Annotated in this window: 59 protein-coding genes, 1 tRNA gene and 1 pseudogene (2 of these 61 cut by a window edge); 25 read left to right on the plus strand and 36 right to left on the minus strand. The window is 62.9% G+C overall.

What is annotated here, in order from left to right; genetic code table 11:
* Positions 1–312 carry the 3' end of an adenosine kinase gene (locus ACK8OE_RS07720; RefSeq protein ID WP_410272081.1) on the plus strand. It extends 708 nt beyond the left edge of the window, so only the last 312 of its 1,020 coding nucleotides appear in the window; its start codon lies off the left edge, out of view; the stop codon is at positions 310–312.
* A gap of 75 nt (positions 313–387) precedes the next feature.
* A complete protein-coding gene (locus ACK8OE_RS07725) occupies positions 388–1,260 on the plus strand; it encodes a hypothetical protein (RefSeq protein ID WP_290796115.1) in 873 nt (290 codons plus the stop codon).
* Here the strand turns inward: ACK8OE_RS07725 and ACK8OE_RS07730 are convergent.
* From ACK8OE_RS07730 to ACK8OE_RS07760, 7 genes and pseudogenes are all read right to left on the minus strand, one after another.
* Entirely contained in the window at positions 1,251–1,856 is a 606-nt protein-coding gene (locus tag ACK8OE_RS07730; RefSeq protein WP_410272082.1) for a Smr/MutS family protein, read from the minus strand. The genes ACK8OE_RS07725 and ACK8OE_RS07730 overlap by 10 nt on opposite strands.
* Before the next feature lie 41 nt (positions 1,857–1,897).
* The gene (gene rimK / locus ACK8OE_RS07735; RefSeq protein ID WP_366509226.1) at positions 1,898–2,833 is read right to left on the minus strand and encodes a 30S ribosomal protein S6--L-glutamate ligase; all 936 of its coding nucleotides are present in this window, start codon (positions 2,831–2,833) and stop codon (positions 1,898–1,900) included.
* A 75-nt stretch (positions 2,834–2,908) separates the two neighbouring features.
* Positions 2,909–3,346 (minus strand): annotated as a pseudogene (locus tag ACK8OE_RS07740) (ATP-dependent zinc protease); the annotation flags it as partial.
* Positions 3,347–3,386: 40 nt separating this feature from the next.
* Complete coding sequence (locus ACK8OE_RS07745; RefSeq protein ID WP_410272374.1) at positions 3,387–6,059, minus strand: PAS domain-containing protein; 2,673 nt, start codon at positions 6,057–6,059, stop codon at positions 3,387–3,389.
* Between the two features lie 116 nt (positions 6,060–6,175).
* Positions 6,176–7,018, minus strand: coding sequence for a hypothetical protein (locus tag ACK8OE_RS07750; protein WP_410272083.1), 843 nt, complete (start codon positions 7,016–7,018; stop codon positions 6,176–6,178).
* A 147-nt stretch (positions 7,019–7,165) separates the two neighbouring features.
* A tRNA-Gly gene (locus ACK8OE_RS07755) sits at positions 7,166–7,240 on the minus strand.
* Between the two features lie 284 nt (positions 7,241–7,524).
* Positions 7,525–8,508: a 2-hydroxyacid dehydrogenase gene (locus ACK8OE_RS07760; protein WP_410272084.1), complete on the minus strand. Its 984-nt coding sequence runs from the start codon at positions 8,506–8,508 to the stop codon at positions 7,525–7,527.
* Positions 8,509–8,731: 223 nt separating this feature from the next.
* On the opposite strand from ACK8OE_RS07760, the gene ACK8OE_RS07765 reads away from it, so the two are divergent.
* From ACK8OE_RS07765 to ACK8OE_RS07800, 8 genes are all read left to right on the plus strand, one after another.
* Positions 8,732–9,280, plus strand: a complete 549-nt coding sequence (locus ACK8OE_RS07765) for an SH3 domain-containing protein (protein WP_290796126.1) — start codon at positions 8,732–8,734, stop codon at positions 9,278–9,280.
* A 266-nt stretch (positions 9,281–9,546) separates the two neighbouring features.
* Positions 9,547–10,065: a 3-hydroxyacyl-[acyl-carrier-protein] dehydratase FabA gene (gene fabA / locus ACK8OE_RS07770; RefSeq protein WP_126419517.1), complete on the plus strand. Its 519-nt coding sequence runs from the start codon at positions 9,547–9,549 to the stop codon at positions 10,063–10,065.
* Between the two features lie 36 nt (positions 10,066–10,101).
* Entirely contained in the window at positions 10,102–11,325 is a 1,224-nt protein-coding gene (gene fabB / locus ACK8OE_RS07775; protein ID WP_410272085.1) for a beta-ketoacyl-ACP synthase I, read from the plus strand.
* Between the two features lie 51 nt (positions 11,326–11,376).
* A complete protein-coding gene (locus ACK8OE_RS07780) occupies positions 11,377–12,195 on the plus strand; it encodes an enoyl-ACP reductase (protein WP_290796135.1) in 819 nt (272 codons plus the stop codon).
* Positions 12,196–12,325: 130 nt separating this feature from the next.
* Positions 12,326–12,904, plus strand: coding sequence for a zeta toxin family protein (locus ACK8OE_RS07785; protein ID WP_290796137.1), 579 nt, complete (start codon positions 12,326–12,328; stop codon positions 12,902–12,904).
* Positions 12,888–13,067 (plus strand): hypothetical protein, encoded by a 180-nt coding sequence (locus ACK8OE_RS07790; RefSeq protein WP_290796139.1) that lies wholly within the window; start codon positions 12,888–12,890, stop codon positions 13,065–13,067. Before ACK8OE_RS07785 ends, ACK8OE_RS07790 begins: the two co-directional genes overlap by 17 nt.
* Positions 13,064–13,486: a metallopeptidase family protein gene (locus tag ACK8OE_RS07795; RefSeq protein WP_410272086.1), complete on the plus strand. Its 423-nt coding sequence runs from the start codon at positions 13,064–13,066 to the stop codon at positions 13,484–13,486. Before ACK8OE_RS07790 ends, ACK8OE_RS07795 begins: the two co-directional genes overlap by 4 nt.
* A 120-nt stretch (positions 13,487–13,606) precedes the next feature.
* Positions 13,607–13,786: a hypothetical protein gene (locus ACK8OE_RS07800; protein ID WP_410272087.1), complete on the plus strand. Its 180-nt coding sequence runs from the start codon at positions 13,607–13,609 to the stop codon at positions 13,784–13,786.
* Between the two features lie 55 nt (positions 13,787–13,841).
* Here ACK8OE_RS07800 and ACK8OE_RS07805 read toward each other — a convergent pair whose 3' ends face one another.
* The 3 genes from ACK8OE_RS07805 to ACK8OE_RS07815 all read right to left on the minus strand — a co-directional run bounded on the left by ACK8OE_RS07805 (position 13,842) and on the right by ACK8OE_RS07815 (position 16,107).
* A complete protein-coding gene (locus ACK8OE_RS07805; RefSeq protein WP_410272088.1) occupies positions 13,842–14,528 on the minus strand; it encodes a glutathione S-transferase N-terminal domain-containing protein in 687 nt (228 codons plus the stop codon).
* A gap of 102 nt (positions 14,529–14,630) precedes the next feature.
* Positions 14,631–15,455, minus strand: coding sequence for a DODA-type extradiol aromatic ring-opening family dioxygenase (locus tag ACK8OE_RS07810; protein ID WP_410272089.1), 825 nt, complete (start codon positions 15,453–15,455; stop codon positions 14,631–14,633).
* 70 nt (positions 15,456–15,525) lie between these two features.
* On the minus strand, positions 15,526–16,107 hold the full coding sequence (locus ACK8OE_RS07815; RefSeq protein WP_410272090.1) for a YceI family protein: 582 nt from the start codon (positions 16,105–16,107) through the stop codon (positions 15,526–15,528).
* A gap of 275 nt (positions 16,108–16,382) precedes the next feature.
* On the opposite strand from ACK8OE_RS07815, the gene ACK8OE_RS07820 reads away from it, so the two are divergent.
* The 3 genes from ACK8OE_RS07820 (at position 16,383) to ACK8OE_RS07830 (ending at position 21,598) form a co-directional block, all read left to right on the plus strand.
* On the plus strand, positions 16,383–18,905 hold the full coding sequence (locus tag ACK8OE_RS07820) for a TonB-dependent receptor (RefSeq protein ID WP_410272091.1): 2,523 nt from the start codon (positions 16,383–16,385) through the stop codon (positions 18,903–18,905).
* Between the two features lie 257 nt (positions 18,906–19,162).
* Positions 19,163–20,869 carry an alkaline phosphatase D family protein gene (locus tag ACK8OE_RS07825; RefSeq protein ID WP_410272092.1) on the plus strand — a complete coding sequence of 569 codons (1,707 nt, stop codon included), beginning with the start codon at positions 19,163–19,165 and terminating at the stop codon, positions 20,867–20,869.
* A 207-nt stretch (positions 20,870–21,076) separates the two neighbouring features.
* Positions 21,077–21,598: a DUF1993 family protein gene (locus ACK8OE_RS07830; protein WP_290796158.1), complete on the plus strand. Its 522-nt coding sequence runs from the start codon at positions 21,077–21,079 to the stop codon at positions 21,596–21,598.
* On the opposite strand, the gene ACK8OE_RS07835 is transcribed toward ACK8OE_RS07830, so the two are convergent.
* The 3 genes from ACK8OE_RS07835 to ACK8OE_RS07845 are packed head-to-tail and all read right to left on the minus strand — an operon-like array spanning position 21,577 to position 23,700.
* Positions 21,577–22,680: a saccharopine dehydrogenase NADP-binding domain-containing protein gene (locus ACK8OE_RS07835; RefSeq protein WP_410272093.1), complete on the minus strand. Its 1,104-nt coding sequence runs from the start codon at positions 22,678–22,680 to the stop codon at positions 21,577–21,579. The two genes, ACK8OE_RS07830 and ACK8OE_RS07835, sit on opposite strands and share 22 nt — an antisense overlap.
* On the minus strand, positions 22,670–23,278 hold the full coding sequence (locus ACK8OE_RS07840; protein ID WP_410272094.1) for a DUF4166 domain-containing protein: 609 nt from the start codon (positions 23,276–23,278) through the stop codon (positions 22,670–22,672). Before ACK8OE_RS07840 ends, ACK8OE_RS07835 begins: the two co-directional genes overlap by 11 nt.
* Positions 23,275–23,700, minus strand: a complete 426-nt coding sequence (locus ACK8OE_RS07845; protein ID WP_410272095.1) for a DCC1-like thiol-disulfide oxidoreductase family protein — start codon at positions 23,698–23,700, stop codon at positions 23,275–23,277. The genes ACK8OE_RS07840 and ACK8OE_RS07845 overlap by 4 nt, the downstream gene beginning before the upstream one ends.
* Before the next feature lie 53 nt (positions 23,701–23,753).
* Between ACK8OE_RS07845 and ACK8OE_RS07850 the strand changes: the two genes are divergently transcribed.
* The gene (locus ACK8OE_RS07850; RefSeq protein WP_410272096.1) at positions 23,754–24,215 is read left to right on the plus strand and encodes a DUF2269 family protein; all 462 of its coding nucleotides are present in this window, start codon (positions 23,754–23,756) and stop codon (positions 24,213–24,215) included.
* A gap of 62 nt (positions 24,216–24,277) precedes the next feature.
* Positions 24,278–24,904 carry a glutathione binding-like protein gene (locus ACK8OE_RS07855; RefSeq protein WP_410272097.1) on the plus strand — a complete coding sequence of 209 codons (627 nt, stop codon included), beginning with the start codon at positions 24,278–24,280 and terminating at the stop codon, positions 24,902–24,904.
* Positions 24,905–24,932: 28 nt separating this feature from the next.
* Here the strand turns inward: ACK8OE_RS07855 and ACK8OE_RS07860 are convergent, their stop codons facing one another.
* Genes ACK8OE_RS07860 through ACK8OE_RS07875 form a run of 4 tightly spaced genes read right to left on the minus strand, consistent with a single transcriptional unit; the run spans position 24,933 to position 27,372 of the window.
* Positions 24,933–25,337, minus strand: coding sequence for a hypothetical protein (locus tag ACK8OE_RS07860; RefSeq protein ID WP_410272098.1), 405 nt, complete (start codon positions 25,335–25,337; stop codon positions 24,933–24,935).
* A 43-nt stretch (positions 25,338–25,380) separates the two neighbouring features.
* The gene (gene ybaK / locus ACK8OE_RS07865) at positions 25,381–25,857 is read right to left on the minus strand and encodes a Cys-tRNA(Pro) deacylase (protein WP_410272099.1); all 477 of its coding nucleotides are present in this window, start codon (positions 25,855–25,857) and stop codon (positions 25,381–25,383) included.
* 9 nt (positions 25,858–25,866) lie between these two features.
* On the minus strand, positions 25,867–26,904 hold the full coding sequence (locus tag ACK8OE_RS07870) for a threonine aldolase family protein (RefSeq protein WP_410272100.1): 1,038 nt from the start codon (positions 26,902–26,904) through the stop codon (positions 25,867–25,869).
* 15 nt (positions 26,905–26,919) lie between these two features.
* Positions 26,920–27,372, minus strand: coding sequence for a DUF4442 domain-containing protein (locus ACK8OE_RS07875; protein ID WP_410272101.1), 453 nt, complete (start codon positions 27,370–27,372; stop codon positions 26,920–26,922).
* 82 nt (positions 27,373–27,454) lie between these two features.
* On the opposite strand from ACK8OE_RS07875, the gene ACK8OE_RS07880 reads away from it, so the two are divergent.
* The 4 genes from ACK8OE_RS07880 to ACK8OE_RS07895 all read left to right on the plus strand — a co-directional run bounded on the left by ACK8OE_RS07880 (position 27,455) and on the right by ACK8OE_RS07895 (position 30,223).
* A complete protein-coding gene (locus ACK8OE_RS07880) occupies positions 27,455–28,345 on the plus strand; it encodes a 2-dehydropantoate 2-reductase (protein ID WP_410272102.1) in 891 nt (296 codons plus the stop codon).
* A 30-nt stretch (positions 28,346–28,375) separates the two neighbouring features.
* Positions 28,376–29,356, plus strand: a complete 981-nt coding sequence (locus ACK8OE_RS07885) for a bile acid:sodium symporter family protein (RefSeq protein ID WP_410272103.1) — start codon at positions 28,376–28,378, stop codon at positions 29,354–29,356.
* 118 nt (positions 29,357–29,474) lie between these two features.
* Positions 29,475–29,900 (plus strand): CBS domain-containing protein, encoded by a 426-nt coding sequence (locus ACK8OE_RS07890; RefSeq protein ID WP_410272104.1) that lies wholly within the window; start codon positions 29,475–29,477, stop codon positions 29,898–29,900.
* A complete protein-coding gene (locus tag ACK8OE_RS07895) occupies positions 29,900–30,223 on the plus strand; it encodes a hypothetical protein (protein WP_410272105.1) in 324 nt (107 codons plus the stop codon). Before ACK8OE_RS07890 ends, ACK8OE_RS07895 begins: the two co-directional genes overlap by 1 nt.
* A gap of 5 nt (positions 30,224–30,228) precedes the next feature.
* Here ACK8OE_RS07895 and dgcA read toward each other — a convergent pair whose 3' ends face one another.
* The 3 genes from dgcA to ACK8OE_RS07910 all read right to left on the minus strand — a co-directional run bounded on the left by dgcA (position 30,229) and on the right by ACK8OE_RS07910 (position 34,771).
* Positions 30,229–31,188, minus strand: a complete 960-nt coding sequence (dgcA, locus tag ACK8OE_RS07900; RefSeq protein WP_410272106.1) for an N-acetyl-D-Glu racemase DgcA — start codon at positions 31,186–31,188, stop codon at positions 30,229–30,231.
* Complete coding sequence (locus ACK8OE_RS07905; protein WP_410272107.1) at positions 31,188–33,944, minus strand: tipN; 2,757 nt, start codon at positions 33,942–33,944, stop codon at positions 31,188–31,190. The genes dgcA and ACK8OE_RS07905 overlap by 1 nt, the downstream gene beginning before the upstream one ends.
* A 167-nt stretch (positions 33,945–34,111) precedes the next feature.
* Positions 34,112–34,771: a hypothetical protein gene (locus ACK8OE_RS07910; RefSeq protein ID WP_410272108.1), complete on the minus strand. Its 660-nt coding sequence runs from the start codon at positions 34,769–34,771 to the stop codon at positions 34,112–34,114.
* A gap of 310 nt (positions 34,772–35,081) precedes the next feature.
* Between ACK8OE_RS07910 and ACK8OE_RS07915 the strand changes: the two genes are divergently transcribed.
* Positions 35,082–36,494 (plus strand): hypothetical protein, encoded by a 1,413-nt coding sequence (locus ACK8OE_RS07915; RefSeq protein WP_410272109.1) that lies wholly within the window; start codon positions 35,082–35,084, stop codon positions 36,492–36,494.
* Here ACK8OE_RS07915 and ACK8OE_RS07920 read toward each other — a convergent pair.
* The 9 genes from ACK8OE_RS07920 to ACK8OE_RS07960 form a co-directional block, all read right to left on the minus strand.
* Positions 36,491–37,027: a hypothetical protein gene (locus tag ACK8OE_RS07920; protein WP_410272110.1), complete on the minus strand. Its 537-nt coding sequence runs from the start codon at positions 37,025–37,027 to the stop codon at positions 36,491–36,493. The two genes, ACK8OE_RS07915 and ACK8OE_RS07920, sit on opposite strands and share 4 nt — an antisense overlap.
* 79 nt (positions 37,028–37,106) lie before the next feature.
* A complete protein-coding gene (gene hisIE / locus ACK8OE_RS07925; protein ID WP_410272111.1) occupies positions 37,107–37,754 on the minus strand; it encodes a bifunctional phosphoribosyl-AMP cyclohydrolase/phosphoribosyl-ATP diphosphatase HisIE in 648 nt (215 codons plus the stop codon).
* 142 nt (positions 37,755–37,896) lie between these two features.
* Positions 37,897–38,718: an imidazole glycerol phosphate synthase subunit HisF gene (gene hisF, locus ACK8OE_RS07930; RefSeq protein ID WP_126421124.1), complete on the minus strand. Its 822-nt coding sequence runs from the start codon at positions 38,716–38,718 to the stop codon at positions 37,897–37,899.
* Positions 38,719–38,774: 56 nt separating this feature from the next.
* On the minus strand, positions 38,775–39,506 hold the full coding sequence (gene hisA / locus ACK8OE_RS07935; protein WP_410272112.1) for a 1-(5-phosphoribosyl)-5-[(5-phosphoribosylamino)methylideneamino]imidazole-4-carboxamide isomerase: 732 nt from the start codon (positions 39,504–39,506) through the stop codon (positions 38,775–38,777).
* Positions 39,507–39,660: 154 nt separating this feature from the next.
* Positions 39,661–40,254: an imidazole glycerol phosphate synthase subunit HisH gene (gene hisH / locus ACK8OE_RS07940; protein ID WP_410272113.1), complete on the minus strand. Its 594-nt coding sequence runs from the start codon at positions 40,252–40,254 to the stop codon at positions 39,661–39,663.
* Complete coding sequence (gene hisB / locus ACK8OE_RS07945; protein ID WP_410272114.1) at positions 40,251–41,753, minus strand: imidazoleglycerol-phosphate dehydratase HisB; 1,503 nt, start codon at positions 41,751–41,753, stop codon at positions 40,251–40,253. Before hisB ends, hisH begins: the two co-directional genes overlap by 4 nt.
* A 95-nt stretch (positions 41,754–41,848) precedes the next feature.
* Positions 41,849–43,159, minus strand: coding sequence for a histidinol dehydrogenase (gene hisD, locus ACK8OE_RS07950; RefSeq protein ID WP_410272115.1), 1,311 nt, complete (start codon positions 43,157–43,159; stop codon positions 41,849–41,851).
* 54 nt (positions 43,160–43,213) lie between these two features.
* Positions 43,214–44,101 carry an ATP phosphoribosyltransferase gene (hisG, locus tag ACK8OE_RS07955; protein WP_410272116.1) on the minus strand — a complete coding sequence of 296 codons (888 nt, stop codon included), beginning with the start codon at positions 44,099–44,101 and terminating at the stop codon, positions 43,214–43,216.
* A gap of 6 nt (positions 44,102–44,107) precedes the next feature.
* Positions 44,108–44,428: a YerC/YecD family TrpR-related protein gene (locus ACK8OE_RS07960; RefSeq protein WP_290796203.1), complete on the minus strand. Its 321-nt coding sequence runs from the start codon at positions 44,426–44,428 to the stop codon at positions 44,108–44,110.
* A gap of 160 nt (positions 44,429–44,588) precedes the next feature.
* On the opposite strand from ACK8OE_RS07960, the gene ACK8OE_RS07965 reads away from it, so the two are divergent.
* Together ACK8OE_RS07965 and ACK8OE_RS07970 are read left to right on the plus strand one after the other, a co-directional pair.
* Positions 44,589–46,061 carry a S41 family peptidase gene (locus tag ACK8OE_RS07965; RefSeq protein WP_410272117.1) on the plus strand — a complete coding sequence of 491 codons (1,473 nt, stop codon included), beginning with the start codon at positions 44,589–44,591 and terminating at the stop codon, positions 46,059–46,061.
* 31 nt (positions 46,062–46,092) lie between these two features.
* Positions 46,093–46,347 (plus strand): hypothetical protein, encoded by a 255-nt coding sequence (locus ACK8OE_RS07970; protein ID WP_410272118.1) that lies wholly within the window; start codon positions 46,093–46,095, stop codon positions 46,345–46,347.
* Between the two features lie 6 nt (positions 46,348–46,353).
* Here ACK8OE_RS07970 and ACK8OE_RS07975 read toward each other — a convergent pair whose 3' ends face one another.
* From ACK8OE_RS07975 to ACK8OE_RS07995, 5 genes are all read right to left on the minus strand, one after another.
* The gene (locus tag ACK8OE_RS07975; protein ID WP_410272119.1) at positions 46,354–47,592 is read right to left on the minus strand and encodes an Hsp70 family protein; all 1,239 of its coding nucleotides are present in this window, start codon (positions 47,590–47,592) and stop codon (positions 46,354–46,356) included.
* Positions 47,593–47,847: 255 nt separating this feature from the next.
* Positions 47,848–48,156 carry a hypothetical protein gene (locus tag ACK8OE_RS07980; protein ID WP_290796206.1) on the minus strand — a complete coding sequence of 103 codons (309 nt, stop codon included), beginning with the start codon at positions 48,154–48,156 and terminating at the stop codon, positions 47,848–47,850.
* Positions 48,156–48,848 (minus strand): hypothetical protein, encoded by a 693-nt coding sequence (locus ACK8OE_RS07985; protein WP_410272120.1) that lies wholly within the window; start codon positions 48,846–48,848, stop codon positions 48,156–48,158. The genes ACK8OE_RS07980 and ACK8OE_RS07985 overlap by 1 nt, the downstream gene beginning before the upstream one ends.
* Before the next feature lie 14 nt (positions 48,849–48,862).
* The gene (locus tag ACK8OE_RS07990) at positions 48,863–49,672 is read right to left on the minus strand and encodes a TPM domain-containing protein (protein WP_410272121.1); all 810 of its coding nucleotides are present in this window, start codon (positions 49,670–49,672) and stop codon (positions 48,863–48,865) included.
* Between the two features lie 23 nt (positions 49,673–49,695).
* On the minus strand, positions 49,696–50,322 hold the full coding sequence (locus tag ACK8OE_RS07995) for a LemA family protein (protein ID WP_410272122.1): 627 nt from the start codon (positions 50,320–50,322) through the stop codon (positions 49,696–49,698).
* A gap of 251 nt (positions 50,323–50,573) precedes the next feature.
* Between ACK8OE_RS07995 and ACK8OE_RS08000 the strand changes: the two genes are divergently transcribed.
* Together ACK8OE_RS08000 and ACK8OE_RS08005 are read left to right on the plus strand one after the other, a co-directional pair.
* Positions 50,574–51,827 (plus strand): SEL1-like repeat protein, encoded by a 1,254-nt coding sequence (locus ACK8OE_RS08000; RefSeq protein ID WP_410272123.1) that lies wholly within the window; start codon positions 50,574–50,576, stop codon positions 51,825–51,827.
* Complete coding sequence (locus ACK8OE_RS08005) at positions 51,824–52,360, plus strand: type II CAAX prenyl endopeptidase Rce1 family protein (RefSeq protein WP_410272124.1); 537 nt, start codon at positions 51,824–51,826, stop codon at positions 52,358–52,360. The genes ACK8OE_RS08000 and ACK8OE_RS08005 overlap by 4 nt, the downstream gene beginning before the upstream one ends.
* A 198-nt stretch (positions 52,361–52,558) precedes the next feature.
* Here the strand turns inward: ACK8OE_RS08005 and ACK8OE_RS08010 are convergent, their stop codons facing one another.
* Positions 52,559–53,068, minus strand: coding sequence for an N-acetyltransferase family protein (locus ACK8OE_RS08010; protein ID WP_410272125.1), 510 nt, complete (start codon positions 53,066–53,068; stop codon positions 52,559–52,561).
* 164 nt (positions 53,069–53,232) lie between these two features.
* Positions 53,233–53,715 (minus strand): N-acetyltransferase family protein, encoded by a 483-nt coding sequence (locus tag ACK8OE_RS08015; protein WP_410272126.1) that lies wholly within the window; start codon positions 53,713–53,715, stop codon positions 53,233–53,235.
* A gap of 125 nt (positions 53,716–53,840) precedes the next feature.
* On the opposite strand from ACK8OE_RS08015, the gene ACK8OE_RS08020 reads away from it, so the two are divergent.
* Positions 53,841–53,988, plus strand: the 5' end (the start) of a protein-coding gene (locus ACK8OE_RS08020) for a hypothetical protein (RefSeq protein WP_410272127.1). The gene runs 698 nt beyond the window's last position; the window shows 148 of its 846 coding nt (coding positions 1–148); it begins with the start codon at positions 53,841–53,843; the stop codon falls past the right edge of the window.

Genomic DNA, 53,988 nt, shown 5'->3' on the forward strand with positions numbered 1-53,988 from the left:
TTCGACAAGGCCGCGCGCTATCTGAAATCCAAGGCCGATCTCGCCTTCGTCACCCGTTCCGAACGCGGCTCGGTGGCGCTGAAGGCCGATCTGTCGCACGACATCCCCGTCTATCCGGTGGCCGAGGTGGTGGATACCACCGGGGCCGGGGATCAGTACGCGGCAGGGGTGATGTATGGCCTGACACAGGGCCTGCATCTGGAAACCTGCGGCCGTCTGGGGGCGCTCGCCGCCGCCGAGGTGATCAGCCACTACGGCCCGCGCCCGCAGGTCTCTTATGCCGAACTGGCGAAGCAGAACGGGCTGATCTGATTGACTTCGGCTTGACTATGTCACCTTCCTGGCTTTGGATGGGGTAATAAGGGTATTACGCTCTCGGAGGGGGAAGTGCGTAAGTTTCTGGCCGCTACATTCTGTCTGTCCGTTTTCGCTCTCTTCGTGGCGGGCCTCCTCTTTTGGCCAAGCGTGCACAGACCAGATCATCCTTTGTTTTATGTGGTAGAACGAACGGCTCCGCCAGCCGTCGTGCGTGAGGCCATTGCCTATCAAAAACAGGTCAAAGCTCAGGACTGGGAAAGTCTAAGTCAGCATAGTCTTCCGGCCATGATGACCGCCGACTATCGCAAGACCATACCGACTTTTGCGAAATATATTCCGGCGAAGCCGGATCTGATTCGCGTGGCGCAATGGCAAACGACCTACACCACAGGTCAGCCGGAAATAACGACAATTACCCTCTTAAATAAGCAGGCTGATAGTGTTTTGATCAGTACTGTGCAATTCGTAAAGCAAGGATCGAATTATAAAGCCAATAATTTTAAAATAAACTACTTAAATGGCAATGATTTAAAATCTGTCGATTTTTCATTTAAACGTTTTAATTCAGAGAGATTGCTATTTTTGTTCCTTTCCTCCGGTATTTTGCTATTCAGTCTGTACACCCTCTATGTGTGTTTGAGTGTCAAAGGCATACCGTTGGGCTGGCTGTGGGCCATTTCCGTTGCCATAGGCTTCACCCGGCTTTCCTATTTCTGGATAAACAATACTATCAGTTGGCAGCCCCTCTTTTTGGGCTTTCCCGTTTCGGGATATGCGCAAGGACTGGCCAGTTCGTTTGAGTTTTATGTGACGCTTCCCTTAGGTGCCATTCTGTTTTGGGCGTCAGGTGTCAAACAGAAACGGAAAAGTGCTAAGTTGCCGCAACCCCCATTCGCACCGAAACGGTTGGAAGACGAGTCGGGCGTCGTCGTTCAGCCCTGACGCCGCTTTAACGCCACGTAGAGCGCGCCGGAGCCGCCGTGGCGGGCGTGGGCCTGTGAAATCCCGGCCACTATGTGCGCCAGCGCCGGATCGGACAGCCATTCCGGCGCGTTGCGCTTCAATATGCCGTTTTCGGCCATACCCTTGCCCGTAATGACCAGTACGGCGCGATAGTCATTGGCCCAGGCCTGCTGCACAAAGGCCTTGAGCCGCTGTTCGGCCTGAATCTGGTTGAGCCCATGCAGGTCGAGGCGCGCTTCGATGGGGTCGCGTTCGCGGCTGATGCGGCGCTTGCGCTTGGGCTCGATGGGGTCAGGCGCGAAAGAGGTCGCTTCGCTCAGGCGAAAGCCGCTCTGCGGTCGCACGGCCTCACCGATCTTGAACGGCACCAGCGGCAGGGGGCGCTCGATACGTGGGGCGGAGAGGGTGTTCTGACCTTCGGGCAGGCCCTTGATGGTGACGGTCTCGATCTCCGGCTGGGCGAAGGGCGGCTTGACCGGTGCGGGCTTCTTTTTGCTGAGTGCGTGCGGACGCACCGTGGCCGTTACCAGATGCCACAGTTTCAGATCCTCATCCTTCAGGCCAAAGCGCTTCATAGGGCTTAAATGGCATGGAGTGGGCCGGAGGGAAAGGCGCTTTATTCCCGGCGTTTGGCGCGCGGGTTTTGTTTCGGCAGGTGCTGGACCGGGCGCAGTTTGCTCTCGACATGACGGATGATGAGGTCGGCCACATCGACGCCGGATGCCTTTTCGATCCCCTGAAGGCCGGGCGAGGAATTGACCTCCAGCACCTTGGGCCCCGAATGCGAACGCAGAATATCGACGCCCGCCACCTGAAGGCCCAGAGCGCGGGCCGCCTTCACCGCGATGTCGGCTTCTTCCGGCGTGATTTCGACCGACAGGGCCTTACCGCCCTGATGCAGGTTGGCGCGAAAATCGCCGATCTTGGCCTTGCGCTTCATGGCCGCCACGACCTTTGATCCGATGACGAGGCAGCGCAGGTCTTCGCCGTCGGCCTCGCGGATAAATTCCTGCGTCAGCAGTTCGGCATCGAGGTCGCGGAAGGCCGAAATGACCGAGGCGGCGGCCAGATGCGTGTCGGCCAGCACCACGCCGCGCCCCTGCGCCCCCTTGGTCAGCTTGATGACCAGCGGCGCGCCGCCGACCAGTTGCACCACAAAGTCGGTGTCCTTGGGCGATTTGGCAAAGGCTGTCACCGGCATGGGGATGCCCTTGCGCGCCAGCACCTGAAGCGCGTGCAGCTTGTCGCGCGAGGCCGAAATGGCCGAAGACCGGTTGAGGCAATAGGCGCCCGTCGTCTCGAACTGCCGCACGACGGCCAGGCCATAGCTGGTCATCGGCACCCCGATGCGCGGGATGATGGCGTCGAACTGCGGCAGCGGCTTGCCGTCATAATGCACTTCGGGGCGCGTCACATTGATGTTCATATAGCAACGCGAGGTTTCGATGGCCTCGATGACGTGATCGCGGTTCTGCGCCGCCCTGATCAGGGCGCGGATCGAATAGTTGCCCGCATCCTGCGTCAGCACGGCCAGACGTAAGGGGCGCTTCACCGCTTTTGGCGCATCGGCACGGCTATAGACATCATAGGACAGAACCGGCAGGCGCTGCCCCGCCGTCGGATCGACCAGCGCGCCGAGGCTTTCCAGCGCCTGACGTCCGATCAGCATACGATAGGCCATATTGGCGCGGTTGGTCAGCGACACCTCGATCGGGTGGTTGACGCCGTCGATCGAAATGTGGGTTTCGATGACGTAGCGCCACTCCGTCTCGCCATTGGAGGAGGTGATTTCGCGCTGATCCTTGAGGTCGGCGGAACAGGCGACCTCGATATCGTAACGGCCCGGCACCGGATTGACCACGAAGCGCACGCGCGGGCGTTCCGGCGTGCCGAACACCTCGATATCCACCGCGTGGAGGGCCGAGGTGCGCGCCCCGGTATCGACCTTGGCCTTGATGGCCGGCAGCGCCAGATCAGGGAGCCCGACCCATTCTTCCCAGCCAAAGGTAAGCGGTGCGCTGTCGGTCATGAACGATCCTGCGTAACGGTTGAGACCTCCGCCCATAGGCCGTTTTTGCGACGGTTTTATAGCAGACAGCGCCGACTTACGCCTTCTCTTTGGCCTCGGTGGTAAAGGCCAGCAATTGCCGCGTCAGGCGCTCACCGCGCTTGCCGGCCGCCAGAGCGGCTTCGGACAGGCGGCGCAGGTCCGGGCTGTCGGCCTGACGCCCGATCATGTCGAGCGCGGCGTTCATAACGTTCAGCATCTGCGAGAAGTCGGCCGCGACATCTCCGGCCAGACGCCCGACCGTTTCATAGCGTTGCGACAGGGCCAGGGCCGTATCCAGACGTTCGGCCTGACGCTCTAACTCTAGTTTGGCGAGCTGAAGCTGCGCGATCTCCAGCTCAAGCTGCCCGGTGCGCGCCTTCATCGTCAGGAATTCCAGACGGTCCGGCCCGGCTTCGACGACAGGCGGTGGCGGCGGTGGCAGGTGCGCCGACAGGTCAAACGCCACCCCCAAAAGCCCTTCGAACTGTCCGTCCGTCACCACCGGGCTCAGGCGCTCCAGCAGCGGCGCAAAGCCGTCGGGCGTTTTGACGCGATAGGACAAATCGCCGGCCGTCTTTTGCGCCAGATGCACGGCCAGTTCGGCGTGGATGCGGTCCTGATCGTCCGGATGCAGGCTGTCGAGCCAGCCTTCGCCAAAGAATTCCGGCGCGCCGCAACCGGTCAGGGCCTGCCAGCCGGTCGAAAGGCGCGTCAGGGTGCCATCGCTTTTCCACTGACGGTGCAGGGGGCTGAGATCACCGGCGATGTCGCTCAGATGACGCTCCGGCTTGGCTTCTGGCTTGGCTTCCGGCACAGGCGCGGCCTGAAGCGCGGCAAATTCGGCCTCCAGCTCGGCCTTTTCGTCCTTCAGCGCGCTCAGTTCGCCTTCCAGCGCCTTGAGGCCCTGCAATTCAGCGATCTCGGCTTTAAGGGCCTCGATGTCGGCATCGCGCGTGTCGGGCTGCGCTTCGGCGGCGGTTTGCGCCAGGGTCGCATAGTCCTGCCGCAGGGTCTCCAACTCGCTTTCCAGCGCCGTCAACTCAGCGGCGCGCGCCTTGAGCGTTTCGATTTCGGCCAGAGAGGCTTCGAGCGCCACGCTCAGTGGGCTCTCTTCCGGTTCCGACTTGGGTTCGGCTTTCAGCGCTTCCAGCTCGGCGCGCAGGGCCTCCAGCTCCGGATTTTCGCCGGGCTCCGCGGTTTCAGACTTGGCAGCCGCGTCTTTCAGGGCCTCCAATTCGGCGCGCAGGGCGTCGCGTTCGGCCTCGGCCTCGCTGCGGGCCGTGTCGAGCGCCGCCAGATCGGCCTCCAGCGCCTCGATCTTTGCCGTATCTTCGATAACCACAGGCTCAGATGCAGGCTCAGGGTTGGAGGCAGGCAGGGAGGCTGTGGCCGCCTTGGCGTGCGTCACATCAATGGCCACGCCGAACAGCTCGCGGCGGCCATCGACCGTCTGCGCCTGTCCTTTCAATGAGACGTAACGCAGCGTGCCATCGGGTTGTGGAATGGTCAGGTCGAGATCGAGCGTGTCGCTTTGCCCCGACATCAGGTCACCGAACACCTCGTTGGCGCGCAACTGGTCTTCGGCGGTGATGCGCGTCGGGCCGCCGTCAAATTCGCGCCCGATCAGGCGGCGCATCCCTTCGTCTTCGACAATCGAGTCCGACACCGGGTCGTAGGACCACACGCCAACGCCCAGAGCGGCGCGCGCCAGCTCGGCCTTTTGCAGGTCTTCCAGCGCCTGTTGCGCCTCGTCGGACAGGGCCGGGGCCACGGGTGCGGCCAAGGCCGGGGCCTCGCTGACCGTCAGGGTCTGGGTGGTCGGGATGGCGGCCACCGTAATGCCCTGCGCTTCGCCGTCCTGCGTATGCACGATCCAGGCGGTGAGGATGACCGGATGCGCCTGACCGCGCACGTCTTTCAGTGATAGGTTAATGGAGGCCGGGTGGCCCCCCTGATCTTCGGGCGTCAGGTCGGCGAGGAAATCGACGGCCTTCTGGAAATCGGCATCGGCGACAAACACCTTGGCCCAGTTGGCGTTCATCGCCTGATCGCGCGGCGTATCGAGGAGGCTGCCTACGCGCGGATTGAGGTCGAGCACCGTCCCGTTCTGATCCAGCCCCCAGAAGGGCACAGGTGCGGCCGTAAACCAGTGGCCGCGCCACACGCCGGAAATATCGCCCACGCCTTCGCCGGTCTGGGTTTCGATCTCGACCAGCGCCGTGGTCGAGCCGATCACCTCGCCATTGGTGTTCATGATCGGCATGGAGGTGACGGAGACCAGCACCTTGGTGCGGCTGCCGTGATTGACGATCAGGTGCTGAAAGCCCTTCACCGTCTGGCCGCGCAGGGTGCGTGCAATGGGCAGGAGATCGGGCGGGATGACGCGGCCGTCGGGATAGGTGATGCCCCAGGTGGCGGAGTGAAAGCGTAAGCCGATCAGCTCGTTATCCTTGCGCCCCAGAAGCTGATGCGCCGTCTTGTTGGCGAAGATGAACTTGCCCGTGGCATCGGTTTCGACCAGAGCCACCGGCACGGCGTTGAGCACATTGAACATGCGCCGCTCAAGCTGATCTATCTTGCGCTCGGCCTTGAACAGCAGGTCCTGAAACTGACGCACCTGAGAGGTTTTGATGATGGCAATCAGGCCCGCGACGATGGCTGCACCCAGTAGCAACGCCGCCAGAACCCCCAGAACCACGATCAGATCGGCTTCGCTTTCCAGAAGCATCGCGCGCACAAACTCCCACCTGACCCGTTTCGGCACACAATGCGCCCAAGACGGTCTTTACCGGACTTAGCGGCTGCAACAAACGTACCCGTTTTAAGAGGCGGCGCAAGCGGGCTCTAAGCGGATTGGGTGGGTGATTTTGCAAAAAGCCCGGCAACCCCCAGCCACCAGCCGAGGACGAAGCTGAGGCCGTATCCGGCCAGCGGTACGGGATAGGCTCCGTAAAGCCAGGCCACGGCGCTGAGGGCAAAATAGAGGCTCAGCGCTAAGGCCTGCGGGCGGCGGCTTGCGTCGGGCCACAGCCACAGGGGGCTCAAGGCGGTGAGGGCCAGAGCGGCGCTCAAGCCGATGGCCAGAAGCGGTGACTGCGCGGCGGCCATATGGATCACGCCTTCGACGTGCGCTACGGGCGCGAGCGGATCGGGCCGCCACAGGCACAGGCCAAGGGCCAGAGCGGCGACCGGCGCCGCCCACAGCAGGGCGCGCGGACCATAAACCTGCGCGATCAGGACCAGCGCCGCGACGCTAAAGGCCAGAAGCTGCGAACGGTCGGGTTGCCACGCCAGACAGGCGGCGATCAGGCCCAGACCGATCAGCCACAGCGGCGACGGCCTCTCCGGTCGGGTGGCGGTCAGCGCCAGAGGCAGGATCAGGGCGGCGGCATTGAGCTGAACGGGTCCGAAGGCCAGCCAGCGGTGAACGCCGTCTTGTCCCGGAAAGACAAAACAGAGGCCCAGAAGGACCAGAGCCACGACGAGCAGCGGCAATAGCGGCAGTCGCACGCGACTTAAACCGAAGCAGAGCCCCCCGCCAATCAGCCACGCCACCGGGTTACGCAACCACAAGCCGGCGCTCAGCCCCGCCTGTTGCATTGTCAGCGCCCCCAGCGCCACGGTTATAAAAGACAGGACGCCAAAAGCGATAGCGAACTGAAGCTGACGTGTGTTTGCCGATGTCATGAGAGGCCCCCTTTTCTGCCCGCGAGCCTCCTGCGAATGACAGACACTGTCAATCCGGTGGCTGGGGATAAGCGGTAAAGGGTTGGGGGTATCAAAGCACAAAAGGCCGGATCAGCGATCCGGCCTTTTGTGCTTTGTAAAACAGATTGGAGCGGGTGAAGAGGATCGAACTCTCGACATCCACCTTGGCAAGGTGGCGCTCTACCGCTGAGCTACACCCGCTCGTTTCTGTTATCCACCGGCGTGTCCGCCGAAGAGGTGCGCCTTATAGACAAAAGCCCGCGGCCTTTGCAAGGGGCATTTTTCGGAAACCTGTGAAAAACTTTTTCCGACGCATTTTCAGGGGACTTGCCGTTTCATGCCCTTCCGCCCGGCCCTCTCCCCGTGCACGGGGAGAGGGGGATAAAAAGCGAAAAAGACCCGACGGGCCGCCCCGAGGGTCTTTTTCTCATATCCAACCCATGAAAAACGTATTTGGCCGCAGGCAAAACGTTTTCATGAGTAACTTATAGCATCGCCGGAATGACTCGGTCCGGTGGGCGGTGGCCGTCCTGAAGCGTCTTGATGTTGAGGATCACCCGGTCGCCCATATCGGTGCGCGCTTCGATGGTCGAAGACGCCATATGCGGCAGCAGTACCGCATTGGGCAGGCCGAACAGTTCCGGATTGATGCCGGGCAGGCGCTCATAGACGTCAAGGCCGACGCCGGCGATCTTGTTACCGCGCAAGAGGTGCGCCAGCGCCTCTTCATCGACGATCTGCCCGCGCGCCGTGTTGACGAGGATGGCGTGTGGCTGAAGCTTCGCCAGTCGCTCGTCATTGAGCAGGTGGAAGGTGTTGGGACCACCCGGCGCATTGATCGACACCACGTCCATGCGCGACAACATCTGGTCCAGATCGTCCCAGTAGGTGGCCTCAAGCTCATCCGAAATGCGCTGCGACACCGGTTTGCGGTTATGATAGTGCACCTGCATCCCGAAGGCACGCGCGCGGCGGGCCAGCGCCTGACCGATGCGGCCCATGCCGACGATCCCCAGCCGCTTGCCATAGATGCGGCGGCCCATCATGAAGGTCGGCGACCAGGCGGAAAATTCACCGCGCTGCACGGTTTCAGCGCCTTCGACGAAGCGGCGGGCCACGGCGATGATCAGGCCCATGGTCATTTCGGCCGTGTCTTCGGTCAGCACGCCCGGCGTATTGGTGACGATGATGCCCTTTTCGACGGCTCTGGCGACGTCGATATGGTCATAGCCAACGCCGAAATTGGCGATCATTTTGAGCTGTTCGCCGCAGGCGTCGATAAAGTCGGCGTCGATGCGGTCATTGATCGAAGAGACGAGGACTTCGGCGGTCTGTGCCGCCTCGATCATCTTGTCGCGCGGCATCGGGTCCTTGGTGAGCCAGAGCGTGGTGTTGAACAGTTCGCGGAACCGCGTTTCCACCCCGTCGGGCAGTTTCACGGTCATAACGACTTTCAATTTCTTGTTCATGGTATGCGTTGACCCTTTGACGGCATTTTCGTTCAGGACTGTTTTTTAGGGTCTGGTTAACCAAATCTGAAGCATTGCAAGCCCAGTGTCGAAGACCTTTCCACGCCCCCTTAACCGTCTGCTTTTGCCGATGCCGACCCTGTTCAGCCTGTTTTTTTCAGTGAAATCACCACACCATAGGGCGTGCCCCCGCGTCAAGTCGGGGTGGGCGAGGGCGGCTGTTTTGGCCCTGTCGCTGGGGATGGTTTGCGGCGGCGTTGCGCCCACCGCGCAGGCCGGGTCTGCTGAGGAAGAGTCGTTCAACACGCCCTCAAAGCAGCCGGTGCCGCGCTGGGCCTCACTGCGCTCCAACGAAGTCTATGCCCGCTCTGGCCCGACCAAGGAAAACAAGGTTCTGTGGACCTATCGCCAGAAGAACCTGCCGGTGCAGATCATTTCTGAAACCCGCGAATGGCGCATGATCTGCGATCCGGACGGCGGCATTGCCTGGGTCAGCCGCTCGATGCTGAAGTCGCAGCGCAGCGTGGTGTCGATGGGCACGCAGAAGATCGACCTGCTGAGCGCCGCCAAACCCACCGCCAAGGTCAAGGCGCGACTCAATCCGCGCGCTCTGGCCGCGCTCGACAAGTGCAAGAAGGGCTATTGCAAGGTCTCGGTCGGCAATGTCGATGGCTGGGCCCCGCAGGACCGTCTGTGGGGGGCACAGGAAGGGGCGGCGTGCAAACGCCCGGACCCCTTTACGCGGCTGGGCACCCCGCAGGGCGTGCGTTAGCGCGGATTTCGTTCAGGCTGAATCGAAATTCCGCTCTAACGTTTTGGTTGGTCGCGCATTTGAGTCCGAAACGAAATTCGGCGAAGCCAAAACCGTTGCACACTTTTCGGAATGCGCTCTAACGCGCCTCCGTGGGCCAAATTTCACAACAAAAGCCATTGAGCCGCGGCCTCTATGCGTGTAACGCATCTTTACAGCCTGTTACGAACGCGCCATTAAGCGCCGCGTAACAGCTATATGTGTGTGAGATTCTATCCGGAGCCCCAATGAGCGACCGTCCTTCGTCTTTCGATTATGAAGCCCTTCTGGCCTGTTCGCGCGGGGAAATGTACGGTCCGGGCAATGCCCAGCTGCCGGCGCCGCCGATGCTGATGATGGATCGTATCACGCAGATCACGCAGGACGGCGGGGCCTTCAACAAGGGCTATATCGAAGCCGAACTCGACATCAATCCCGACCTGTGGTTCTTCGCCTGCCACTTTATCGGCGATCCGGTCATGCCGGGCTGCCTGGGCCTTGACGCCATGTGGCAGTTGGTCGGTTTCTTCCTCGGCTGGTCGGGCAATCCGGGCCGCGGCCGCGCGCTGGGCGTCGGCGACGTCAAATTTACCGGTCAGGTCACGCCGTCCGTCAAAAAGGTGACCTATAAGATAGATATGAAGCGGGTCATGACGGGCAAGCTGATCATGGGCATCGGCGAAGGCGTGGTGCTGGCTGACGACAAGCCGATCTATTCGGCGTCGGGCCTGCGCGTCGGCCTGTTCGACGCCAAGGATCTGGTCTGATCAAAAAGCACCCCCTCGACTACAGGGAAGCGAACTATGCGTAGAGTTGTTATCACCGGTCTCGGTATCGTCTCATCCATCGGCACGGGCGCAGACGAGGTTGCGGCCTCGCTGCGTGACGCCAAATCGGGCATCGTCGCCGCGCCGGAATATGCCGAGCTGGGCTTCAAGTGTCAGGTGCACGCCAAACCGACCATCGGCGACTGGACGCCTCTGGTCGATCGCCGCGCGGCGCGCTTCCTGTCGGACGGTCTGGCCTATGGGCACGTCTCGCTGGAGCAGGCCATAAAGTCGGCCGGTCTGGAAGAGAGCGATATTTCCAACGAGCGCACGGGCATCATCTTCGGCGCGGGCGGCCCTTCGACGCGCACCATCGTCGAAGCCGCCGACACGACGCGCGAAAAGAAGTCGCCCAAGCGCATCGGGCCGTTCGCGGTGCCCAAGGCCATGTCGTCGGGCCCTTCGGCCGTGCTGGCGACCTGGTTCAAGATTCGCGGCATCAACTATTCGATCTCTTCGGCCTGCGCCACATCGGTGCACTGCATCGGTGCGGCGGCCGAGCAGATCATGCTGGGCCGTCAGGACGTGATGTTTGCCGGCGGCACCGAAGAACTGGACTGGACCCTGTCCAACCTGTTCGACGCTATGGGCGCCATGTCCTCGAACTTCAACGACACGCCGTCGGTCGCATCGCGCGCCTATGACAAGAACCGCGACGGCTTCGTCATCGCCGGGGGTGCCGGCGCGGTCGTGCTCGAAGACTATGAGCGGGCCAAGGCACGCGGGGCCAATATTCTGGCCGAAATCGTCGGCTATTGCGCCAATTCGGACGGCTACGACATGGTGGCCCCGTCGGGTGAGGGGGCGGAGCGCTGTATGCGTGAGGCCCTGCGTCAGGCCGGTGGCCGCAAGATCGACTATCTCAACCCGCACGGCACCTCGACGCCGGTGGGTGATGAGCGCGAAATGGGCGCGGTGCGTAACGTCTTTGGCGAAGCGTCTCCGCTGATCTCCTCGACCAAGTCGCTGACGGGCCATTCGCTGGGTGCGGCTGGGGCACAGGAAGTGATCTACTGCCTGCTGATGATGCAGCATGGCTTTGCGGCCAAGAGCGCGCATATCGAGGAACTCGACCCGGCCTTTGACGGTATGCCGATCCTGAGGGAGCGCCGCGACGGCGCGCTGGAAACCGTGATGTCGAACTCGTTCGGCTTTGGCGGCACCAACGGTTCGATCATCCTGTCGCAGGCGGATTTGTAATTCACATCCCTCCCTGTGTAGCGGGGAGGGTGTATTCATAGGATTAGACATATGGCTGAAGACGGCTGGAAATTCCCCAAGGGCGAGCTGATGAAGGGCAAGAAGGGCCTGGTCATGGGCGTTGCCAATGACAAGTCCATTGCCTGGGGCATCGCCTCGCAACTGGCGGCGCAGGGCGCGGATATGGCCTTCTCCTATATGGGTGAAAGCCTGCTGCGCCGCGTCGGGCCCCTGGCCGAATCCATCGGTGTCAAACACCTGATCGAATGCGACGTCACCGACGACGCGTCGATGGATGCGGCCTTTGCCAAACTCAAAGAGATTTACGGCGAAATCGACTTTGTGATCCACTCGGTGGCCTTCGCCAACAAGAACGAACTGCAAGGCTCGTTCGTCGAAAACACCACCCGCGAAGGCTTCCTGCTGGCCATGAATGTATCGGCCTTCTCCTTCGTCGATGTGTCGCGCCGCGCGGCTGAGTTGATGCCGAACGGCGGGTCGCTGGTGACGCTGAGCTATCTGGGTTCTGAGCGCGTCATTCCGAACTACAACACCATGGGCGTGGCCAAGGCGGCGCTTGAGGCCTCGACGCGCTATATCGCCCGCGACCTCGGCCCGAAGAAGATCCGCGTCAACGCCATTTCGGCGGGCGCCATGCGCACCCTCAGCCTGGCCGGTATCTCCGGTGGGCGTTCCCTGCACGCCAAGTCGGGTCAGTTTTCGCTGCTGAAAGAAGAAACCTCTATGGAAGGCGTCGCCGGGGCGGCCCTGTGGCTGGCCTCCGACCTTGGCCTCTCTACCACCGGCGAAGTGGTGCACGTCGATGCGGGCTTCCATGTGGTCGGTCTGCCGGAAGACATCGAAGCTTAGGAAATCGCGGTCTTTGGCCGACGAGTGCGTCGCCGTCGCTTGCAGGTACCTCGCGTACCTGCGGCGCTAGGCTCCTGCTATTCGTCTCAAATCTCACGATTTCCGATTGGGAGTCCGTGAGAACAAGACTATGCCCAGATGTCTGATCATCGCCGGACCGAATGGCGCAGGGAAAACCACATTTGCGTTGAAGTACCTGCCTGCGGTGGGGGTGGCACATTTCATCAATGCCGACCTGATCGCGTCGGGTCTGTCGCCCTTCCATCCGGAGCAGCAGGCCGCCGCGGCGGCACGGCTGTTCCTGACAGAAATGGAGGCGCGGATTGTTGCGCGTGAGGATTTTGCCTTTGAGACGACGCTGTCCGGCAAAACCTATCTGAGGCTGATCGAACGCTTGAAGGCCGATGGCTGGGCGGTTGAGCTTTATTACTTCGCGCTTCCGACTGTAGAGGTTTCCAAACAGCGTGTGGCTGAGCGTGTGGCGCACGGCGGCCATTTTATCCCGACGGTTGACATCGAACGCCGTTTCCCGCGTAGTCTGCACAATCTGATGTTCGCTTACAGACAAGCTGTCAGCGAATGCCGGGTCTATCTGAATACCTCAGATATGCCGAAGCGCATTTTCGAGCAAACCGCAGACAGGGTTACGGTATTCAGCAACGATTTGTACGAGCAGCTCATGGAGCAGGCGATTGACCGAGGCGTCTGAATTCAGGTTAAAATCAGAACAGGCTTTCCTGGCTCTGCAATCCGCCGTGTCCGAAGCCATTGAGCGGAAGCGGCGGCTGGGGCAGTACTGGGTGGTGTGGGACGGCGAAAAGCCGGTCGAGGTCTATCCGGAAAACGCCGTTGATCGCCCGGACGCCGAATGAGCCAGACCGCGTTTGGCCCCCCGCCGTCGCTGGACGATATCGAAGCCGTGGCCAGAGACACGCTGAGCAAGCTGCCGGAGCCCTTTGCCGGGTATCTGCGCGACGTGGTGCTGATCGTTGAGGACTTCCCCGCCGAAGACCTGCTGGCCGATCTGGGCATCGAAGACCCGTTTGAACTGACCGGCCTCTATACGGGCCGCCCGGCGGAAACCGAGACCTTCACAGGCGACCTGCCGCCGATGATCCACCTGTTCCGCCGCCCGATCCTCGATGAATGGGCCGAAACCGGCGTGCCTTTGGGCGATCTGGTCGCCCATATCCTGATCCACGAGGCGGGGCACCATTTCGGCCTCAGCGACGACGATATGGAATGGCTGGAGGATGAGCTGAAAAAAGGGTCTGCCTCGTCCGTTCACTGACCTCGCGCGCCTCAACCTTTCCGCGCATTAATCGCACATTAAGAGAACGGCATTATTCTGATTTGTACGGTATGCTATGTATGGCATACCATGTGTAACCTTTAGTCAGGCGTCTTCAGTATGCGTACCCCCGATCCGTTTATGGCGCCTCTGTCGTCTCCTGACAGCCGTGCCCGGCCTGCGCCGCTAAAGCGCGCGGCCACCTTCGCCGAAATCTATATTCCGCCCCATTCCTCCGGACTCCACGGTTTCGCTCAGACCGTGAAGCGCCTTATGCGTCGTTTTTGCTGCGGCGTGTAACGGCAGGTTTTCCTGCCGCGGCGGGAGGTCCGGATAGCCTCCCGCCAAACTCTTTTTAAACGACGCGATAGTCGGCCAGAATGGCGCCTGCCTCCGTCACCTCGGCCTCGTGCTCCGGTTCGCGCGCCGTCTCGGCCAGCGCTGCCGCGTACCAGTCCTGCATGGCGGGCAGGGCCAGCAGGCGCTCGATATAGGCCTGCGCGGGCGGGCTCAGCCTTAAGCCATAGGTCTGCACGCGGAAGGCCACGGGGCAGTAAAAGGCATCCACCGCCGTGAAGGTGTCGCCCGCCAGAAACGGCCCGCCAAAGCGGCTTAGCCCTTCGCTGAACAGCGCATCCAGACGGTCGATATTGCGCTGAAGCGCCGGGCTGATTGTGTGCAGTTTTACCCGCAGTCCGCAGGTCATGGTGCAGATGGTGCGCAAGACGGAAAAGCCGGAATGCATCTCCGCCGCTGCCGAACGGGCAAAGGCGCGCGCCTCACGATCCGCAGGCCACACGGCCGGATGCGCCTCATAGACATACTCGACTATGGCCAGAGAATCCCAGATGGTCAGGCCCTGATCGTGCAGGGCGGGCACCAGAGATGACGGCGAAAAGGCCTTGAACTGCACATTCTCGCCGATGGGGGTCGAGAAATAGTGCAGGTGCTCGGTGAAGGGAATCCCCAGCGTTTTCAGCAGCACCCACGGGCGCAGCGACCACGAGGAATAGTTCTTGTTGGCGATATAAAGATCGTACATGCGACACCTCCGTTAACAGGGAGAGTATGGCCGCCCACACGCAAACCCAGAAGTGGCAAAACTGACGCTCATCGTATAAAAGCTGCCAAGCTCGACTCAACCTTAGCCGAACTGAAAGCCGCTGACCGCCGTGTTCATGGGGCGCAGAGTCTCGTCGTAGGTGCGTACGCCCGGCGCGTCGCCGGCGGCACCGGCGGCCACGAACAGCGGCACCAGATGGTCCTCGTGCGGATGGGCGATGCGCGCGCCTGCGCTCTTTGACCAGTCGCGCAGAAGGGCTTCGCGGGCCTCACCCGCGTGGGCCGTCAGCGTGTCGTTCAGCCAGTCATTAAAATGGTGCGAGCCATTGACCGGCTCATGGGCCAAACTCAGTCGGATCAGGGCCTTGAGGTCGTGGAAACTCATGCCCGACGCCACAATCAGCACGCCTTCATCGCGCAGCGGGGCCAGCGCCTTGCCCAGCGCGATGTGCTCTTGAGGGTCCCAGTTGCTTTTGATCGACAGTTGCACCACCGGAATGTCGGCCTCAGGGTACATTAGCAGGAAGGGCACGAACACGCCGTGGTCATAGTCGCGCGTCGCGTCGCGATCGACGGGGATACCGGCCTCTGCCGCCAGTGCAATAACGCGTTCGGCCAGCTCGGGCGAGCCGGGGGCGGGGTAATTCAGCCGGTAGGTATGGTCGGGAAAGCCGTAATAGTCGAACAACATGCCCGGCTTCGCCTTGGTCTGCACCGTGAAACGTTCGGTCATCCAGTGCGCCGAGATGACCAGTATGGCCTTCGGGCGCTGCCCCACCTGACGGGGGATGTCGCGCAGATAGTCGCCCATGCGGTCCCACAGATGCGGCGGGTTCCACTCCATAAAGAAGCACGGGCCGCCGCCATGCGGAATATAGAGGGTGGGCAGGGGATGTTGCGACGTCATGGGCACACCTGAATAAAAAAGGGGCGCGGCCGTGACCGCACCCCCGGAAAAAACGAACCGTAAACCGGTCTTACTTCTTGTTGGCTTCGGCCGTGATGACGAGGTCGATTTCGTCGCTCACCGCCGGGACATAGGCGCCCATGCCGAAGTCCGAACGCTTGATCTGGCCCGTGGCGCTGAAGCCTGCGGTCTTCACGCCCTTCATATTGGCGCCGATCTTGTTCAGCTTGACGGCCAGGGTGACCGGCTTGGTGACGCCGTGGATGGTCAGGTTGCCGGTGACATTGGCCGTGTCCTTACCGGTCACATCGACCTTGGTCGATTTGAAGGTCGCGGTCGGGTATTTGGCGGCATCAAAGAAGTCCGGCTTCTTCAGGTGCTCGTCCAGCGCGGCGACGCCGGTGTTCAGACCGTCGATGGCGAAGCTGACTTCGACCGACGAATTGGCCGGAGCGGCTTCGTCCAGCACCAGCGTGCCGACGGCGTTCATGAACTTGGCGGTCGGCTTCGAGAAGCCAAAGTGCGTCCACGAGAAGACGACTTCGGTGTGGGTCGCTTCGAGGGCGTAGGTTTCCGGGGCGGCAAAGGCCGGGGTCAGCGAGCCGGCGAACAAGGCGACGGCGATAAGGGTCGATTTGAAGACGTGACGCATGGCGGGCTCCTTTAAGAGAATGATCTGCGATAAGCGTAACTATAAGAGTTACGGTTTCGACTGACAAGAGGGGGGCGCGAAAAAATAACGACAGTATCTAATACGACTCGTTGAGGCACAGGTTCACAGTTTCGCCCGGAATTGTCGCTTTTACGTGACAGGGCGCAGCAATCTGCAGGATGTGGGCGTAATTGTGACGGCTGCAACCCTACTGTCATAAGCTTTGGTTAAGCGATGGATGTTCTGTCTCATCCTCCTGCCAAAGGAAGCCGTCCATGTCCGTCCTGCGCCTTGCCTCCGTTTCCGTTGTCGCCCTGATGCTGGCGGCACCGGCTCTGGCTCAAACCCAGACCGCCACCGGGTCGGATGAGGCCGGTGTGCCGGAAATCGTGGTGACGCTGCAAAAGCGCGAGCAGAAGCTGCTCAACGTCCCGGCGGCGGTGACGGGCCTCAGTGCGTCCTTCCTGACCGATGTCGGTGTCACCGACTTCGCCGAGCTGTCCCTGTTCGTGCCGGGCTTTGAGGTGCAGGATCAGTCGCCGAACAATCCCGGCTTCGTGATGCGCGGCATCACCTCCGACTCGGGCGCGGCGACCGGCGAAGCGCGCGTTTCGGTGTTTCAGGACGGCGTGTCGATCTCGCGCTCGCGCGGCGCCTATGTCGAACTGTTCGACCTCGACCGCGTCGAAGTGGCCAAGGGCCCGCAATCGACCCTGTTCGGGCGCGGCGCGCTGATCGGGGCCGTCAATATCATTCAGGCCAAGGCCAAACCCGTGCTGGATGGCAAGGCGGCGATCAGCGTCGGTGACTATAATTACCGTATGGTCGATGCCATGGTGAACGTGCCGCTCAGCGACACGCTGGCCGTGCGCCTGGCGGGTCGTGCCAAGCACCGCGACGGCTATACCGAAAACCTGCTGGGCGGTGACGACTTCAACGGTCTGGGCAGCGATGCCCTGCGCTTCACGGCCGCCTGGCGTCCGAGCGAGGCCCTGCGTTTCGACCTGATCACCAACTATCAGAAGGATTCGACGCCGGGCACGGGCTTCAAGTCGGGCACCTTCAACCCGACCGACCCGAAGACGGGGGCCGTGATCGGCGACCTGTCGCCGACCTCCGGCGCGGCTTTGGCCAATGGCGCGGGGTTCAAGAACCGCGATCTGGGGCTGGAGCGCACCGTGACCGGCACCACGCTTCTGGGCGAATGGCGTCTGTCGGACGCCTATCGCCTGTCGTCGATCAGCGCCTATCGCCGCTTCTCGGCTTCGGAAGTGTTTGACGCCGACGGCATGTCGCTGCCGCTGCTGGCCATCGCCGAAGACGCCAAGGGCAAGCAGTGGTCTCAGGAACTGCGCCTCAACTACGATGCGGGCGGGGCGGTGTCGTGGTTTGCGGGCCTCAGCTATTTCAAGGAAGAGGCCTCGACCGCCGTGCCGATGCAGATCAATGAGCGTCTGGCCGGTCTGTTCCTCGCGAACGCTCTGGCGCGCCCGACACCGCAATCGCCCGCGGTTCTTGACGCGACGGCCACGGCCGCTTTCGGCGTGTTGTCGCCCTATGTGCTGACTAACCACCGCGAATCTTCGACGAATTTCGGTAAGACCGAGTCGGTGGACGCCTATGCCGACCTGACCTGGCGCGTCACGCCCAAGCTCGAACTGAGCGCGGGCGTGCGCTACACTAAGGACGACAAGGTGTCGGGCTATGCCGCCTCGGTGGAAAACCCCTCGGCTCTGGCGGCGGCCTCCAGCCTGACGCCGGTGATTACCGCCAATGTGCAGGCGCAGGTGACACAACTGGTCACGCAATACGTCACCGCGACCGGCACGATGCCGTCGCAGGCGCAGATCAATGCCTGGACGGCGCAGGTAACGCCCGTCGTCACTCAGGCCGTCGTCGCCGGTATGCCGCCGGTCGGTATCTTCAAGCAGCCGACGCCGGGCAATGGCAACCGCGTTGATCAGAGCTTCTCGGACGACGGTGTCACCTACCGTCTGGTGGCCCGCTATGCCTTCAGCGATACGATCAACGCCTATGCCTCGCTGGCGCGCGGCCGCCAGCCCAAGGTGCTCAGCGGCGATTCGGGCAGCACGCCGCTGGCCGCGCCGAAATTCACCTATGCCGATGCCGAAACCGTCGATAGCCTTGAACTGGGTGTGAAGACGCGCCTGCTGGACGGTCGCCTGAGCTGGGATACGGCGGTCTATGGCTATAGGTACGAGAACTTCCAGACGCAGGTTTCGACCGCGACCGGCGGCCTGATCACAGTCAGCGCCGGGGAAGCCGACGCCTACGGTCTGGAGACTCAGGCCTATTACCGACTGACGCCGGGGGCTGACCTGTTTGTCACCTATGCCTACAGCCACGCCCGTTTCGGCAATGGCCTGTATGAAGGCAACCGCTTCCGCCTGAATCCCGACCACAGCCTGTCGCTGGGCGGGCGCTTCAAGTTCAGCACGCAAAACGCCCGCTTCTGGTTCACCCCGACCTACATCTGGCAGTCGGACGTCGTCTTTGACGACAATAACGACCTGTCGAAGTACCAGCCGGCGGTGGCGGGCCTGCGCCCGGTGGCCGACACGAAACAGGACGAAAAGCAGGACGCCTATGGCCTGCTGAACCTGCGTCTGGGCTACGCGCCGCTGAACGCGCCGTGGTCGGTCGAAGTCTTTGCCGATAATGTCACCGACGAAGCCTATATCAAGGACGCCGGCAATACGGGTGACACGCTCGGTATCGCCACCTTCATCGCCGGTGAACCGCGCATGGTCGGCGTAACGCTGCGCATCAATTACTGACGTCTCTCCTCCCTGCGGCTTTGCCGTGGGGAGGTCCCGAGCTTGCGAGGCGGAGGGGGGCGACGCGGTGCTTAAAACACGCGCTGTTTTTGAAGCTCGCACACTGGGCTCCCTGCGCCTGCCAGTCGGAGGCGTATAAATCCAGAGGCACCCACCCTGTGCATAAGTCTGTGAACAAAACTGTCATGCAGGCGCAATAACCCTGTCACCGAAGCGGCTTATGGCCGGTCCTGTACGCACGGCAGGGGACGGCACAGATGAGCGCGACGTATAAGGTAAGCCGCCGCAAGGCGCTGATGGCCTTCGGTCTGATGGGGGCGGCTCCGGCCGTATCCGGGTCCGGTCAGGCGCCGATCAAGGGCGCGCACTTTGCGCACGGCGTGGCGGCGGGCGACCCGTTGAGCGACCGCCTGATCCTGTGGACGCGGGTGTCGGGTCTTGAGGCCGCCACCGAAGTCGTGTGGCAGATCGCCGAACAGGCCGATTTCCGCACGCTGACCGGCACTGGTCGTCTGGTCACTGACGCCGGGCGCGACTATACGGTCAAGGTCGATGCGGCGGCGCTCAGGCCGGGGCAGACCTATTATTACCGCTTCATCTGTCAGGGCGTGACCTCACCCGTCGGTCAGGCCAGGACCCTGCCGATGCAGACCGATCGCGTCGTGCTGGCCGTTGCTTCTTGCTCGCTGTTTTCCAACGGCTATTTCAATGCCTATCGCGCCATTGCCGATCTGAAAGAGGTCGATGCCGTCCTGCATCTGGGCGACTACATCTACGAATACGGCGCGGGCCTGAATGATTATGGCATGGGCAATGGCCGCCTGCTGGGCCGTATCCCGGAGCCGCCGCACGAGATCGTGTCGCTGGCCGACTACCGCACGCGCCACGCCCAGTATAAGGCCGACGCCGACCTGCAGGCGGCGCACGCCCGCGCGGCGTGGATCTGCGTCTTTGATGACCACGAAATGTGCAACGACCCGTGGATGCACGGGGCCGAAAACCATCAGCCGGATACCGAAGGTGACTTCGATGTGCGCAAGGCCTCGGCGCTCAAGGCTTATCGCGAATGGATGCCCATTCGTGACCCGCAGCCGGGTATGCTGTCCGAAGCCATCTACCGCTCGTTCCGCTTCGGGCAACTGGCCGAGCTGTTCATGACCGAGACGCGCTTTCTGGCGCGTTCCAAACAACTCGACTATCAGACCGATCTCAAGCGCGATGCGGCGGGCAAGGCCGATTACGCCGCCTTCCGCGCCGAACTGAATGCGCCGTCGCGCGAACTGCTGGGGACCACGCAGCGTCAGTGGCTTCAGACGGGCCTGAAGGCCTCGGTGGCCGATGGCGTGCGCTGGCAGGTGTTCGGCAATCAGGTGGTCATGGCCAAGGTCAAGGGTCCGGACCTCAAGGCGCTGTACGGCGAGGAACGCATCGCCGCCATGCTGAAGATGCTGCCGCCCAATGTGGCCGGCGTCATCGGGCCGATGATCGACCTTTTCAGCCAGACGGAAGACCCGCTGCCGCTCAATCTCGACGCCTGGGACGGCTATCCGGCCGAGCGCGAACGCCTCTATGGCCTGATCCGCGAGGCCAGGGCGCGCGCCGTCGTGCTGTCGGGCGACAGCCATCAGGCCTGGGCCAACGAATTGCACGACGCCAAGGGCGAGCGCGTGGCGGTGGAACTGGGCGTTACGGCGATTTCGAGCCCGACCGTGTGGTTCGACCATCTGCTGCCCAATTTCAGCCTCGCTAAAGTGCTGGCGGATCAGAACGACGAAGTGCTGGCCGCCTCGACCGACCGCAACGGCTTTGTGCGCCTGACCCTGACGCCGGAAACGGCGACGGGTGAGTGGGTGTCGGTTTCGACCATCACCGCGCGGGAGTATAGGGTCACGGTCGATGGCACCTTCGTCGCTGAGGCCGAGGCCGATCGTGTGGGGCCGCTGAAGGTAATTTCTGTCGCCTGATACCAAGGTCATTGAAAATGACCCTTGGTATTCCATTCGAGACTGTCTCATGTCACTGAAACATATGAGACAGTCTCGTGTCTTCAACGGCCGGATGCGGTCAGCATCTTCGGCCGTTGGTATTAATGCCAGCTTCGGCCTTGATTGTAATCAGTCCCTGCCCATCTGGGGTGAAGTGCCGCACCGGGCACCCCTAAGAGACTGTCCATGACCCAGATACCGCCTGTTTCCATCTATTCGATGACCGTGCCCGTTCTCATCAATGCGATGAAGAACCTGACCCATATCCTCAGCAAGGCCGAGGCCTTTGCCGAAGCGAAAAAGATCGACCCGTCGGTGGTCATCGAAGCGCGTCTGGCGCTCGACATGCACCCGCTGCGCCGTCAGATACAGTCGGTGTCTGATACGGCCAAGGGGGCTGTGGCGCGCCTGACCGGCACGGAGATCCCCTCCATGGCCGACACGGAAACGAGCTTTGCCGAGTTGAAAGACCGTCTGGCCAAGACCATTGCCTATATCGAATCCGTCGATCCGGCCCTGTTCGATGGCGCCGAAAGCCGCGACGTGGTTCTGAAACTGCCGGGCCGCGAAATCCCCTTTACGGGCTATAGCTATGTGGTGGGTTTCGTCATCCCCAACCTGTTCTTCCACGTGACGACCGCCTACGCCATCCTGCGCCATTACGGCGTCGAACTGGGCAAGACGGATTACCTGCGCGGCGGGTTGTAAACCTCTATATCAAAGCGCTCCAGCGCCGCCAGATAGTCGGAGAGGCTTATCTGGCCAAGGCTGGAGCGCGCGCCGGGGGCAGGGCCCAAATCCACTCCTCCCCCTTTGGCCAGACGTTCGGCCAGCAGGATGGCCGGGACCGAGGGGATGTGCGGCCCGTCGCCATGGCGCGCAATGATGTGCCAGTCGAGGCGCAGCGCCTGCCCGTCCAGTCCTGTGCCCGACAGGACCATAAACATGCCGCCATCGTCGGAGCCCAGCGGATCGAACAGGTCAGCCGCCTTCAGCAGGGGCCTGGCCAGCTTCGGCAGCGGGAATGGCAGCAGCTTCCAGCGCACGCTCCACGACAGGGCCCACAGACCGAGGTGTATGAAACCCAGCTCCAGCCCGGCGCTGAAACGGATCGAGCGTAAGCCATAGGCGGCGGGCAGCAGGTCAAGATCGGGAACATCGCAATCGCCCATCAGGCGCGGTCCCAGATGCGGGAAGACGTGCCGCCGCAGGCCTTGCCAGCCATAGGCCTTCGGATGCCCGGCAAAGGGTTTCAGCGGCTGCCCCACATAGGACAGGATGGCCGCCGTGGTCGCCAGCCCGCGCTCGGCCCCCTGACCGGGGCAGATGCCGAAATCGAGCGCCTCCAGCGTCGCAAAGCGGTCGCGGAAATGGTCCAGTACGGCCGAAGACAGGCACGGCACGGTCGAAGCGCCGCTGATGGCCACAACGCCCGCCGCCCTGGCTGCGGCGTCCAGCCGGTCAAAGCCGACCACGAAATCACGCGCGTCGGACAGATCGACATAGTGTACTCCCGCTGCGATGCAGGCTTCGGCCACGCCATAGTCGGCGTTCTGATACGGCCCGGCGGTGTGTACCACGACGCTGGGCTTATGCGTGCGCAGGGCTTCGGACAAACCGCTATGGAGGTCAAAGGCCGCCCATTGCGCCCCCATCGAGCGGGCACAGGTTTCGGCCTTACTGGCGTCGCGCCCGGCGATGATCACCGGCACGTCACGGCGGATCAGGCCCGCAGCAATGCGCCTGCCGAAATTGCCATAGCCGCCCAGGATCAACACCTTACCCGTCAAGACGCATCTCCGTCACGCGAAAGGCCCCGCCATAGCTGTAGAGCTTACCGAGCCACGGGTGGCGCAGTTCCATATACATGCGGAAACGGTCTTCGCCCGTGGCCTCTTCCCACGCATCGCCGCGCCCGGCCAGACCGCTGATCGGCAGGGGCATGTCGAGGCCGAACAACCGCCAGACATAGCCGGCGTGTCGCAACCGCACGCGCCCCTCGTGATAATCGTAATGGGCCTGCCAGCCTATGCCGGTGGCCATGTATTCCGTTACGTGGTGCGGGCGTTTCGACACCATGCGCGAGCGGAAGGTGACGGGATAGCGCCCGGCGAAACAGAAGATGCGCTCAAACACAAAGGCGTCGCTGTCGGGTTCGGAGCGGAAATGCACGCTTACCGGCACGGCCTTGCCCTCATAGGGCGTCAACATGCCCGTCGCCTTGATCAGCCATGAGAAGCGCCGCAGCAGCGGGTGCATCTCGATATCCAGCGTCCCTTCGACGATCACATGATCGCGCGTAAACGGGCGGTTGGCGTAGTGGGCCTTGAGCGCCGGGGGCAGGGCCTCCCACTGTTCGGCAAAGATGGCGGCGAAGGTGGGGCTCATATCTGCGTCTTTCCGGCCAATCTGAGGCTGAGGTTACGCCCCGCCCGCAGCAGCGGATAGAGCCAGCGCGTGCGGCGCGGCGAGCGGAACAGCCAGGCGTTGAACCGGTTGAGACCATCGCTGTTCGACCCCAGAAGCGCCAGCCGGTTAAGGGCCTCGGCCCCGTGGTGCCACTGATGGCCATAGATCACGACGATGCCCTGATTGAGGTCAAGCTGACGGGCGCGAATCTCTTTCAGGATAGGGTGGTCGGGGTCGCCGCGCGCATCGAGCGTCTCCAGCCGCCCCACGGCCCGGTTGACGCGATAACCAAGCGCACCGGAGCGGCACAGCACGCAGTCGCCATCGTAGACCAGCCACAGGGTATGAGCGTCTTCCCTGATCTCAGGGGAGGAGCGCGGTGTTTTCGCTGACTTGTCCATTCGATCCCCTGCCTCTATGACAGGGAGTCTAGGCGCGAAGACGAGGGGGATCAATGCTCTATCTGTGGGTGAAGTGGGTGCATGTGGTCTCCTCGACCATCCTGTTCGGCACCGGCATAGGCACGGCCTTTTTCATGTTCATGGCCAATCGTCGCAAAGAGGTGGCGGGCATCGCCTTTGCCTCGCGGCATGTGGTCATAGCCGACTGGCTGTTCACCACACCCGCCGTCATCGTGCAGCTTCTGAGCGGTCTGTGGCTGGTGCATCTGGGAGGGCTGGAGCTGTTTGGCGGCTGGGTGCTCGGGGGATTGATGCTGTATCTCTTTGCCGGCGCCTGCTGGTTGCCGGTGGTATGGATGCAGATACGGATGCGCGATCTGGCGAACGTCGCCTATGCGTCGGGTGAGCCCCTGCCGCCGCTCTACTGGACCTATGAGCGCTGGTGGGTGATCCTAGGGGCGCTGGCCTTTCCGGCGATTGTGGTGGTTTTCTATCTGATGGTCGTGAAACCGTAACCTTGACGTTTGCGGTTTCATGCCCATGTCTTCGGCATACTCGACCTACAAAGGGGAAGACCATGATCGTTCTGCACACCTGGACCACGCCCAACGGCTTCAAGGCCTCCATCGCCCTCGAAGAAATGGGCCTGCCGTATAAGGTGAGGCCGGTCAATATCGGCGCCGATGAGCAGTTCCATCCGGACTTTCTGAAAATCTCCCCCAACAATAAGATCCCGGCCATTGTCGATGAAGAGACGGGCATCAGCGTCTTTGAAACGGGCGCCATCCTCGTCTATCTGGCTGAAAAGACCGGTAAATTCCTGCCCGCCTCGGGCGAAGCGCGTTACAAGGTGCTGGAATGGCTGAACTGGCAGATGGGTGGGCTGGGGCCGATGTTCGGTCAGCTTGGGCATTTTGCGGTTTTTGCGCCGGAAAAGGTGCCCTATGCGCTGAACCGCTATACCAACGAAGCCAAACGCCTGCTGGGTGTGCTGGAAGCGCAGTTGTCGAAGCACGCCTATGTGGCGGGTGATGACTACACCATCGCCGATATGGCCATCTATCCGTGGATCAATACGCTGCGCACCTTCTATCAGCAGGAGGCCCTGCTCACCGACACGCCGCATATCCGGGCGTGGTTCGATAAGGTCGGCGCGCGTCCGGCGGTGCAAAAGGGCCTGACGGTCGGTAAGACGGCGACGTGATCGCCGCCACCCACGCAGGCCAGTCTGTTTAGCCAAGCAGCGCCTTCAGCTCGCGGATTTGCCGCTCATATTCCGCCGGATTGAGGGTTTTCAGCCGTGTCAGATCGTCCTTCCAGCGGTCAAGCCGTTGGGAGGCGCTCCCGGCCTTCAGCTTGTCGATGCGCTCTACCAAGGCCCGCAGTTCCGTATAGGCTTCCTTATCGCGCTGATCGGCGGGCAGGTCGTCGATCAGACAGAGTACCGCCGCGCTCAACTTGCCGATCTGGCGGCCATAGCTTTCCTGTTCGACAATGCGTCTTTCGGTGCCGGGCGCTGACGAATTGTTCTCGGTAATGCTGATCAGTGACCAGCCGCGCAATATGTCCTGCGTCAGGGTGTGCGGCGCGAACCGCCACAATCCGAAGGGATCGAAGAAGGGATTACCGTCCGCCATATGTGCCTCCTGATAGACCACAGGAACACTATCACGGGTTGTGCTATTCCGCCATTACATCCACATATCCGGCATTCAGGACATGCGCAGCCGCATCGGGTGAAATCGACAGCAACAGGCCGCGCTGACCGGCATTGATATAGATGCGGTCATAAAGCTGCGCCGTCTCGTCTATGGCGGTCGGATGGGCTTTGCGCTGACCGAAGGGGGAGATGCCACCGACCTTGAAGCCCGTCACCTTTTCGGCCTCGGGCACCTTCATCATCTGCGCCGACTTGCCCTTGAAGTGCGCCGCCAGCTTCTTCATCGACACTTCGCCGTCCGACGGCACGACAACGCAGACACCCTTGCCATCGACCTCTGCCATCAGGGTCTTGAAGGTCTGCGACGGATCGACGCCCAGGGCTTCGGCGGCCTGCAGGCCGACGCGCGGCGCGTCTGGGTCGTAGGCATAGGGGTGGAGATCAAAGGCGATCCCGGCCTTTTGCAGGGCGGCGGTGGCAGCGGTGGTTTTGGACATGATAAGGTCTCAGCGGCCGGGGAGATGTGTCTGGCAATCCGTCAGAAACGCCGTGACCTCGTCCTCTGTCGTGGCGAAGCTGCATACCAGCCGATAGACATGCTCCCCCGCCAGAGACCACGGATAGAAGCGGTGCCCGGCGGTCTGCAACGCCTCCGCCAGCGCCGGGGGCAGGGTGACAAACAGGGCATTGGCCGCCTGTGGATAGACCAGTGATACCCCCTCAAGCGCGCTCAGTCCTTGGGCCAGACGCCGCGTCATGCCATTGGCGTGCCTTGCCAGGGTTAGCCACAAATCGTCTTCGATCAGGGCCAGCAACTGCGCCGACACGAAGCGCATTTTGGACGGCAACTGCCCCATGCGCTTGTGCCAGTATTCAAAGTCGCGGATCAGGGCAGGGTTCAAAATCACCACCGCTTCGGCTAGGGCCGCGCCCGCTTTGGTGCCGCCAAACGACAGAATATCCACGCCGGTCACGGCCTCGGCCGGCGATACGCCCAAGGCCGCCACCCCATTGGCCAGTCGCGCCCCGTCCATATGGATCAGCAGACCGTGCCGGTCGGCCACGGCCCGCAGGGCGCGCAATTCTTCGACGCTATAGACCGTGCCGATCTCCGTCGATTGGGTCAGGCTGATCACCTTCGGGCGCGCGGCGTGCGGCGCGTGATCCTGCGACAGGGCGACGATGGTCTCAACGCCTTCGGGCGTCAGCTTGCCCAGCACGTCCGGCGCAATCAGGATCTTGGCCCCGGTGAAAAACTCCGGCAGGCCGCATTCGTCGTTCTGGATATGGGCGTCGCGCGTGGCGATCGTCGCTTCGAACGGCCGCATGACAGAGGCCAGCGCCACGCCATTGGTCGCCGATCCGTTGAAGGTCGGGAAGGCCCTGAGGTGCGGATTGCCAAACACCTCGCGCAGGCGGGTATTGAGGCGCGCCGTGATGTCATCCGCGCCGTAGGAGGCCGCGTGGCCTGCATTGGCGGCGCTGAGGGCGGTCAGAACGGCGGGGTGCATGGGGGCGGTATTGTCGCTGGCGAACCAGACCATTCGTCACTCGTGCGGCTATTTCGGAGGCTTTTTCCTCACATACAGCGTCTTGTGCACGCGCGCCACCACCACGCCGGCGTCGTCCACCACATCGACCTCAAATTCCGGCTCCAGCTTGGGCTGGCGGTCGGCCTCGGCGCGGATGCGCGCGATCTCTTCAGGCGGAATGCGGAAAATGGCCGTGACCCGCCCGCGGCCGGGTTTGAGGAAGTCGATGCGCGCCGCCTTGTCCCAGACGATGTAACCGCGCCCCAGATGCGTCATCAGGATGGCCATAAAGAATGGGTCGCACATCATGTACAGCGAACCGCCGAACTGCGTGCCGACCACGTTGCGGTTCCACCAGCGCAGCTTCATCTGCACCTCGATCTCGGTGAAATCGGCATCGGTGCGCACGACGCGGATGCCCGCCCCGATAAATGGCGGATAGTAGTTGATCAGCTTGAAACGTTTGGCAAAGTCGGTCATCACACACCCCGCAGAAGAGGTTTACGTTATCGTCAAAACGCACGACGCGATAGAATCACCTTGGGGAAGGAAACGTAATAAAATGGCGAACATTGTCATCATCGGGCCCGGCGCGGTCGGTCTGAGCGTCGGGGCGGCCCTGATCGACGCCGGTCATCAGGTGGTGTTTGCTGCCCGGCAGGCGTTTTCGCAGCTTAAGGTCGCCAATGCCGGTGAGATGGCACCGCGCCGCCGGGCAACCGTGGTCACCGTGCCAGAGGCGCTCACGCCCGCCGATTGGGTGCTGCTGTGCGTCAAGGCGCATCAGGTCGAAGGGGCAAAGGCGTGGCTGGATGCCACGGTCGGACCGCAGACCCGCGTCGCCATCCTGCAAAATGGCGTAGAGCACCGTGAGCGGGTCACGCCGGTGGTTCCGGCGGAGACGGTGCTGGTGCCGGTGGTGGTCGATATTCCGGCAGGACGCTCGGCACCGGGTGTGGCTGAGTGGCGGGGGCGGGCGGGCTTGCTGACCGCCGATACGCCGGAAGGTCAGGCCTTCTGCGGCCTGTTTACGGGCAGCTTCGTCACGGCGCGCCCGACGCCTGACTATGTGAGCGAAAACTGGAAAAAGCTGTGCGTCAACGCGCCGGGCGGTGCCGTACTGGCGCTGACGGGACAAACCATGCAGGTCTTCCATCAGCCGGGTATTGCCGCGATTGCGCGCGCCATTCTGAGCGAATGCGTGGCCGTGGGGCGGGCCGAAGGCGCGGACCTGCCCGACGCTCTGATTGACACACAGATGGCGCGCTTTATGGCCGCCGCGCCCGACGACACCAATTCGATGTACGATGACCGCGCCGCCGGACGCGAAACCGAATGGGACGCCCGCAACGCCGTCATCGCGCGCAAAGGGCGCGTGCACGGCATTCCGACACCGGTCAGTGATCTGATCGTGCCGCTGCTGGCGGCGCAAAAGGTGGGCGTGCCGGGTTGATTATCGGCCCAAAGACGCCGACAAGGGGGCATGACCGATGCTCCCGCCTTTACGCTGCGTAACCTGATCAAGACCTTCGACCCCTACATCCTGGCCCTGCTGGGCATGGTGGGGCTGGCCTCCATCCTGCCGGTGCGGGGCGACAGTGCTGTGGTCGCCGGCTGGGTCAAGGACGCGGCCATCGTGCTGCTGTTCTTCCTGCACGGGGCCAAGCTGTCGCGCGAAGCCATCTTCGCCGGGTTGATGGCGTGGAAGGTGCATCTGGTGGTGTTCCTGACCACCTTTGCCGTGTTTCCGCTGCTGGGGCTGGGCATTCAGACGGCGCTGAAACCGCTGATGGACCCGATGATCCTGTCGGGCGTGCTGTTCCTGTGCCTGCTGCCTTCGACCGTTCAGTCGTCTATCGCCTTCACGGCCATAGCGGGCGGCAATGTCGCCGCGGCGGTGTGCAGCGCCTCGCTATCCAATATTCTGGGGATTGTGATTACGCCGCTGCTGGTCGCGCTGCTGATGAATGCGACGGGCGGTGGCGTGTCGCTCGATTCCATCATCGACATCGCCCTGCAACTGCTGCTGCCCTTTGTGGTCGGGCACCTGATGCGGCCGTGGCTGAAGGGCTATCTCGACCGGCACAAGACGCTGGTCGGGCGGGTCGATCGCGGGTCGATCCTGCTGGTCGTCTATACGGCCTTTTCGGCCTCGGTGGTCGAAGGCCTGTGGTCGAAGGTGGGCTTAAGCGATCTGGGCCTGATCTTCGTCATCGGGGCCGGGCTTCTGGCGCTGGTCATGGGCGGCACCTGGTGGATGTCCGGGCGCATGGGCCTCAGCCACGAAGACCGCGTGGTGGTGCTGTTCTGCGGATCGAAGAAGTCGCTGGCCTCAGGCGTGCCGATGGCGGGAACGCTGTTTCCGGCCGCCGTGCTGGGGCCAGTTTTGTTGCCGGTGATGCTGTTCCATCAGTTGCAACTGATCGTCTGCGCGTTTCTGGCTCCGCGCCTGAAGATCAGATGAAGATCAAAAATCCCTAAACCGGCGTTTTGCCCGAACCTTAGCTCAGCCCGCGGCGGCCACGGCGAGACCTTATGTGGTGACGCCTATCCTCTCGGTTCAACCCAAAAAGGAGAGGACCATGCTGATCAAGGACGTCATGTGCCGGGACATCAAGATTATCCGCCCGGATACCCCGCTGGCCGTCGCGGCGCGCCTGATGCGCGATTGCGATTGCGGCTACCTGCCCGTGGGCGAAGACGACCGGCTGAAAGGGGCCGTCACTGACCGGGACATTGTGGTGCGGGGTCTGGCTGAAGGCCTGAGCCCCGACGCCCCGGTGTCCGAAGTGATGACCGATCGCATCGTCTATTGCATGGACAGCGACCACGTCGAGGTCGCCGCGCGCCACATGAAGGCCGAGCAGATCCGCCGCCTAGCCGTGCTCGATGCCAACCGTCGTATCGTCGGCGTCGTGTCCATCGGCGATATTGCCCGCGTCACCGAAGACCGCGACCTGACCGGCAGTATCGAAAACGCCGTCGCCGAAGACACGGTGGCCGCCTGATGCCCATACGTGATGAGCTGATCCGCGACGATACCTCGACCGCCCCGACGCGCGACAATATTCTGGCCCTGCTCGACGACCTGATCGACACGGTGAACAATACGCTGCGCGTCGTCACCTATGAGCAGCTCAAACCGGCTTTGCTGGGCTATCTGGAGGCGCATCCGGCAGGAGGTGAGCGTAACAGGCAGCACGCGGCCGACATCCGCCGCCTGATCGACGAGATCGGCGACACCTCGATTCACTCCGAACGCTGGACAGCGCACGCCGGTGAATTGCGCTATGCGGTGAATGAGTATCTGCGCGAAGAGGATCGCGCCTAACCAATCTACCCCCACAGCGCCGGTTCGGGCGGCTCCAGCATCGAACCGGTGATTTTCAGCCCATGCTCGCGGTCTTTGGCCAGCAGCAGCGGCCCGTCGAGATCGACAAAGTCCGCCCCCTGTGCCACGATCATGGCCGGAGCCATGCTGAGCGAGGTGGCGACCATGCAGCCGACCATGATCCTCAGCCCCTTATCCTTAGCCGCCTGTTTCAGGGCCAGAGCCTCGGTCAGGCCGCCCGTCTTGTCGAGCTTGATATTCACCGCATCATAGAGGCGCGCGCAGCGGTCCAGTTCGGCGCGCGTATGCAGGCTTTCGTCGGCGCACAGCGGCACGGGGCATTTATAACCTTCCAGTGCGTCGTCTTCGCCCGCCTTCAACGGCTGTTCGATCAGCACGACGCCGAGGCGTTGCAGTTCGGGCGCCAGTGCCTTGAGGCTATCCAGCGTCAGGCCTTCATTGGCATCGACGATCAGGCGCGTTTTGGGGGCATTGCGCCGCACGGCCTCCACGCGGGACAGATCGTCCGGCCCGCCGATCTTCAGCTTGAGCAGCGGGCGGCGGGCATTGACGGCGGCCTGCGCCCCCATGGCTTCGGGCGTATCAAGGCTCAGCGTATAGGCGGTCTTCAGCGGACTGAAACTACGCAGACCCGCCGTCTTCCAGGCGGGGACACCCGACGCCTTGGCGCGCAAATCCCACAGGGCGCAATCGAGCGCATTGGCGGCGGCCCCCGTCAGGGCGGGTATTTGCCCCGCTTCGATGGCGGCGCGTGCGGCGTCAAGCGCGGCCAGCGCGCCTTCGACCGTTTCGCCATAGCGGGCATAGGGGACCGCTTCACCGTGGCCCCTGTACGTGCCGTCCGTCACCTCGACATAGATGACATGCGCCTCGGTCTTGGAGCCGCGGGCAATGGTGAAGCGCCCGGCAATGGGCCAGGCTTCGGAGCGACAGGTGAGTTGCATCAGATCAGATCGCTGATGGCGGCGTCGAACAAAAGATAGGTGCGCCCCGTCGGGGTGGCCAGTATCTCGGTCAGGGCACCGCGCGGATCACGGGTGAGCAGGGCGATATTGAGCTGCCGGTCGTAGAAGGTGACAAATTCCTGCGCCTGATCGCGCAGATTGGCGTCGGTGGTCAGGCGGCGGCTGAGGCGGCGGATGGCCGCCGGCGCAATGCGACGCAGGACCAGACGCGCGCCTTCGTTATCGTCGGCGACGATGGCGGCGATGATTTCTTCGAGGCGCGAACGGTTGAGCAGGGCCTGCGCATCGACGCCCATCGAGGCGACTTCGGCAATCATCAGGTCATCGAGATTGTCCGGGCCGCCGGGCTCCACGGGGGCGGGGGCGGGCTCTGGCCGGGCAGGCGCGGCGCGCGGGGGGGCTTCGCGGCCATCCATGCCGTTCAGCAGGTCGCGCCACGACAGGCCGCTGGGGGTACGCGACGCCGACGGGGTGGCAGAGATCGGGCGCGGCGTATCGAGCGGCGCTTCCAGCGGGTCGAGCGCACGGCGCGCACGCTCAGGACGTTCGGGGCGCGCAGGTGTGCGCGGTTCGGGTGTCGCGGCGCGCGGGCGCTCAAAGCGCTCGACATAGGGGTTGGGGGCGGGCGGTGCGGTGGGCAGGGGCTGGGACGAAATGACCCCCATCAGGCGCACGGCTTCGGTCAGCATGTCGTAATTGCGCTTGACCCGCTCCTGAAACGCCTGATCGACGCTTTCGGTTTCCAGCGCCGCCTTGCGCGCCGCCTCGGTCATGGCCAGCAGGCCGTCTTCGACCGCGCGGCGGATTTCCTCCAGCCGCGACTTGGCCTGTAGCGGCAGTTCGTCGGCGCGCGCATTGAGGTCGCTCAGCGCCATCTCCACCTGCTTGATGCCGTCGCGGGCGTGGCCAAAGGCGTTGTCGAGACGATCCGCGGCGGTCAGGCCGGCTTCGTCGATCAGCGTCGCAGAATCCTCGATCAGGCGACGCGCGGAATTGAACCGGGCATCGAACGCCTCATCGGCCTTCTTGCCCGCTTCGAACAGGGATTCGTTGAGGCGATCGACGCGCACCTGCGCCGTCTGGGCGGCATCGGCGGCCGCGCGGCGGGCGTCTTCGGCGGCGATATTCAGCTGCTCCAGCGCGCGGCGGGTCTCGTTGATCAGTTCATCGCGCGCATCGGCGGCCATGACCGAGATGTTGGACAGGGTCGAATGGATGCGCGTTTCAAAGGCCGTGCGCTCGTTTTCGGCGCCGTTGAGCACCTGACGGAACTGTTCCTGCGCGTGCAGCACCAGATCGCGCAGAATATCGACGCCGCGCGACGAGCTTTCGCCCAGCTCGATGGTGGCGTTGCGCGTCACGCTGAGCGCTTCGGACAGTTGTGCGCGCTGGTTTTCCAGATGGACGGCGAAGTCTTCCTGATCGGCGCGCAGCGACAGGGCGGCGGAGACCAGCCCGGCGCGCTGCTGCCCCAGGCCTTCCTCGACGCTGCGGATCTGATCGGCGACGCCGGCCCCGGCGGTTTCCAGACGCAGGGTCTGACGATCCAGGTCTTCGGCGACGGTGCGCGCCGTATTGTGCGTATCGGCGGCCACGGTGGCGAGGTCAGCCGCGCGCGCCGCCAGTGCGGCTTCGGCTTCGCGCAACTGCGTCTGCGCCAGATCGGAAGCATCGGCGACCATACGCGCCTGACGGTCCACGGCGTCGATAACGCCGCGCGCCTGTTCATCGAGTTGCACGCCCATATCCATCGCCGCCTGCCGCTCAAGCGACAGGGCCCCGGTGATGGTCTGCGTCGATTGGCGCGCCTGTTCGGCGGCGGCCAGCATGGATTCGGTTTCAACCTTCATGCGCAGGCTGAGTTCATTGAGGTCGTTGTGCGCCACGCGCACGGCGCGCACCGCCTGCTCGACCTGCTGACGCAGCGACTCGACCAGAGCGGTCGTCTGGGTGGCGGCAATGGCGGCGGGGGCAACCATGGCGTCGGCCAGCGCCGCCGTGCGGCGGGCTTCGCGCGACAGGGCGGCGGCATGGCGCAGCGCAAAGGCCGTGGCGACGATCAGGCCGATGGGGAACAGGGCCAGCGCCCCCAGAATCACCACGCGGAACGGCTGAAGCGTAAAGGCGGCGATCTGGGTTTCGGCCCCCAGAATAAAGGCCGTCAGGCACAGGGCCCAGCCCAGGCTGATCACCGTCACCCCGCCCCAGAAGGGCACGGGTGAACCGCCCGACAGCTTCATGATGCCGTCGGGCTTGACTTCCACGGGGCTGACCGGCGCGGTGGCGGGCTCGGCCTTGCGGTGCGAGGTGAGGGCGGACGGCGCCTCAGTGTGGGTCGGCGGCGGCACGGGGGCGTGCAGCGGAGCCTCAACCGTTTCGGCGGGCGGCGGGGCCGGTTGCGGCTCTGAGACCGCATGGAAATCCAGTGGCCGGTCGAGCAGGTCGTCCACCGGCGCGGGCTCGACCTCAAGCGGGGCCTGCGCGGTTTCAGGCACGACGTCATGCGTCGCTTCGCTGTCTGTGCGGGCATCGCTCAGGTGCGCGGCCGACGGGATGTCGAGATCGTCCGTATCCGCGCTCAGGTTCGCCGTCTCGGCATTCATTGCCTCTGGCATTGCCTCTGGGGCCGTATCTTCGGCAGGCGTATCGTCCTCAAACAGCGGGCGCAGTCTGGATTTGCGCCCCCGCGTCTCGGAAGACGAGAGGTTCAGAGGGGGACGAATGCGAGATTTCATAGAATACTGTCCTGCGCCAGGGTCTTTACCACCGGAAAGCCGGGTTCTCCCGTGAGGCGAACGCTAGCCGCAGATCATTGATAACGCAAATGGTTTAGCGGGGTAGAGGCGAGGATGTTTACCATAGGCCGCCCCCTGTCCGGGTTCGGCGGCGACGCCCTGTCGGCCTATTGGGCGACGATGGTGCGAATCTGACCCGTCGCGGGGACCCCATGCGAGTCCGGGCAGGGACCGCTCAGCGCGTCTTCCTGTGCCTGACGCGACGCTTTGGCGGCCTTTGTCGCCTTGATCACCCACCTGGCATCTTCGCCGCGCACGGCGATTTCCAGCGCGCCCGCCCGTTCGGCGGCGCGCAGGCTCTTTTCCACTTCACGCGCGATATTGGCCTGATCCTCGGCGCTCAGTTCGGCAACGTGCAGTCTCAGGGCCGGAACCGCTGGCAGAGGCGGCAGGGCCAGGGCGGGCGGAGCCGGAGGCGCGGGTGCCGCCACCGGCGGCAGCGCGGTTTGCGCTTCGGAGCGCACGACCTTCACCCGCACGACGGGCGCGCTCACCGCTGCATCGCGTTTGGCCTCAGACTTTACGGTTTCGCTTTTGACGGCCACGGTCCGAGGGGCGGCCTCTTGCGCCGGGGCCGGTTGGCTGAGCGGGGTGGTTTCGCTTACGGGTGTGACCGGTGCGCTCGGCGTGGCCGCCGGCACGGCTTGTTTCTGGGTGACGGGCGCAGGTTTCGGCTGTTCAGGCGCCGCACCGGCACCGAAATGCAGGAAGGCCGCGGAAACAAGGGCCGCAATAAAGCCGATAATGATGTCAAACAGCGCCGACATGTGAGATGCGCGTCCAGAAAGTCCCCACCGGTCTGCCCCGGCCAGCCTTACGCCACTTTGAAATCGAGAGTCTGAGGTCAGGCAAAGCCCATGCCTCGTGCCTTAAATCATCACAAATATGCCGCAAATCGTTGACGACTGCAACTAAAAGGTTCTGAGGCAAGGCTTACCAATGAACGCGTGGCCGACCTTCTCCTATGGTGCCTCATTTGCTGGAAATTATGGCGATTGTTTGCCCTGTGGGTTATGGTAAAGACGCTGTCAGGGACGTGCAGCGAAAATATCACAGATTGCAGAAATGGGGGCGAACATGCGCTTACGTAAGCCAGGTTTGATCGTGGCCGGTATAGCTTTGGGGGCCATTGTGTATCCGGCCGTGGCGCAGGCGCAGATGACGCCGCGTCTGGTGGAGCCGGCGCGAATCGGCACGGTGCATGAGGTTTTGGGCGCGGCCCGCTATGTGGCGACGCCAAAGGCCAACTGCCCCGAAGCCTCGCGGTCTTTCGACAATGGCCCCTGTTTTGACGGCGTGGCGGCGACGCTTAAGGCCTCCGGACTTACTCAGGCGCGGGTGCTGGGTGTGCGCTATGCGGCAGCCGCGGGCGAAGCCGTGCGCGGCGATTATGGCCGCGATTACAGCCTGTTCGACCTGACCCTGACGCCCGAAGGCCTGCGCTGGCGCGAAGCCGACCTGCCGACCTCGGACGTTTTTGTGCCGCGCGACTGCTATGCCCTGCGCGGCGAAGGTGTGTTCTACACGGTCGAAACCCGTGGCGGGCAGACGGTGGCGCAGGAGCGTCAGACCGTGGTCTGTGGCGGCGGTCCGCGTCAGCCGAACGGCCCCTGGCGCGTCGATGGCCCATCCATTCCGGTTGATCCGCCCGTGGCCGGGGCCCCGGTACGCGCCAGCCGCGACGCCTGGCCGCGCACCGAAACCCTGCGCGCGCAAGGTGACTGGCGCTATCTGGCGCAGCCGGACCCGGCCTGTGCCGAAAGCGATGTGGTGCGCAAAACCTACTGCGCGCAGACGGGTATCGCCTATCTGCAAGCCCATGCGGAAGAAAAGGAACTGGACCTCATCGCCTCGAAATACGCGGTGCGCGCCGGCGATGTGCTGAAGGACGAGGCGGTCGAACAACTGGTGCTCAAGCGCGCCAGCAAGGGGTTCAAGGCCGACAAGCGCTGGTTCGAGCGCAGCAAGCTGACCATCCCGTCGGGCTGTTCGGCGACTCAGGCCACTGTCTTCCGTGTGCACGACCGCGAGGGTGCGCTGTTTGTCGCCGAAGAGGCCTTGAGCGACTGCGGCGCGCCGCCTGCGCCGACGCCGCGCGACATTTTCGAAGCCTATGGCGAGGCGCGTCCGGTGGCCATGGCGCGCAGTTCGTGCCCGGACACGGCGCAGCTTCTGCCCGGTATCTGCTTCGAAGAGGTCATCGGCTATATGCGCGCCTTCGACCACAAGGCGCTGGACGTGGTGGTGCTGAAGCGTCAGGTGCGCGACGGTGAGCGCGTCTGGCAGGATTACGACACGGCCAAGGTGCGCTTTGCCGATGGCAAGTATTCCGCCGAGCGTAAGGGGCAGCAGGTGCTGGGCTATGTCAGCATGAGCCGTTGCGAAGACATGTCTGACCGCCCGGCCGAAGGTCGCGGCTATCGCATCGAATGGCGCGGCCGCTCGCTGATGGCCGTGCCCTATGAGTGGAAGGCCTGTCCGATCTATTAATCCCCGCCGCCGCCGCCGCCGCCGTCCCCGCCGCCATCACTGCTTGATGAGTCGGCAGAGCCGTTGTCGCTGGACGAATCGTGTGTGCCCTTGCCGGAAGACGGAGCGGAGGACGTGTCCGTCGCCGGGACAAAGCCGCCATCGGAGTCTGATCGGCGGGTCGTAGCGGATGTTGCGGGGTGAGCCGACGGCACCAAGGCCAGAGCGACTAGTCCACCGAACACCAGCCCGTTGGCCCCGACCAGGGCCAGGGTGCTGAGCTGACTTGGTATGGGCAGAAGACCTGCGACCGGTGAGGCAAACAGGGCATAGACAGGCGTGACGACCAGCAGGGCCTGCCATAGCCAGCCTTCGGGCTTACCGGCATCGCGCAAACGGGCGCGGGCGGCAAAGACCACCCCTGCTGCCATCAACAAGGCCTGAACCCAGCCTAGCCACGCGGCGTCGATGTCGGTGAAACGGCGCGCTATATCCGGCGCACTGACCAGCGCGACAAGGACAAACAGGAACAGGACAAAGGCAGGGCGACGCATGGGCAGGCTCGGATCGGCGTTATCCTACCCGTTCTAACACCAAGCGGGCACTTGTCGAATCCGAAAACGCGGAAAGGACTTACCGCCCTGTGTGACGCTCGCGCAGGATATCCAGCACGGCCTCCAGCGTCGTGTCGCGCGCCATCAGCAGCACCGACAGGTGATAGAGCAGGTCGGCAGCCTCGTTATGCAGTTCGTCGAGGTCACCGCAGCGCCCGGCCAGAGCGGTTTCAAGCCCTTCTTCGCCGACCTTCTGGGCAATCTTGGCGACGCCCTTCTGCATCAGGCGGGCGGTGTAGCTGTCGGCCGGCGGGGCCTTGGCGCGGTCCTTCACCACGGCGGCCAGATGGCCCATAAAGCCGATGCCGGGCGCGGTGTCGTGTCCAAAGCACGAGGTGGTTTTGGTGTGACAGGTCGGCCCGACGGGACGGGCCAACACCAGCAGGGCATCTTCGTCGCAATCGGTGGTCACGCTGACCAGATTGAGGAAATCGCCCGACGTCTCCCCCTTGCGCCAGCGGCCATTTTTTGACCGCGAGAAGAAGGTCACCTGACGATCGGTCAGGGTCTCGCTCAGGGCGGCGCGGTCCATATAACCCAGCATCAGCACCTGAAGCGTGTCAGCGTCCTGCACGATGGCGGGGATCAGGCCGTCGCCCTTGGTGAAATCGAGCGCGTCGATTTCGGCCAGCGTCAGGGGATTGGGGAGTTTGTGGGCTTCGGGCATATAATTTCCTCGTGAACAAAGTCTCTCGGCTGTGCCTCGATACTTTTTCACGTTTTATCAGATTGAGAAAAAATCTCTTGGGGCGGCCCTGCGAGATTTTTTCGCTTTATTTCCGCCCAATCTGCGATTGGACGGGCGCGAACTATACCCTAACCGCGATTCCCGCCTTTTGCAGGTCGCGTTTGAGGTCCGGGATATGGATGATCTTCTTGTGGAAGACGCTGGCGGCCAGAGCGCCCGACACGTCGGCCTGATCGAAGACCTCGGTAAAGTGTTCCGGTGCGCCGGCCCCGCCGGAGGCCACCAGCGGAATGTCGATCAGGTCGCGCACCAGCCTGAGTTGCCGAATATCATACCCCTTGCGTACACCGTCCTGATTCATGCAGTTGAGCACGATTTCACCGGCCCCGCGTTCCGCCGCCTCGACCACCCAGTCGAGCGTGCGACGACCCGCGGCGCGGATTTTGTCCGGATCGCCGGAATACTGATGAACGTAATAATCGCTATTTAAAGGCGGCTGCCCCTCTGTATCCGAAAAGCGGTTCCCACTTTTCGGGAGGGGCAGTTCTCTTGAATCCACCCCCACCACCACGCACTGCGACCCGGCCATTTCGGCCAGTTCGTTGATCAGGTCCGGACGCTCCAGCGCAGGCGAATTGATCGACACCTTGTCGGCCCCGGAATTGAGGCACTTCACGGCTTGCTCCGCCGAACGGATGCCGCCCGCCACGCAGAAGGGGATGTCGAGCGCACGGGCAATGTCGCGCACCCAGTTGTAATCCACCGTGCGCCCTTCGGCAGAGGCGGTGATGTCATACAGCACCAGTTCATCGGCGCCTTCGTCGCGGTAGCGCAGCGCCATATCGACGGCGTCGCCCAGCACTTCGTGGCCAACAAACTGCACGCCCTTGACGACCTTGCCGTCCTTGACGTCGAGACAGGGGATGATGCGTCTGGCTAACATATGAGGGCTTTCCCAAAAGTGTGAAGCGGTTTTGGGCTAAAAAGCCCGACTAAAAACTATCCCACGTTCAGCGCGGCCTTCAAATCAATCAGGCCCTCATAGATGGCCTTACCCACAATGGCGCCGTGTACGCCCAGCGCCTTGAGATCATAGAGGTCTTCGACCGAGCGCACGCCGCCCGACGCCTGAATGTCGAGGTCCGGGCGTTTTTGTCTCAGGGCGCGCATCAAGTCCATGTTCGGCCCCATCAGCATGCCGTCGCGCGACACGTCGGTGACGAGGATGCGCTGCGCGACGCCGACCGGATATTCGTCGAGCACCTTCCACAGCGAAATCCCCGACCCTTCGGTCCAGCCGTGCAGGGCGGCGTCGAAATCACCATCCCTGGTGGGTAAAACGTCCAGAGCCAGCGTGATGCGTTCCTTGCCGAAGTCGCGCAGCCAGCCACGCACCTCCTTGGGGTCTTTCACAGCGGCAGAGCCGACCACGACGGCGGAGACGCCCTGATCGAGCAGGGTCTGCACATGGGCACGCGACCGCACACCGCCGCCGGTCTGGATCTTGGCGCGCGAGGCCTGCGCCAGCCGCCCGATCAGTTCGTGTTGCTGCGGTGAGCCGGCGCGCGCCCCGTCGAGATCGACGATATGTACCCATTCCGCGAACTCTTCATTGAACAGGGCCAGACGCTTGAACGGGTCGGAGTCGTATCTGGTGACGGCATCAAACCGCCCTTGCGCGAGGCGGACACATTCACCGTTGATCAGGTCGATAGCGGGGTAGAGGATCATGCCGTAACTCCGGCGCAGCGTAAAAAGGAAGAACCCCCACCGCATCTCCGGGCTGCGCCCCTCGTGCGGTGTTTCATACCTCCCCACCCCGGGGTGGGGAGGGGGACCATTTGCGCAGCAAATGGGGGTGGGGGCGGGGTGGGTGTTGCAGGTATCAAAGTGTCAGAAAGTTTTCGAGTATCTTCGCGCCGGCGGCCGAGGAGCGTTCGGGGTGGAACTGACAGCCCCAGACATTCCCCTTACGCACCATAGCCGCGAACGGCGCGCCATAGGTCGATTGCGCCAGCGTATGTTCGGTGACCGGACAGACGAAGCTGTGCACGAAATAGGCATAGTCACCCGCATTCAGGCCCGCCGTCAGCGGGTCTTCGCGCACGGCCTGTAACTGGTTCCAACCCATATGAGGCACGACCAGCGGCTTAGGGGCGTCCATCTTCACGACCCGGCCCGGAATGAGGCCCAGACAGGCAACATCACCCTCTTCAGAGCTGTCGAACAGCAGTTGCTGCCCCAGACAGACGCCCATCAGCGGCTGGGTCAGGCCCCGGATCGTGTCATAGAGCCCCAGCTCGTGGATACGGCTCATCACAAAGCCCGCCGCGCCGACGCCGGGCAGCACCACGCGATCGGCGGCCCGGATTTCGGCGGCATCCGACGACAGCACGGCCTCAGCGCCCAGACGCTCCAGCGCGAACAGCACCGAGGCGGTATTGGCGCAGCCCAGTTCGATGACTACGACCTGACTCATGCGAGCATCCCCTTGGTCGAGGGCAGGGCGTCGCCTTCGATGCGGGTCGCCATGCGCAGGGCACGCCCCAGCGCCTTGAAGCAGGCTTCGACCTTGTGGTGGTCGTTTTCGCCCGCGACCTCGACGTGGATCGAGGCCCCCAGCGCTTCGGACAGCGAACGGAAGGCGTGGCCGGTCATTTCGGTCGGATAGTCGCCGATGTGGCTGGCGTCGAACTCGCCCTTGAACACGCAGAAGGCGCGGCCGGAAATGTCGATTGACACCTTCGCTTCGGTTTCATCCATCGGCAGGACAAAGCCGAAGCGCGCCATGCCGACGCGGTCGCCCAGCGCCTGTTTCAAAGCCTGACCAAAGGCCAGCATACAGTCTTCGATGGTGTGGTGGCCGTCGATTTCCAGATCGCCCTGACACGACAGTTGCAGCGAGAAGCCGCCGTGCGTCGCCACCTGATCCAGCATATGATCGAAGAAGCCGATGCCGGTGTGAATCTTCACCGGCTTGGGCGTATCGAGATCGACAATGGCCGAAATCTTCGTTTCCTTGGTGTCGCGCAGCACCTCACCGCGCCGCGCTGGGCGTCCGGCTTCCATGCTGACCCCGAGCGCCGCCAGAATGCGGTCATTGTGCGCCTTGTCGCCCAGCGCCATGATCAGGCCCTCATAGGCGTTCTTGGCGGTGATGCCGAACTTTTTGAGCTGGGTCTGGCTGCGGATCAGGTCCTTCGGTTTGATAAACACGAAGGGGCCGTCATTGACGTGGAACTGCACCACGGCGGACGCCTGTTCCAGTGCGTCGCGCAAGCGCGCCTGTTCGCCGCGGATCAGGTCGATGCGCGCCTGAACGCTTAAGGCGCGCGACGGGGCCAGAGCGGCTTCGGCGGCGCGGATCGACGGCGTGGGCAGCGGCACCGGCTCACAGAAACGCGTCAGACCGTTCAGCGTCTTGGCCGACGAGATCAGCGCGCCGACCCGTGCGCCCGAAAGCCCGTACAGGAAGGACAGGCTTTTGAGCACGACCACGTTCGATTCGGACTTGGTCAGCTCGATCAGGCTCTGGGCGTCGCAGACGTCGAAATAGCTCTCGTCGATCACCAGCAGGGCCGGGAAGATTTCAACGGCCAGGGTGCGCGCCGCGATCAGGTCCCAGGCCTTGCCATCGGGCATGGCGGGGTTGTCGATGACGTACATGCCCGCGCCCTTGAGCGTCATCAGCGGCTTGGTCGCCTGTTTCAGCGTCAGGCCATAAGCGTCGGCCAGACTTTGCAGGTGGTATTGCCGCTCCGAATAGCAGGGCTCGGTGAAAACGGCCTCATAGCCATTGACCTTCAGGCGGCGCATCAGGATTTCGGTGGCGTGTGAGGCCCCGCGCGTGACCATGAGTTGATAGGGCTCGACGCCATAAAGCTCAGCCATGCGCTCACGCAGCGGCTCCAGCGAGGGCGGCGAGGCTTCGAGGCCGGAACCCTGGGCATTGAGGGCGGTAAAGGGAGACGCGAACATGTTAGACCTCTAACCGGAAATCTGCCGCCCTGCGCTCAGACAGCGAAGCGGTAGCGCAACTTAAAAAGCTGGCGGCAGTGCACAACAGTGTCATTTTAAACCTCCAGCCTGAAATCTGCCGCCAGCGCATGGGCTTCGAGGCCTTCCAGACGCGCCAGACGCGCGGCGGCGGGCGCAATGGTCGCCGCGCCCTGTTTGGTGGCGCGCTGCACCACAAAGCTGGTCAGGAAGGAGCGGATGGTGATGCCGTCCCAGGCCCGCGCCGCGCCGTCGGTGGGCAGGACGTGGCTGGGCCCCGCCGCATAATCGCCAAAGGTTTCGGCGGCATAGGTCCCGGCGAACACCGTTCCGGCGGCGGTCAGTTGCGGGATCAGGGCGTCGAGATCGGCCACCTGAAGCGCCAGGTGTTCGGGGCCGTAGAGGTTGGCGACTTCGGCGGCGGCCTCAAGGCTATCGACCACAAACAGGCGGGCCTGCTCCAGCGAGGCGCGGGCAATGGCGGCGCGCGGCAGGGTCGCCAGTTGCGTCTCAAGTTCGGCGGCGACGGCGGTGATCAGATCCGCGTCCAGCGTCACCAGCACCACCTGCGCATCGGCGTCGTGTTCGGCCTGTGACAGAAGGTCGGCGGCGATCAGCTTCGCATTGGCCGAGGCATCGGCAATGACCATCAGCTCCGACGGCCCGGCGGGCATGTCGATGGCGATGCCGGAGATGCGCTCGGTGGCGTATCTTTTAGCCTCTGCGACGTACTTGTTGCCCGGCCCGAACAGCTTGTCCGCTGCCGGGACGTCGGGCAGTGCGCCCAAAGCCATGGCGGCGATAGCGTGCGCCCCGCCGACGCGCCACACGGCCTCAAGACCGGCAGCGGCCCCGGCGGCGATCATCATGGGGTGCAGCGAGCCGTCCTTGGCTGGCGGGGTGACGCAGACTCTGTTGGGCACACCGGCGACCAGAGCGGGCACGGCGGTCATGATCAGGGTCGAAAACAGCGGCGCCGTGCCACCCGGCACATAGAGGCCTGCGGTCGAGATCGGGCGATAGACGCGCTGGAGCGACAGGCCTTGCGATGGCGCGATGATGGGACCTGCGGACGGCAACTCAGCCGCGTGGAAGGCGCGCACGTGTTCGACCGCCAGTTCCATGGCGGCGAGGTCTTCGGCGCTCAGATTGGCGCGCGCCTCATCGACCAGACCGCGCGTCAGCTCGACGCGCACGGGGGCGTGACCGTCGAGCCGCGTCGCCCAGTCCGTGACGGCTTCAAAGCCGCGCGCTTCGACGTCGTCGAAAATGGTCTTCACCGTTTCGAGCACGCGGGCGTCGCGCCGGTTTTCCGGACGGGCAAGGACGGTTTTTTGGGCCGTCTTGCGCTCAGAAGCGCTGAGATCGTTCCAGATAAAGGTCTTCATGGTGCATACCCGCCTGCGATGCCGCAGGCCTAACTAAAAGGGTGTCCGCGACACCTACTTCATCATCTTTTCGATCGGCAGGACGAGGATCGCCGAAGCGCCCGCGGCCTTGAGCCTGTCCAGCGTGTCCCAGAAGACATTTTCCTGACACACCGCATGGACCGCCACCGTGTCTTCGCGCCCGGCCAGCGGCATGATGGTCGGGGCATCGGCACCGGGAATCAGCTCGATAATCTCGTTCAGATGCTCACGCGGCGCGTTAAGCATCACATATTTAGCCCCGTTCGAGGCCGTCACGCCATCGAAACGGCGCAGCAGCATGTCATAGACGTGCGCCAGATCGGCTGGCGGCGCGTGCGGGGCCTTGATCAGCACGGCTTCGGAGGCCAGCACCAGATCGACGGCCTTCATGCCATTGGCCTCCAGCGTCGCGCCGGTCGAGACGAGGTCGCAGATGGCGTGGGCGATCTTCATGCGCGGGGCCACTTCGACCGCGCCGCGCATTTCGACGATGGTGGCGCTGACGCCCCGGTCCTTTAGCCATTTGCCCAGAATATTGGGGTAGGAGGTGGCGATGCGCTTGCCTTCGAGGCTTTGGGGGCCCTCATAGGTGACGCTGTCCGGCACGGCGATCTTCAGCGTGCACTTGCCAAAACCGAGGCGCATGACGATGCGCTCTTCGAGGTCATCTTCTGGAAAGTGTTCGGCGAGCACGTTGTAACCGACGATGCCGAGTTCGGCGACGCCATCGGCCACAAAGGTCGGGATGTCGTCGTCGCGCACGCGCAGGAGGTCGATGGGCTGGTTCTCGATGCGATACAAAAGCTCATTGGCGCCCTTCATGACGCGCAGGCCCGCGCCGGAAATCAGCTCCAGCGAACGGTCGGCCAGACGGCCGGATTTCTGAACGGCGATACGCAGTCTGAGGGTTTCGGAAGGCATAGGACTTTAGTGACTTTCTTGGTTCAATCGGTCGATCACCAGCCGGTAGCCCTTGTGCGGCATGTCGCGCAGGAAGCGCGCCACACGGGTGACGGTGGTGGTCGATGCCCCCGTCCGTTCCGAGATGTCCCGGTAGGAGAGGGCGTTTTCGTCCAGCAGACGCGCGACCTTAAAGCGTTCGGCAAAGGCCCGGATTTCCGACGGCGTACACAGGTCGTCGAGAAAGGCGCGCACCTCTTCGGGCGTTTTGAGCGTCAGAAGGGCGCGCACCAGCTCCGCCTCATCGGCGGCGAAGGATTGCGGGGTCTTGGCGGGCTTGTCAGTCATGTGTGTTACTGTGTTAGCGCGTTAATACAGAAGCCGGGTGGCGATGGCAAGCCGGTCCTTGCGATTTTGTCGCATTATTTCGGGTAGTCTGGTCCTTCGCCTCTTGGCAATCAACCGGAACGGGATAAGCTGTGGTGTTCATATCCGAACGGGGGAGCGAATGCACCGGATTCTTTTGCTGGCAGGGCTTATCGCAGGCACCGCCTGCGCGGCGCAGGCGCAGGACACAGCGCCCGCCAGTCCTGTTGACTGGAAGGCGCGGCTGGAGGCCGATGTGACGGCCTTTCACGCCGCCATTATGGACAGCCATCCGGGGCCGGTCGATCCGCTTAACCCCGGCTTTCGCCCGCGTGCTGAGGCCGGGCTGAAACAGGCGCTGCAACGGGCGAAGACGGTGCATACGCCCGGCGGCTGGTGGTGGGCGCTTCGGGCCTATCAGGCGGCGTTCGATGACGGCCATGTGCAGCTTTATGGCATCGGCGATGGGGCCAGGCTCAACAATAGTTGGCCGGGTTTTCTGACCGTATGGACGGGTGTAAATCAGGTCGTGGCGGCGCGCCAGGAGGGCCGTACGGACACGCCGCCTATGGGGGCGAAGCTGATTTCGTGCGATGGGACTAAGGCGGGCCCGCTGGCCGAACAGCGCGTCGGTGCGTTCCGCGGGCGCTGGTTTCTCGAATCGCAGCGCGTCACCTATGGCGATCTTCTGTTCGTCAATACGGACAACCCTTATCTCAAGCCGCTGAAAGCCTGCCGCTTTGCCACCGAAGCGGGCGCGAAAACCTATCGGTTGATGTGGACGCAGATCAGTAACGAAGACCTTGGCAAATATCGTCAATTGACACGGCCGGCTGGTAACTATCGTTTCGGTTTGCGCGAAACCGAGGGGACGTTGTGGCTGTCTGCGCCCGGATTTAATGGAAATACACAAAGCGACGACTATCGTGAACTGACCGCCCTGATCGCCGCGCTCAAGGCCGACCCGGCGCGGTTAAACAGGGTCGGTCGTGTTGTGCTGGACCTGCGCGGCAATGGCGGCGGCTCATCGCAATGGGGCTATGAGATTGCGCGTCAAATCTGGGGCGGCGAGTGGACGGCGGCCCATGAGGCCAGAGGCGCGGACGCCGTCGATTGGCGGCCATCCGAAGCCAATATAGCCACCATTGCCGCCTTCGTAGCCGATCAGAAGGCCAATAGCGGCAGCGTTGAGGCCATTCAGTGGGGCGAGCGCGCACTGGCCGGGATGAAGGCGGCGCGCGATAAGGGTGAAGCCTACTGGCACGATGCCAATGAGGGCGAAGCGTCGCAAGGACTTGCCGGACCGCAAGCGCCCCTTTTCAAGGGTCGTGTCTTTGTCCTGACGGATACCTCTTGCGGGTCGGCGTGCCTCGATGCGGTGGATCTGTGGAAGGCGCTGGGCGCGGTGCAGGTCGGGCGCGAAACCTCAGCCGACACCCTCTATATGGAAGTCCGCGACCAGACCTTGCCCAGTGGGATGGCGGGTATTGGGGTGCCTATGAAGGTCTATCGCGGACGCCCGCGCGGCAATAATGAGCCGCAACGCCCGGCGCATGTGTTCGAGGGGGACATGAGCGACGATGCCGCTCTGCTCACATGGATCAAAGGGTTGTAGAAATAGGCATATAGGTTCGGAGGGGGGGGCCATGTCGATAAAAAGTGTGGCTTTAGGCAACGAATACGATACAGAGCTGGCGTTACGTATCCGTCAAACGCTTAAGGCGCTGAAGGCGAAGCGCGTCGGCACATGGTGGGGTCTCGGCGGCTCTCAGGAAATTCTGAGCGCCACCTATAAGATCAAGGGTCAGAAGATCAATTTCGAAAGCGAAACCTATATGGGGGTGACGCTGACAGGGGCCCAAGAAGCCGTCGATCTTTTTCTGCAAGCCTTTAATCGCTAACGGATATTATCGGGCATATTGCGCCCGTGCCGCCAGACCCAGACCCGACGCCACCGATGAAAAGCGGTCGCCGTAATTGATGTTGGCAGCCGGGAAGGCGGCCTGCATGGCGGCCTCAAAGCCCGGCATGGCAGTCGAACCGCCGGTCATGAACAGGGTATGGATGGCGTCCGGCTTAAGGCCCGCCTTTTCCACACATAGCAAGGCGGTGGCCACCACCTTGGCCACTTCGCGCGCCGTCGCCGTAATCAGCGTCTCGCGCGTCACGTCCGACACCCAGCCGGCTTCGATATCGGCATAGTCGATGTGCGTGACTTCATCGGCCGACAAAGCGATCTTGGCGGCTTCGATGCGGCTGGCGATGGCGTGGCCCATGCGGTCTTCCAGCACCCTGATCAGGCGCTGCGTCAGGTCGCGGCGTTCAGCCAGATGGTGCAGTTCGCGCACGCTGTGCATGACCTTTTGCGTGTAGAGAAAGTTGATCAGGTGCCAGGTCGAAAGCTGATGATAGGTCAGGCCCGGCATGTCGAGCCCGCTTTTCAGCTTCGACTTCCAGCCCATATCGACCATGGCCGTATCCATGCTGAGCAGGCGGTCAAAGTCAGTGCCGCCGATATGCACGCCGGTATTGGCGAGAATATCGGAATGGTCCGGTGACAGGCTGAGGACCGAAAAGTCCGACGTGCCGCCGCCGATATCGACCACCAGCACGGTTTCGCGCGCGCTGAGGCGGCTGGCGTAATCGCGGGCGGCGGCCAGAGGTTCGTATTCGAAGCGGATGGTCCTGAAGCCCTGCGCCTCGGCAATGCCGCGCAGCTCGTTTTCGGCGCGCTGATCGGCCTCCGCATCGTCATCGACAAAGTGCACAGGACGGCCCAGCACCACGTCTTCGATGCGCTCACCGGCGTGGCGTTCGGCGGCCTGTTTCACGTGCGCGATGTAGAGGCCAATGATCTCACGGAAGTTTTTGCGCTTTGTGCCGACCTGCGTGGTTTCCCCGATCAGATGGCTGCCCAGCACCGATTTCAGGGCGCGCATCAGACGGCCTTCATAGCCGTCGAGATATTCGGCAATCGCCTTGCGCCCAAAACTGAGGTGGTCCTCTTCGGTATTGAAGAAGAGGGCCGAGGGCAGGGTGACGGCATCGCCTTCAACGGGGACAAGCTGCACCTGATCACCGCGCCCGACGCTGACCGCCGAATTGGAGGTGCCGAAGTCTATACCGCAATAGGGACGCAAAGACATGGGAGGTTCCGCCGAAGACACACAAAAGGGCGGCGGTGTGTACACGGGATCAGTGGGGAAGGCCAGTCGCATATTCGCTTCTTCTCTCCTCCCTATGCCAAAGGCATGGGGGGATGGCGACGAACGAAGTGAGTTGACGGAGGGGGGTGGCTCGAACGATCGGCGACTGAGCTTTGGGTTGCCTGTAGCGCCGTCCCCCTCCGTCAGCCCTGCGGGCTGCCACCTCCCCATTGCTTCGCAACAGGGAGGAGAGGGTCACATCAACGACTGCACAAACGCCTTGGCCTCAACCGCCTTGGTCAGCCATAGGTCACGCGACGCGGGTGGCAGACACACCCATTCTTTCATTGGCTTTCCGCCACGCGACAAGTGATGCGCGCCCGTCGCGGCAATCAGCGCATTGACTTCGGCCACAGGCAGTTTCAGCACCAGATAATCGTCCATCAGGAAGGCGAACAGCTTGCCGCCCACCATCAGGCCCTCGGTTTTCAACGCCCGGCCCGTATGTACGGCGGGATCGGTGCTCAGGGCTTCGTAAAGGGGCACAAGTGCGGCGGCCAGCATTATATCTCGATCAGCACGTCGGGCGATTCATTGGCATTGGTGGCCCCCGGCGGGAAGTGGGCGCTCAGCACCACGCCGCAGCGTTCCACGGCGGCCTCAAATCCTGTGGTCAGGTCGCCCTTTTTGATATGGCTGACCAGTGCGGCGACCGTGGCGTTCCATTCGCTCTTGTCCACGCGCGAATAGATGCCCTCATCCGCAATCACATCGACAAAGCGTTCCTCAAGGGCGCAGAAGATCATCACGCCGGTGCGCGCCTCGGTCAGGTGCAGGCCGCGCGCCATGAACTGTTCCAGCGCCTTCTTATGGGCGCGGCGGCGCGTGATGAAGCGCGGCGTCAGCCACAGGGTCACCTTTGGCACGCTGACCAGCAGATAGACGGCGGCAAACAGCAGCAATTGCGTCAGGGCGTAAAAGATGATGGCTTCGGCGGCCAGCAATTCGCCGGTGACATTGGGTGCATTCCACCCGGCAAGGGCGCTCAAGACCGGCCCCAGCCAGTCGTGCGGCCACACGCCCAGACTCAGAAAGATCAGCGGCAGGATAAAGGCCGAAGCCGCGGCCCACATCAGCGGCGTTTCCGGGTAGTCGAGCGCCGTTTTCTTGATGACGCAGGTGATTTCACCGGCCGTCTGCGTTTCGGCGCGGGCGATGGCGGCATTGATGCGGGCGTGGTCGATGTTCAAAGGCATGTCCGTCTTTCCCTCTACCAGCTACCCGACGAACCGCCGCCGCCGAAACTGCCGCCGCCGCCGCTGAAACCGCCGCCACCCCCGCCGCCGCTCCAGCCGCTACCTCCGCCGCCGCGCAGCAGGGCCTCAAGGATGAAGAAGGGCAGCCAGCCGCGCCCGAAGATAATCAGGAACAGCACCACGACGATGATGATCCACACGGGGAAGCGCTCCGCCTTGTGCACCGGCTGCTGGGCGACCTGACGCGCCTTTTCGATGGCGGTGCCGCGATCGGCCGAAAGCTGGGCGATGATCTCGTCCGTGCCCTTGACGATGCCGGTCTGATAATCGCCGTCGCGGAAGGCCGGCAGGATGGCGTTCTGGATGATCACGGACGAATAGGCGTCGGTAATGACCGGTTCGAGACCGTAGCCGACCTCGATACGCACCTTGCGCTCATTGGGCGCAACGATCAGCAGGACGCCATTGTTTTTGAACTGACCGCCCGCTTCGGACTCGACGCCCGGCGCGGCCTTGGCCTCTTTCTGGCCGATGCCCCAGGTGCGCCCCAGTTGATAGCCGTAATCGGCAATGTCATAGCCCTGAAGGCTGTTGACCGTGACGACGACGACCTGATCCGTGGTGGCGTTTTCGAGCCCCGCCAGCTTGGCCGTCAGGTCCGCCTCGACTTCGGGCGTCAGAAGTTCGGCCTGATCGACCACGCGCCCGGTCAGCTTGGGGAAGTCGGGCGCCGCGAAGGCCGCGGACGTCCACACAGCCAGACAGACGAAGAGAAAGGCCGTCCATGCGGTCCTGATCCGCAAGGCGGAGGCGGGGAGAGACATGGGACGGCCTTCTGTTTAGAGGGTTATTTCGAGGCTTCGGCGTTGTTCAGGCCCGAAAAGTCCACCGTCGGTGCCTTGTCGGCGCCCGGCGCGGCCTTGAAATATTCCATCGGCTTGGCGCCCGAATGGATCGTCCCGGCCAGAATGTTCTGCGGGAAGGAACGCAGGGTGGTGTTGTAGGTCTGGGCCGCGGCATTGAAGTCGCGGCGCGCGATGGAGATGCGGTTTTCCGCGCCTTCAAGCTGCGACATCAGAGTGGTGAAGTTCTGCTGGCTCCTGAGGTCCGGATAGCGTTCCACAACGACCATCAGGCGGCCCAGCGCCGAGGACATGCCGTCCTGCGCCTGCTGGAACTGCTGGAACTTGGCCGGGTCGGTGAGGGTCGAGGCATCGACCGTGACGCTGGTGGCCTTGGCGCGCGCTTCGACCACTTCGGTCAGGGTGCCGCGTTCGGCAATGGCCGCGCCCTGCACCGTGGCGACCAGATTCGGCACCAGATCGTTGCGGCGCTGATAGGCGTCCTGCACGTCAGAAAAGGCGCGTTTGGCGTTTTCTTCCTGAGTCGGGATGCGGTTGACGTCGCAGGCCGTCAGGCTCACGGCGGCGGCCGCGACGGCAAACAGACCCAGAATACGCTTCAGCTTGATCACGAGGGTAGCTCCCTTAAAAAGCCCGTGTGTAGTCTCTACACATAGGCGAAATCGGGCGCTTGCAAAAGGGGGGCAAGGTTACCTTTTGTTAAGCTGATGCGCACTCCGACAAAGTGCCATAAAAGCTTCTTGGCACTTTGCGGAAAAATGCGCGACCAAGTGAAAACCTCAGGCCAGCTCGCTTTGCAGTGGATTTTTCGGGGCAGGTTTGGCACAAGGGAGCGGTATTATCGTTCCGGGGGGAGCCTCCTATGTCTCTGAAAACCTTCTGTTCCGCGCTGCTGATCGCGGGTGGCCTGTTCGTGGGCGATGCGGCGCTGGCCGCTCAGGCCTTTGACAAGCCCGCGCCGACCGCCTTTTCCGATAAACCGTTTGACGCCGTGAAGGCCGCCGCCGAAAAGGGCGACCCGGTGGCCATGCACGCGCTGGGCCTGCTCTATTTCACGGGCAAGGGCGTGGAGCGCAACTGGACCGAGGCCTTCACATGGGCGCAGAAGGCCGCTGAGGCCGGGCTGGCCGAAGCGCAGTTCCGCACCGCCTATTACTACGATGGCGGCTATGGCGTCGCCGAAGACAATGCCAAGGCCATCGAATGGTACAGAAAGGCCGCCGCGCAAGGTCATGCCGGGGCGCACGCGCAACTGGGCAATATTGCGGTGCTGGGCCTGTATGGCGAAAAGGTCGATTTCGCGGCCGCCTATGAGCATTACCGCACGGCGGCAGACAAGGGCGATGCCGACGCCATGTACGATCTGGGGATCATGTACGAATTTGGCGAAGGCCGCGACAAGAGCGATGCTGAGGCGCTGAAATGGTACCAGCAGGCGGCCACCAAAGATCAGGCCGGCGCGGCCTATAAGGTCTTTGTCTTTTATGACGAGGGACGCGGTGGCCTGAGCCAGGACGCGGCCAAAAGCCGGGAATGGCTGATCAAGGCGGCGAAACTGGGCGATGACAACGCGCAGTACGAACTGGGCGACGTCTATTACTATGGTAAGGAGGTCGAACCGGACCTGGCCGAGGCCTTCAAATGGTTCGGTCTGTCGGCCATGCAGGACAATGCTGAGGCGCAATACAGCCTCGGCTACATGTACTTTGCCGGCGAGTTCCTCGAAGCCGATAATGATCAGGCCTATAAGTGGTTCCGCAAGGCGGCGGATCAGGACGATGGCAATGCGCAGTACTATGTCGGCTACATGTTCCTCAAAGGATTATCGGTAAAAACCTCTTATTCGGACGCCAAAAGCTGGTTTGAAAAGGCCGCGTTGAAGGGGCATGGATCGGCCATGCTGCAACTGGGGATCATGGCGGAAAACGCCATGGGTATGGCGCAGGATCGCGGCAGCGCCTTCGCGTGGTACAGCCTGTCGGCCGAGAAAAAGAATGAAGAGGCGAAAGAGAAGCTCAAGGCGCTGGAGGGGCAGATGACCGGGGCCGATAAGAGCAAGGGCAAGGCGCTACTGGCCGAGCGCAAGGCGGCGCTGGAGGCCGAGGCGAACAAATGAGCCTGTGGCGCTTGATCCGCGAGCGGGTAACGGGCGCCGGGCGCAGCCTGATCGTCTGGCCGTCGCTGAAGGACTGGGCGTGGTGCGCGGGGGTGTCGGCGGCGGTGACGCTGGCCGTGGCGGTGATCGGCTTTGGCAGTGGCATATTGCAGGTCGCGTCACCGCAGGCGGGTTTATTGGGGCTGTGGCTGAGCGTGATGCCGGTCCCGGCGTTCAGCGAGGAAATCGTCTTTCGCGGGCTGATGATCCCGGCGCAAACGGAAAGCACGCGACCCGTTCGGTGGATCGGCGTGGGCACGCTGATCTTCGTGCTGTGGCACGTATTTGAGGCGTTGGTGCTGTTGCCGGGCGCGACGCTGTTTCTGCATCCGGCCTTTCTGCTCAATGCCGGGCTGATCGGGCTGGGGTGCGCGCTGATGCGCTGGCGTACCGGGTCGTTATGGCCGGCGGTGCTGCTGCACGGGGCGCTGGTGTTCGTGTGGAAGGCGTGGCTGGGCGGGCCGTCGCTGGAGGTGCTGATGCGGGCGGGGTGAGGTTGTGGCGATCAACCAAAGCCCCCACCACCGCATCTCACCGCCAATGGCGGTTCGTGCGGTCCCAACGCTGGCGAAAGCTATACTTTCGCTGGCGCTATACCCCAGCAAGCTGGGGAGGTATAAGGGAAAGCGCCCTTTATGGGGTCTGGGGCCAGTTGGCCCCAGAATCTGAAATCCAGAATCTGAAATCCCGACCTACGACGCCACCGCGGCATCAAGGCTTTTGCGCATCACGTAGTTGGTGAGGTCATAGCCGCCGACGCGGGTGGGTTCTTCGTGATCGAAGGTGAATCCGGATTTCAGCGAAAAGCCGATACCGTGGTCGTGGTCTTTGGGGACGATCAGCGACAGGGTGCGGGTGTCGTCGAAATGGCCAAGCGTAGCCTGCATCAGGGCCTTACCGATACCGAAACCGCGATAGTCTTCGAGGACGTAGATCTTGTGCACGCTGACGTGCCCGTCTTCGGCGGCGGCCGACAGAAAGCCCACGGGCTTGCCGTTCACTTCGGCCACCCAATAGACGTGGCCGCGTTCGTCCATATCGGCTTCGAGGGTGTCGAGGTCGAACAGGGCGCTGATGATGGCGTCCATCTGCACCGGGGAGACGACGTTGCGATAAAGACGCGGCCAGATCAGCATGGCCAGATCGCGCACGATAAACAGTTCGTCCGTGCGGATGCGGCGGATTTTGGGCGGGTTCGGCATGTGTGACCTCCGTTTCCTGGCAGCGGGGGTGCCTTTAACAAGACTTCAGGGCGCCTTTGGGTCTTCCCTGTGTCAATTCCTCCAAATGGCAGTGACGCCTGTGGACAAGGTGCCATGAAATTCACGTCCTGTGAAATATTATTTCAGGGCGTGTGCGGATCAGATCACAGGGCCTTGCACAGGATGTGGTCGGTATAGTCAAACGGGCCCATGCGTACAGGGACGGTGGCTTCGATCTCAAAGCCCTGCGCGTGGTAGAAGGCAATGGCCGGGGCATTGCCGTCATTGACGTAGAGGGCCAGTTCGCGGGCGTCGGGAAAAGCCTTCAGGGCGGTCGCGATCAGGGCCTTGCCCGTGCCCTTGCCGCGGCAGGAGTGGCGCAGATAGAGCTTCTTCAGCCACAGGCGCGTACCCTCCGGATAGGCGGAAACGTAGCCGGCGTCGTGCCCATCGACCTGTGCCAGCCAGTAGCGATGCCCGCGCACCTGCACGTCGTCGCGCAGGGTGTCCAGCGCGTAGATGGCTTCGACCATCGGGCCGATGCGCTCCGGCGGCAGGATGCCCGCAAAACATTCCGGCCAGATGTCGCGCGCCAGCGTCTGTACGCGCGGCAGGTCGTCGAGCGTGGCCGCAAAAATATCGGTCATTATTTGTCCTCCCTGTTTGAGCCTGTGACAAGGATGAGATCGCAAAGCAAGAGCTTCGCACTCTTTACACAGCGTTCATAACGTGGTTATCATCTTAAGGTTGTATTAATCCAAAGGGGGATGTCATGGCCGATGCAACGGTGGCGACACAACTTATTGATCATGCCGGGGCGGTGATTTTGGCTACCGGCGCGGTCGGGACGGCGGCTTCGGCGCTGGTCGATGCGTCGCGGGGGATGCTGCCCAATGGCGGGGTGTCCGCCTGCGGTTACA

Origin of the sequence: Asticcacaulis sp. W401b, from assembly GCF_046503825.1 — a bacterium.
Taxonomy (GTDB): Bacteria; Pseudomonadota; Alphaproteobacteria; order Caulobacterales; family Caulobacteraceae; genus Asticcacaulis.

Coding starts and splice junctions, on each gene's coding strand:
- fabB (WP_410272085.1), top strand. CDS start 10,102: ATGCGTAGAGTTGTTATCACCGGTCTCGGTATCGTCTCATCCATCGGC.
- ACK8OE_RS07825 (WP_410272092.1), top strand. CDS start 19,163: ATGAGCGCGACGTATAAGGTAAGCCGCCGCAAGGCGCTGATGGCCTTC.
- ACK8OE_RS07985 (WP_410272120.1), bottom strand. CDS start 48,848: ATGCCTTTGAACATCGACCACGCCCGCATCAATGCCGCCATCGCCCGC.
- fabA (WP_126419517.1), top strand. CDS start 9,547: ATGAGCGACCGTCCTTCGTCTTTCGATTATGAAGCCCTTCTGGCCTGT.
- ACK8OE_RS07905 (WP_410272107.1), bottom strand. CDS start 33,944: ATGAAATCTCGCATTCGTCCCCCTCTGAACCTCTCGTCTTCCGAGACG.
- ACK8OE_RS07810 (WP_410272089.1), bottom strand. CDS start 15,455: ATGACGTCGCAACATCCCCTGCCCACCCTCTATATTCCGCATGGCGGC.
- ACK8OE_RS07845 (WP_410272095.1), bottom strand. CDS start 23,700: ATGGACAAGTCAGCGAAAACACCGCGCTCCTCCCCTGAGATCAGGGAA.
- ACK8OE_RS07890 (WP_410272104.1), top strand. CDS start 29,475: ATGCTGATCAAGGACGTCATGTGCCGGGACATCAAGATTATCCGCCCG.
- ACK8OE_RS07885 (WP_410272103.1), top strand. CDS start 28,376: ATGACCGATGCTCCCGCCTTTACGCTGCGTAACCTGATCAAGACCTTC.
- ACK8OE_RS07875 (WP_410272101.1), bottom strand. CDS start 27,372: ATGACCGACTTTGCCAAACGTTTCAAGCTGATCAACTACTATCCGCCA.
- ACK8OE_RS07910 (WP_410272108.1), bottom strand. CDS start 34,771: ATGTCGGCGCTGTTTGACATCATTATCGGCTTTATTGCGGCCCTTGTT.
- ACK8OE_RS07815 (WP_410272090.1), bottom strand. CDS start 16,107: ATGCGTCACGTCTTCAAATCGACCCTTATCGCCGTCGCCTTGTTCGCC.
- hisA (WP_410272112.1), bottom strand. CDS start 39,506: ATGATCCTCTACCCCGCTATCGACCTGATCAACGGTGAATGTGTCCGC.
- ACK8OE_RS07980 (WP_290796206.1), bottom strand. CDS start 48,156: ATGCTGGCCGCCGCACTTGTGCCCCTTTACGAAGCCCTGAGCACCGAT.
- ACK8OE_RS07975 (WP_410272119.1), bottom strand. CDS start 47,592: ATGTCTTTGCGTCCCTATTGCGGTATAGACTTCGGCACCTCCAATTCG.
- ybaK (WP_410272099.1), bottom strand. CDS start 25,857: ATGTCCAAAACCACCGCTGCCACCGCCGCCCTGCAAAAGGCCGGGATC.
- dgcA (WP_410272106.1), bottom strand. CDS start 31,188: ATGCAACTCACCTGTCGCTCCGAAGCCTGGCCCATTGCCGGGCGCTTC.
- ACK8OE_RS07895 (WP_410272105.1), top strand. CDS start 29,900: ATGCCCATACGTGATGAGCTGATCCGCGACGATACCTCGACCGCCCCG.
- ACK8OE_RS07840 (WP_410272094.1), bottom strand. CDS start 23,278: ATGAGCCCCACCTTCGCCGCCATCTTTGCCGAACAGTGGGAGGCCCTG.
- ACK8OE_RS08015 (WP_410272126.1), bottom strand. CDS start 53,715: ATGACCGATATTTTTGCGGCCACGCTCGACGACCTGCCGCGCGTACAG.
- ACK8OE_RS07960 (WP_290796203.1), bottom strand. CDS start 44,428: ATGACTGACAAGCCCGCCAAGACCCCGCAATCCTTCGCCGCCGATGAG.
- ACK8OE_RS07795 (WP_410272086.1), top strand. CDS start 13,064: ATGAGCCAGACCGCGTTTGGCCCCCCGCCGTCGCTGGACGATATCGAA.
- ACK8OE_RS07830 (WP_290796158.1), top strand. CDS start 21,077: ATGACCCAGATACCGCCTGTTTCCATCTATTCGATGACCGTGCCCGTT.
- ACK8OE_RS07850 (WP_410272096.1), top strand. CDS start 23,754: ATGCTCTATCTGTGGGTGAAGTGGGTGCATGTGGTCTCCTCGACCATC.
- ACK8OE_RS07990 (WP_410272121.1), bottom strand. CDS start 49,672: ATGTCTCTCCCCGCCTCCGCCTTGCGGATCAGGACCGCATGGACGGCC.
- ACK8OE_RS07915 (WP_410272109.1), top strand. CDS start 35,082: ATGCGCTTACGTAAGCCAGGTTTGATCGTGGCCGGTATAGCTTTGGGG.
- ACK8OE_RS07870 (WP_410272100.1), bottom strand. CDS start 26,904: ATGGTCTGGTTCGCCAGCGACAATACCGCCCCCATGCACCCCGCCGTT.
- hisH (WP_410272113.1), bottom strand. CDS start 40,254: ATGAGTCAGGTCGTAGTCATCGAACTGGGCTGCGCCAATACCGCCTCG.
- ACK8OE_RS07800 (WP_410272087.1), top strand. CDS start 13,607: ATGCGTACCCCCGATCCGTTTATGGCGCCTCTGTCGTCTCCTGACAGC.
- ACK8OE_RS07860 (WP_410272098.1), bottom strand. CDS start 25,337: ATGGCGGACGGTAATCCCTTCTTCGATCCCTTCGGATTGTGGCGGTTC.
- ACK8OE_RS07745 (WP_410272374.1), bottom strand. CDS start 6,059: ATGCTTCTGGAAAGCGAAGCCGATCTGATCGTGGTTCTGGGGGTTCTG.
- ACK8OE_RS08000 (WP_410272123.1), top strand. CDS start 50,574: ATGTCTCTGAAAACCTTCTGTTCCGCGCTGCTGATCGCGGGTGGCCTG.
- hisF (WP_126421124.1), bottom strand. CDS start 38,718: ATGTTAGCCAGACGCATCATCCCCTGTCTCGACGTCAAGGACGGCAAG.
- ACK8OE_RS07820 (WP_410272091.1), top strand. CDS start 16,383: ATGTCCGTCCTGCGCCTTGCCTCCGTTTCCGTTGTCGCCCTGATGCTG.
- ACK8OE_RS07760 (WP_410272084.1), bottom strand. CDS start 8,508: ATGAACAAGAAATTGAAAGTCGTTATGACCGTGAAACTGCCCGACGGG.
- ACK8OE_RS07965 (WP_410272117.1), top strand. CDS start 44,589: ATGCACCGGATTCTTTTGCTGGCAGGGCTTATCGCAGGCACCGCCTGC.
- ACK8OE_RS07920 (WP_410272110.1), bottom strand. CDS start 37,027: ATGCGTCGCCCTGCCTTTGTCCTGTTCCTGTTTGTCCTTGTCGCGCTG.
- ACK8OE_RS07730 (WP_410272082.1), bottom strand. CDS start 1,856: ATGAAGCGCTTTGGCCTGAAGGATGAGGATCTGAAACTGTGGCATCTG.
- ACK8OE_RS07750 (WP_410272083.1), bottom strand. CDS start 7,018: ATGACATCGGCAAACACACGTCAGCTTCAGTTCGCTATCGCTTTTGGC.
- hisG (WP_410272116.1), bottom strand. CDS start 44,101: ATGCCTTCCGAAACCCTCAGACTGCGTATCGCCGTTCAGAAATCCGGC.
- ACK8OE_RS07805 (WP_410272088.1), bottom strand. CDS start 14,528: ATGTACGATCTTTATATCGCCAACAAGAACTATTCCTCGTGGTCGCTG.
- ACK8OE_RS08010 (WP_410272125.1), bottom strand. CDS start 53,068: ATGCCGAACCCGCCCAAAATCCGCCGCATCCGCACGGACGAACTGTTT.
- ACK8OE_RS07785 (WP_290796137.1), top strand. CDS start 12,326: ATGCCCAGATGTCTGATCATCGCCGGACCGAATGGCGCAGGGAAAACC.
- ACK8OE_RS07970 (WP_410272118.1), top strand. CDS start 46,093: ATGTCGATAAAAAGTGTGGCTTTAGGCAACGAATACGATACAGAGCTG.
- hisD (WP_410272115.1), bottom strand. CDS start 43,159: ATGAAGACCTTTATCTGGAACGATCTCAGCGCTTCTGAGCGCAAGACG.
- hisB (WP_410272114.1), bottom strand. CDS start 41,753: ATGTTCGCGTCTCCCTTTACCGCCCTCAATGCCCAGGGTTCCGGCCTC.
- hisIE (WP_410272111.1), bottom strand. CDS start 37,754: ATGCCCGAAGCCCACAAACTCCCCAATCCCCTGACGCTGGCCGAAATC.
- ACK8OE_RS07855 (WP_410272097.1), top strand. CDS start 24,278: ATGATCGTTCTGCACACCTGGACCACGCCCAACGGCTTCAAGGCCTCC.
- ACK8OE_RS07780 (WP_290796135.1), top strand. CDS start 11,377: ATGGCTGAAGACGGCTGGAAATTCCCCAAGGGCGAGCTGATGAAGGGC.
- ACK8OE_RS08005 (WP_410272124.1), top strand. CDS start 51,824: ATGAGCCTGTGGCGCTTGATCCGCGAGCGGGTAACGGGCGCCGGGCGC.
- ACK8OE_RS07880 (WP_410272102.1), top strand. CDS start 27,455: ATGGCGAACATTGTCATCATCGGGCCCGGCGCGGTCGGTCTGAGCGTC.